We start from the raw sequence: 56,360 nt of genomic DNA, 5'->3' as shown, positions 1-56,360 counted from the left end.
GGATCATCAAGCGTGCTCTTGAGCAGTTGGGCGAACAGTGAAATGGAGTTGAGGGGGTTGCGGATTTCATGGGCCATGCCCGCGGAGAGATAGCCGAGAGATGCGAGTTTTTCGGACTGCACGATCTCGGCCTGGGCCTGCTGAAGGGCCTCGCTTTTCTGCTGGACGCGGCGTTCGAGCTCCTGGTTCCATGCCTCGATCTCCGCCAGAAGCAGCTCACGCTCCTGGAGCAGCTCCTGGTTTCTGAGCTCGACATCCCTGATCCGGAGCACATTCTCGATCCGCTCGACCAGATTCTGGTTATTGAACGGTTTGACGATGTAGTCTGAGGCCCCTGCCTTCATCAGCTCTACGGCCAGTTCCTCGTTTCCCTTGCCGGTGAAGATGATCACATACGTGTCGGGGTAACGCTGCCGGATCTGCTTGAGCGCGGTGAGACCATCCACCATCGGCATCATGTAGTCGAGGAGCACCATCTGCGGCCGGCACTCTTCCAGCACAGCCATGCCGGATGTGGCGTCTGACGCGGTATGGACCGTGTAGCCGCGATTTCTGAGAACGATGGAGGTCAGGTCGAGAATGACTTTTTCGTCATCGATAATAAGGATGGTACCCTTGGATTCATTCTTTTCCGTCATCATGGCTGTATGGCGTACTTTCAGGGGTGAGTGGACTGCGGGTCGTGCAGTCATAGCAGCTGACGGACCGGCGGGCAAGAAAAAACGAGGGGCAGCGCGGTGGCTGCCCCTGTCTGTTGCCCTGTAAGGGATATGTCTCAGACTTCGGGCGGGCGCACGGTCATGACCGGGCACTTGGCATTGCGAACAACGCGTTCTGCCGTGCTGCCGAACAAGAAGTGGTCGATCCCCTTGCGGCCGTGGGTTCCCATGACAATCAGCGAGGCATCCTCCTCTGCCGCCTTCTTCAGAACTTCGTCGTAGGGAATCCCCGAGACGATGCAGCTTGTGTAATTCTCATGGTCCTTGATTTTTGTCCGGCAGAATTTGTCCATCATCTTTTCGGCGGCCGCCACGATTTCTTCTTCCAGCTTCTCGAAGGAAACGTGGGGGACATAGAACCCCCGCAGATCAACCGGCTCATTGATTACATGGATGACAACAAGCCTGGCACTGAACTGCTTGGCAAGCGTAAGGGCATAGTCAAAGGCATACTCCGAGTTCTCGGAAAAATCGGTCGGAAATACAATAGTGCTGAACGGCTTCATCTCATCCCCCTTGACGTTGAAGAGTTTAATGACAGCTTTCCTTGAAGATCTTCGTCAGGATCGACTTGAGTTCATCAAGTTTTACCGGCTTGTTGATGTATTCGAAGGCCCCCAGATTCATGGCTTCGATGTAGGACTCAACCCCCCCGTAGGCGGTAATCATGATTACATTGCTGCGGGGGAAGCTCTTGTTGAGTTCTCTCAGGAACGTGATGCCGTTCATTTCCGGCATATTGATATCGGTAACGATAACGTTGACTTCCCGCTGTTGAAGATAATTGAGCGCTTCAAAGCCGTTGGAAACGCTTGCGACTTCGAATCCCTCCCGCTCCAGGAGCTTGGTCAGACCGATCCGCGCATTCTCCTCGTCATCAACTACCAGAATTTTCTTTTTTATCTGCTGGGCCAAAGAAGTGAACTCCCCGGAATATGTGCATATCTCTGATTGAGTCTAGCATGGGGCCCCCTGCTGTCAAGCAGATGCCTCAGCGGCCTTGCGGGACGAAGCGACCTGCTGCCGCAGCTTTATGGCGGTAAGAATGAGGTTGGCGATAATTGATACGAAATAGATTTCGTCCTCATGGAATGACCTGATAGACGTGGTATTGAGGTTGATGACGCCGTAAACCTCCTTCTTGTCACCAATGGGAAAAGAGAGCATGGAGTTGTACTTTTCCTCCTGGAGCTCGGGGAAATAGCGATAGCGGGGATCCTGGGAGGCACGGCTCAGGGAGATGTACTGGCCATCGCGGGCAACGGAGCCCGTTATTCCGTCCCCGATTTTGATCCTGATCTTGCCGATGAAGGCAGGGTCAAAGCCATGGGTCGCTGCGAGAACGACCTCGTCTCCCTCGCGCAGGTAGATATTGCAGACGCTCACCTTGAGCTGCGTCGCCACCTTGGCGGTCACATGCTGAAGCACCTCGGGAAGATCAAAGTCGGAAGAGACGAGCATGCTGATCTCTTCCAACGAAATAATCTCAAGGTGCTCCCGGTTGGCCCGCTGCATGGTTAGGACCATCTTTCCCCGCTCACTTTCCAGCAGAGGGCTGAAGCCGCCCTTCTGGAAAAAAGGGTTCACGGTCTTAACCTTTTCGGTCATTGTGCGGAAGTCGGAGAAGCCACACGAGCAGGTCAGCTTGACGCGGTACGGATCGATCCGCTCGCCCTTCATCACTCTTCCGCACTTTCGACAACGCGACAGATGCATGATTCACTCCTTGCGTGAGTATGAGTATACCATCGGTCACCGCTGTTGCGGTGAACTCCTAATCGCCACCGCCATCAGCCGACAAAACCAGATGGGCCGGCTTCCCCTCTTCACCGAGCACACCAAGGGGTTTCCCATTGAACTCTCCCTCTACCCCCCCGGCATTGCCGACATCCAGTGCAAACACGCGTTCGCCCTTCCACTCGATGAGGTCGCCCGCCTTGAGGTCATACTGCTGGGATACCGACTCGTCGATAGTTATATTAAGCCACGAGTCTTTATTGATTTTGAGTTTGAGAATGACCCCGCGCGCAGGAGATGAAGCAGCATTTCCCTCGACAGCTTGCTGCTCGGCTACGGTGTCGTCGGCCGGGGCCGGGGGTGATGTTTCCGGCTGTCGTGCCGTGGATAGCTGTTGCTGCGGTGCCGGCGTGGCCGGTTGCCTCGCCTCTGGAGCTGCTGCTGTTAGTTGGCCGGTCTCGATCGGGCGGCTGGGTTCCTCATCCTGCAGCCTCAGCATGAGCGCCAGGGCTACCACCAGCAGAAGCAGTACCAACGGCAGAGACCAGCGGTTACGTGGCGAAATCGAGTCTGCCGCCTTCCCTTGCGGCGCGGGCATGGCATCTTCGACCGGAGAACGATGTCCGCCATCATCGCCAACTGCGTCGTAACGACGGAGCAACTCATCGGCTGAAAGGCCCAGAAACCCGGCATACACCCGGATGAATCCGCGGGCATAGGCAAGATTGGGAAGCTTGTCGAACTCGTCGGATTCAAGAGCGACCAGATAGTTTTTCCCTAAACGGGTAACACGGGCCGCCTCGTCAAGGGACAGACTTCTGGCCTCCCGCGCTTCCCTGAGCAGCGTTCCGACCGAGGCGTCCCCTTTTCCGGCATGTACGGCGTCAGCCACTGAAGCCCCTCATTTCAACGAGTCCAGGTATTCGCGCGAGAGCCGACCTTTTTCGGAATCGGGGGCAATACGGATCGCCTCGCGAAAAGCATCCGCCGCTGCCACGTAGTCCTTCTGCTTTACATGGGCCAACGCCAGATAGTAATGGGCATTCTGATAATTCTTATTAATTTCGATGGCTTTCCTGTATTCCTGAATGGCCATTTCGGCCCGGTCCATGGCGAAGTAAACCCGGCCAATGGCAACACGGGCGATTAGATTGCGGGGATTGTGAGAGACAGATGCGCGAAGAGTTTCGAGGGCCTGGGGCAAGTCTCCCTTGCCCAGGTATGCAAGACCGAGATTGATGCGAGCATCTTCCTGATTGAGAAAAAGAATATCCGCCATCACCAGCTTGAACTGCGAGATGGCGTCATCCCAGCGCTGCATTTCCAGATAGTTCACCCCGAGATTGTTCCTGGCATCGGAATAGTCGGGCTTGAGGGAAATGGCTTTTCTGAATTTCAACTCCGCCAGATCAAAGCGCTTCTTGTAAAAATAGGCAAGCCCGAGGCTGTTGAGAAGAATGGGATCATCCGGCGTGATTTTCTCTGCTTCGATGAATTCAATAAGGGCGCGGGTCGTATCGTTTTCGCCCAGGTGGGACAGCCCCATCTGATAGTGATAGGAAGCCTGGTTGCGCGAGGCGTCATTCGCGGCGCAAGCGGCCACGAGGAAGCAGAGAACCATGGGGAGTATGCGCGTGAATCTCACTGGCAACCTCGAAACCGTCGGAGAGTATCCAAACGGGGCCGGCGCATCGCCCAAAGGCGCTCCACACGGCCCCGCACACCCAGAACCGTACCAGATTCGGCGGTTATTGTCAACGCAGGCGCCGTCAGGCGGGAGCCAGAGCCCCCCCGTGCCCATCGGCGATTCCCTCGAAATGGGTAAGTGATTTGAAACTCCGGTACCGCTCCTCGATTTCGCGGTAGCCAAGACGCTTCAGACGGTTCAGGCTGAAATCCTCCACATTGAACGATGCCATGACGCTTCCGAAGATGATGGCCTGGCGAAGTCCCGCCTCGGAGATATCTCCGGTGTTGGCCAGGTACCCCATAAAGCCGCCCGCAAAGGTGTCTCCGGCGCCCGTGGGGTCAAACACCTCTTCCAAAGGGTATGCGGGCGCGGCAAAGACCGAGCTATCGCTGAACATGAGGACGCCATACTCCCCGCGCTTGATGATCAGCGTCTTGACCCCCATATCGAGGATCTGGCGCGCTGCCTTGACAAGATTCGCCTGTCCCGTCAGTTGACGGGCTTCTCCCTCGTTGATGATGAAAATATCGACCTTCGCAACGACCCGGCGGAGCGCCTCGGGCTTGGAGGATATCCAGAAATTCATCGTGTCGCACGCCACGACGCGGGGATGTTCCACTTGGTTGAGCACCTCCATCTGCAGTTCGGGATCGATGTTGGCGAGGAACAGATACTCGGCGTCACGGTATGCATCGGGAATGCAGGGTCTGAAGCTCTCAAAGACGTTCAGATGCGTCTCCAGGGTCTGCGCTTCATTCAGGTCATAGCCGTACTTCCCCTTCCAGTGGAAGGTCTTCCCCTGTTCGCGGGAAAGCCCGCGAAGGTCCACGTTTCGTGACCGGAGAAACGCTACGTGCTCTTCCGGAAAATCCTCTCCCACGACCGCCACCAGGCTGACATCGGTGAAAAAGCTGGCCGAAGTCGAAAAGTAGGTGGCTGAGCCGCCCAGAACATGCTCTCCCCTGCCGAAAGGGGTTTCAATCGAATCGAATGCAACCGAACCCACAACGAGAATACCCATGTATCCCTCCTTAGACGTACGAGCCGATGATGAGATCAAGCCGCTCCTTCGTCTCGGCAGGAATCGCGGCCTTGTCGGTAATGATGGCGTACCGGAGCGCCGATGCACAGGGGCAATTCCGCTCCCGGTCAATCCGGCGAACCGCATTGCGAATGATCGACTTGGCCATGGCCACATTCTGCTTGATGATGGCAATAATGGCGTCCACGGACACGTCATCATGGGACTCGTGCCAGCAGTCGTAATCGGTGGCAAGAGCGATAACGCCGTAGCAGATCTCCGCCTCACGGGCCAGCTTTGCTTCGGGGATGTTGGTCATGCCGATGACCGATACACCGAAAGAGCGGTAGAGGTTTGACTCCGCCCGGGTGGAAAAGGCCGGCCCTTCCATGCAGATATAGGTCCCCCCCCGGTGGACCGTTGCCCCCGCCTCCTGCGCCGCCGCATAGAGATCGGCGGAAAGGTCGGCGCAGACCGGATCGGCAAATTGAATGTGCGCAACCACCCCATTGCCGAAGAACGTATTTGCCCTGGTGGCATTGGTCCGGTCGATGAACTGGTCCGGGATCACAATATGCCCCGGCACGATCTCCTCCCGCATGCTGCCCACGGCGGAAACGGAAATAATCCGGGTAACGCCGAGCTTCTTCATGCCGTAGATGTTCGCCCGGTAGTTTACCTCAGTAGGCAGGAGCCGATGGCCCCGGCCGTGGCGCGGAAGGAACACCATGCGCACACCATCCAGCACGCCGGTCACAAACTCATCCGAGGGTGCGCCGAAGGGGGTTTCAACAACAATGCTCCGAACGTCCTGAAGCCCTTCCATCTCGTAGAGCCCGCTCCCGCCGATAACGCCGATTACCTGTTCCATGTCATGTCACCTCGTTAGTGGAGTCTGAAACCTCTATCTGCTTTCCCGCGCCGGACGGCTTCAATGCGTCCAGCTTGCCCTTGAGCTGACCGCAGGCCGCCGAAATATCGGCACCACGGCTGGAGCGCGTTATGACCGTGAAATGCTTGTCCAGCAGATATCTGTGAAAACGGTCGATCGCATCCTGGCTGGGGCTCCGGAAGGAACATCCCTCATGTTCATTAAAGGGGATCAGATTGATTTTAGAGGGAATGTCGCTCAACAGCCTGACCAGCCGTTTGGCATCATCGAGGGTATCGTTCACCCCGCCGAGCAGCACGTATTCAATAGTTATCTTCCGACGGCCCGGCAGCGGGAACCGGCGACAGGCATCAAGAAGCACGGCAAGGGGATATTTCCGGTTGATCGGCATGATCCGGTCGCGCAGCTCGTCCGTAGTGGCATTGAGCGAAACCGCAAGATTCACCGTTACCGATCGGCCGAGCCGCTCCATTTCCGGTACCAAGCCGGCGGTCGAAACGGTTATGCGACGCGTCGAGAACTGAAGTCCGTCATCGTGCAGCATGATCTGCAGCGCCCTGATCACATTGTCGAGATTGGCGAGGGGTTCTCCCATGCCCATGAAGACGATGTTGCGCACGGGGACATCCCTCTGAACCGCACAGACCTGATTTACGATCTCGGCGGTGGTCAGGTTGCGCGTCAGCCGGAACGTTCCCGTGAGACAGAACTCACAGGCCATGGCACACCCTACTTGGCTCGAAATACAAAGGGTGTTTCTGTCTTCTTCCGGGATGAGCACCGACTCCACTGAACATCCATCATCGAGACGGAAGAGGTATTTTCGCGTTCCATCCCGGGAAATCTCCAAGGCCTCGGGGGAAAGCGTGCTGATGCGTGCCGTCTCCTCAAGGTCCCGACGCAACTCCTTCGCCAGATCAGTCATCTCGGCAAAGGAGGTGGCACCCCGTTGATACAGCCACTTGAATATCTGGCGTGCCCGGTAACGCTCCTTCCCTTTTCCCAGGAGGAAACGTTCCAGCTCGTCAATGCTCAGCCCCTTAATGTCAATCATTGTATCCATGGTAGCGTACTATAAAAAAAAGCCCTTCGCGAGAGAAGGGCTTTGCTGACACACACGCATTCAGCTTCAGAGCAGCTCGAGCTGGCTGAAGAAATACGGAATCTCGTAAGCGGCCGATTCGGGGGAGTCTGAGCCATGCACGGAATTTTCCTCGATGCTCAGGCCGAAATCCTTGCGGATGGTTCCCGCTTCGGCGTTGGCCGGATTTGTTGCTCCCATCACTTCGCGCCAGGTATTGATGGCGTTTTCACGCTCAAGAACCATAACCACCACCGGGCTGCGCGACATGAAGGAACAAAGGTCATTGAAGAAAGGCCGCTCCTTGTGCACGTAGTAAAATCCTTCGGCCTCGCACTTGGAAAGCAGGATCTTCTTCATGCCCACAATTCGGAAGCCGGCCGTTTCTACTTTTTCAAGTATCTTTCCGATGATGTTACGCTCCACCGCATCAGGCTTAATAATCGCAAATGTTCTTTCCATCTCTACCTCCAGTTACGCTTGTAAATAAAAAGACCGTATCGTTTACCATGTACGGACTTTGAAGTCAATCTCTTTGTCAGACAAAAAAAGACCCATGGACAGTGCCCATGGGTCTTTTTCGAGAGAAAAAAGTAACTAATTACTTCTTCTCAGCCGGAGCAGCTTGGTCGGCCGGAGCCGGAGCTTGGGCCGAAGTCATCGGAGCTTGGGCCGGGGCCGGAGCCGGAGCAGCCTGCTCGGCCGGAGCCGGAGCCGGAGCTTCTTCTTTCTTCTTGCAGCCAGCAGCAAAAGCCACGGCCATAGCAAGGCACAGTGTCAGAGAAAGCAGCTTTTTCATTGACGTTTTCACCTCTTTTCCTTTGAAGTTGCCATTCTCGCGCGAGGCGCATGGTTTCTTAACACAACGGATGAGGAATATACTCGCTTTAGAGATAAAGTCAAGATTTTTTTATACAGTATACAATTTTATTTTTTCACGAATTCAATACGTTAGCGAAACAAAACTTAAAATTATTCTTATTTTTCATAGATTCAAGCACACAAATTTTATGTTCGTCATCTCTTCCATGGCGTAGCGGATACCTTCCCGCCCGAGTCCACTCTGCTTGTTACCGCCATAGGGCATATGATCGACCCTGAACGTCGGAATATCGTTAATGATTACTCCTCCCACATCGAGTCGGCGGATGGCCTTGAACGCCTTATTGATGTCGCTGGTGTAAACCCCGGCCTGAAGGCCATAGATTGAGTCGTCAGCCATATCGAGGGCCTGATCGAAGGTCTCATAAGGGATGACGGAAACAATCGGCGCAAACACCTCGGAGCAGACCACCTTCATGTCGGGAGTTACGCCGCTCAGAATTGCCGGAGTGAGACAGTTGCCGGCAACCGTACCCCCGGTTTCAAGTCTCGCCCCCAGAGACGTGGCCTCACCCAGCCACTCGACGGCGCGCTGCAGCTCTTCGCGGGAAATCATCGGTCCGATGTCGCAGTCACGGTCCATAGGATCCCCAACCTTGAGCTTTTGGGTCGCGGCCACAAACTTGTCAACAAATTCGCGATAACGCCGCTGGTGTACAAAAATTCGCTGAACAGAGATACAGACCTGCCCCGAGTTGGCGAAACTGCCCACTACACAGCGGGCGACTGCCGCATCCACATCGCCATCATCCTCAATGATGGTGGGTGAATTGGACCCAAGCTCCAGCGTAACTCTCTTGAGTCCGCTCCGCTCCTTGATTTGAACGCCAACCGGCGGGCTTCCGGTGAATGTCACCATTGCCAGCCGATCATCCTCTACCAAACGGTTACCGACAGTCCGACCGCTCCCGATAACCAGATTGAGCGCACCGGCAGGGAGCCCCGCCTCCACCATAAGCTCCGCAAGCTTAATGGACGAGAGGGGAGTCTTTGTGGCAGGCTTCAGCACTATCGCGTTACCGGCGGCTATGGCGGGTGCCACCTTGTGTGCAACCAGGTTAAGAGGAAAGTTAAAGGGTGCGATGGCACCGATTACGCCGATCGGGGTTCTGAGGTAGAAACCGAAACGACCAGCTGACACAGGCGAAGCATCCATGGGTACGATTTCGCCGTGGGCGTTACGAGCCTCCAGCGAGGCGAAACGGAAGGTCTCTGCACTTCTATCCGCTTCCGCAAGGGCGAATTTCCACGACTTGCCCGCTTCGCGGGCAATTATTTCGGCGATCTCCTCCCGGTCTCGCTTGATCAGCTCCGAAGTACGATCAAGTATGTCGGAACGTCGATACGCCGGGAGAGCGGACATTTCGGCAAAGCCCGCCTGTGCTGCACGTATGGCGTGGTCAACATCCTCGTTCGTTGCCTCGGGCACAACCCCTATGACCGAATCGTCGTAAGGGTTTACGACCTCGATACCCGGTCGGTCGTCCCCTGTCCACTCACCACCAACAAGAACCTTATAGCGCTTTGCCATGGATACTCCCTCTCTAGCACGCAAATGCTCTTTTTCCTGAAGAACGTTCATAGTATAGTTCACAAGATGTCACAGCATGAGCAGGTTCGTTCGCAGCCTTACCGCCGTTAACCTAATGCTCCAACAGAGGATAAACATGCCGAGACTAACCGACGACGACAAGAAGCTCTTACTTATGTTAGCCAGGGAAGCCATAGTTACCTATGTCAGAGAGGGCATTACACCAGCCACGGAACTCTCCGTACCGAGCCTGTGCGAACACTATGGTTGTTTTGTCTGCATCAAAAAAGGTGGAGAATTGCGCGGCTGCATCGGCAATTTCACCTCCAGCCAACCACTGTACCAACTGGTCAGGGAGATGGCAGTATCCGCCGCAACCCGTGATCCGCGCTTTTATCCGATGACCAGCAAAGATATCACGGATTTCTCCCTGGAAATTTCCGTTTTGAGCCCCTTGGAAAAAATATCCTCCCCCGAACAGATTACTGTGGGAACCCACGGCATCTACATTGAGAAAAATTTCTTTCGTGGAGTGCTCCTGCCCCAAGTCGCCACGGAATACGGCTGGGACCGCGATACTTTCCTTATGCAAACGTGTGTGAAGGCCGGTCTCAAGCCTGACGATTGGCGGGATGGGGCTGACATATACATTTTCAGCGCAGAGGTGTTCAGCTGACATCGACAGCAGAGCCACCTGAAGCGGGAACGAATAGAAAAAATGGGGAGACGCGGTGACATCTCCCCATTTTCTATTTGACTTACAGCAGAAGTGCCGGGGAATGACGCCCCCCGGCACATGTACGACTAGAACTTGCGGCCGCCTTCTTCCGCCCACTTCTCAAGCATCGGAGTGGTAACGGACTTGGGACGCTCGATGGCGTAACCGAGGCCACGGTCCCAGGTGATGTTCGCCATGCAGCCGAGCGCACGGCCCACACCGAAGAGGACGGTGTAGAAGTCCCACTCACGGAGGCCATAGTACCACTGGATGACGCCGGACTGAGCATCGACGTTCGGCCAGGGGTTCTTGGCCTTACCGTGCTCCATGAGCACGCCAGGAGCGGTTTCAAAGATCATGGCAACCAGTTTGAACAGCGGATCATCCTTGAGCCCCGGAGTCTTGAGGCAGAACTCGCGCTGAGAGGTATACCGGGGGTCGGTCTTGCGGAGAACGGCGTGGCCGTATCCCGGAACGACCTGACCGGCGTTGAGGGTATCCCACAGGGCCTTGGTGACCAGCTCCTTGGTGGGCTCCACGTCCTTGCAGTACTTCTCCTGGAACTTGATGGTCCAGTCGAGAACTTCCTGGTTGGCAAGGCCGTGCAGCGGACCGGCGAGGCCGTTCAGGCCGGCGGAGTAGGCATAGTAGGGGTCGGACAGGGCCGAGTGCACCAAGTGAGTGGTGTGGGCCGACACGTTGCCGGACTCATGGTCGGAGTGAAGGATGAAGTACATCCGGGCAACATCCTCGTACTCCTTGCACTGGCCGATCATACGGGCGAAGTTGGCGCCGCAGTCTGCACTCGGATCGATGGGAAGCTGCTTGTCGCCTTTGTACTTGAGGTTGTAGATGAATGCGGCGATGACGGGGATACGGGCTACAAGATCATAGGCATCTTCGTAGACGTATTCCCAAGCCGTCATTTTGTTGAACTTGCCCGAGTTGTAGAAGCCCGCGAACTTGGAATCCTTTTGGAGGGCAAGGATACCGACGGAGAGCATGACCATGGGGTGGCTATCACGCGGCAGTGCACGGATGGCGTCGAACACGTACTGGGGAACTTCCTGACGTACCTTCCACTCGGCAACCACTTCGTCAACCTGGGCCTGGGTCGGGACTTCGCCGGTCAGGAGGAAGTACCAGAAGGATTCAACGGTCGGATAGTCAGAACCGGCAGCCTTGGGGAGAGCCTCAAAGGTCTCGGGAATGGTCTTGCCACGGAACCGGATCCCTTCCTGCGGGTCGAGATAGGAGATATCGGTTACCAGGCAGCGGATGTCACGGGCACCGCCGATGCATTGATCAATGGTCACCTGGTCGATAATGACCTTGCCGAACTCCTTTACGAGCCGGGTGGTGCGGGGACGGTGCTCCTCAATTTTTTGCTTTAGGGTTTCCTTGAGTGCCATGTTACGTGCTCTCCTTTCAAGTTGTGATGTTTTAATAAACAAAAACAAACTATCAACCTCGCCTGCCTTCTTCCCCCTCCTTTCCACTGGTGGTGTCACGGTACTGGAAATTTCAGTCGGTTATACTTCCGATACCACAAAATACGGCATTGAAATTGAGGTACCGATTATTGTGAAAACGGCGGAAATCTCTTTTTAGTATACTGTATACAATTTTACTGTAAAGCCTTATACCATTCAATCTGATTAAACTCAACAAAATTTTACATGATAACGGGCAACAAGGGGCGCGACGGCCGGCGCTAATCAGGGGGGGTGGGGCGGGACGTTTCACCTCGGTCAAGGTGACGTCCCACCGGAGGGGTGAGTGACTGCTGTCAGAGAATGACCAGTTCCTGGTCCGAGAATGTCAGCTGCTTGAGCCCTTCATAGTTTGAGATATAAAAGGTATTTTCGATCCCGATGGCTCCTTCGCCCGGGAAAACGACCTTCGGCTCGAAAGCGAAAACCATGCCCGGCTCAAGGACCATTTCGGAGAAGCCACGCGCAATGAACGGATATTCGTCTATCTCGATGCCGATGCCGTGACCGATAAAGGAAACCTGGGCGCCACGGGAGCCCATGAAGCTGTCGGCATACCCCAGCTCCTCAGCCAGAGTGCGACACCCCTCATAGACATCGCCCCACGGCGTGCCGGGGAGAGCCAGCGTGATCATCCGCTCCTGAACCCTGATCATGTCATCGTATGCACGACGCAACCGATCGGAAATCCCTCCGATGGCCAGGACGCGTGTCTGGTCCACCAGGTAGCCGTCAACGCAACCGGCGAAATCGACGATGATCGGCTCATTGCGTTCGATCCGCTTGAGCCCGGCCCCCTGACCGAACGAGGGATTGAGCCCAAGTCCTCCGAGGGGGGTATCCACATAGGCAGGGACCGCTGTATCGGTCCCTGAAAAAATATGAGCGTAAAACAGCTCAGAATTGAAAGAGCGCATCCGGACGAGCCCCTGGTGACCTTCTTTCCGGGCAGTGAACTCCAGTTCCGCCGCAAGTTCCAGATCGGTCATCCCCTCACGGATGACCTCCATGGCGCGACGATGGACCTTGTCGACCTGGACTGCGGCATCCTGGAGGAGATGAATCTCGTACTTGCTCTTGATCATCCTGACCCGCCGGATGAGAGGCGTTGCATCGCTGAAGTCGGCGTTGGGAAATACGGCGCGGTAGCGCTCAAAGAAGGCTACCGGCACGACGTCGAGCTCCATGCCGATCCGGGCGGGCAGAGAATAACCGTGGTCTGCCAGAATACCGGGGATGTTCTTCATGGAGGAAAACGGTACGACCAACTTGAGCCCCGACTCCATCCGCGCCCGGGAATGCTCTTTGCGGACCATGTAGATGGGGTCGCCCTCAACGGGCACATAGAGGTTGCCGCTCTGGATGGTGCCGGTGAAATAAAACAAGTCGGCATTCTGAACGATGATGACCGCATCGAGCCCTGCCCCGGCCATGTATGTCTGAAGCCGGGAGATGCGGTAGTCCAACTCTTCCCTTGGTGTGATGCGCATGAAAACCTCGCTGTGTGCGTTACCTTGGCGTCATTCCCCGTCCGACTGACGGCGACGTCGCGCCTCCTTCTCCAGGCGCCGCCGCTTGCGTCCGCCCAGGAAGGTTTCTTCAATGATGATCGCCGCGAAACAGAGCACGAACAACACCATGAGAACGCCGAGAATTTTTTCCCTCATACCAATGCTCCGGTCAAGCGGTTTCCCCCGGCCCTTCGAGGCCGAGCTCCTTGATGGCCATTTCCCGCAGCTTGAACTTCTGGATCTTGCCAGAGGCGGTCATGGGGTAGGAATCGACGAATTTAACGTACTTGGGAATCTTGTAGTTGGCGATCTTGCCCCTGCAGAAATCACGCACATCCTCTTCGGTCATGGTGTCGCCCTTCTTGAGAATGACCGCGGCCATGACCTGCTCCCCGTACTTGCGGTCGGGGACGCCATAGATCTGAACATCTGATATTTTCGGGTGGGTATAGAGAAACTCCTCTATCTCGCGAGGATAGATATTCTCACCGCCTCGAATGATCATATTCTTGATCCGACCGGTGATCTTGCAGTAGCCGTTCTCATCCATGACGGCCAGGTCACCCGTGTGGAGCCAGCCGTCGGCATCGATTGCCCGCGCAGTCTCCTCGGGCATTTTATAGTACCCCTTCATGACCAGGTATCCGCGGGTGCACAGCTCGCCCTGCTTGCCCGGCGGCAGTTCGGCACCGGTTTCGATATCGACGATCTTGACCTCCACGTCGGGAAGCGCCCGGCCGACCGTGGCCACCCGGAGCTCGATGGCATCGTCGGTGCGGGTCTGGGTGATCACGGGCGACGACTCGGTCTGGCCGTAGGCGATGGTGATTTCGCTGGCGTTCATCTGGCTGATGACCTTTTTCATTACCTCGATGGGGCAGTTGGAGCCGGCCATGATCCCGGTGCGGAGACTCGTGAGATCGAACTTCGGAAAGTCCGGGTGCTCCAGCTCCGCGATAAACATGGTGGGAACGCCGTGAACCGCAGTGCAGCGCTCCTTTTCGATGGTGCGCAGCACCGAGAGGGGGTCGAAAATCTCCACCGGCACCATGGTCGTGCCGTGGGTGACGCAGGCCATGACGCCGAGCACGCAGCCGAAGCAGTGGAAAAAGGGGACCGGGATGCAGAGCCGGTCCTTCTCGGTGAACTTCATGCATTCACCGATGTTGAAGCCGTTGTTGATGATGTTGAAGTGGGTCAGCATGACCCCCTTGGGAAAGCCGGTGGTGCCCGAGGTGTACTGCATATTGATGACGTCGTGGCGATCGAGGGTTGCCTCAACAGCCGCCAGTTCGGCATCGGAGACATCCTGACCCATGGCGGCAATTGCCTCGAAATTGAGCATGCCAGCCGGCGTCTCGCTGCCGATGAAGACGACATTCCTGAGGAAAGGGAGTTTCGGACTGGAAAGGGCGCCGGCTTCCGACCCGGCCAGCTCGGGCACGACCTCGTTCACGGTGGCCACATAATCGGTATCCTTGAACGATTTCACAAGGAAGAGCGTCGAAGAGTCGGATTGGTTGAGGATATACTCCAGCTCCGCCGATTTGTAGTTGGTGTTGACCGTTACGAGCACAGCGCCGATTTTGGCCGTGGCGAACTGAAGGATCACCCATTCGGGGACATTGTAGGCCCAGATGGAAACATGATCGCCCTTCTTGACGCCGAGCCGCAGCAGCCCCTTGGCCACCTCGCGGCAGACTTCGTTGAACTGGCGATAGGAGTAACGGAGGCCGCGATCAACATAGACGAGAGCGTCATTGTCGGGATAGCGGGCCGCAATGTGGTCAAGCAATCCTCCTACCGTAAATTCAAGCGGTTGTGCCATGGACTCCCCCTGTGTGTTTCGTCAATTCAAACATGTGTTTCAGTGCATTAACCCATTGAATCGATGAAGATTTATTGAACTAGCATGCCGCTCGGGACAAGTCAAGATGTTAGAACATGATATCATTGCAGCTTCAGGAGGAGCTGATGCTACGGCATGAACGCCATGACCGACATGAAACACGGCTGTCACGAGCTCCGTGACACAACACATAATTATGTGTTTTTGTTAATACTGTATTAATTTCAGCACGTTCCGACCTGCTTATTTCTTGGGCAATTTGCTATTTACATTTGTTTTAATATGCCTTTGCAAACGTGTTACGATCTTATCCACAAGGGTATCCACAATTTGTGTGGAAACGGGCTCCATCTCTAGTCTTTACAGGCATTTTTCACAGCTGTAACACAAATGCAATATTGTGACGCTACCCTCGCACGAGGGAGAGACATTCATGAAAACGATACTTATCATCGAAGACGAGCGCGACCTGGCCGATCTGGTGGCCTTCAACCTTGAAAAAGAAGGGTATCGGACCCTCACGGCACTGGATGGCGCGAACGGCCTGGAATTGGCCCGCAGCCAGCCCCCCGACCTGATCCTGCTGGACCTGATGCTGCCGGGAATGATGGGGATGGAGGTCTGCAAAATCCTCAAGAAGTCGGAAAAGACCGCCCATATCCCGGTCATCATGCTGACGGCACGCGGCGAGGAGATCGACCGTGTGGTCGGCTTCGAGGTCGGGGCCGACGACTACGTGGTAAAACCCTTCTCTACCCGCGAGTTGCTGCTCAGGGTGAAAGCGGTGCTGCGCCGCTCCCTCCCCGACAAGCCGGAAGGAAAGGTCATCAATGTCGGGCCGGTGACGATCGATACGGAGCGTCACATGGTGGCCGTGGAGGGAGATGATGTCACCCTGACCACGACCGAGTTCAAACTTCTGCTGAACCTTGCCGAGCGGCTCGGTCGGGTCCAGAGCCGCGACCTCCTTCTCAAAAACGTGTGGGGATATAATTACGTGGGAGACACCCGCACGGTGGATACTCATATCACCCGCCTGCGGACGAAGCTGGGACAGGCCGGAGAGCTGATCAAGACCGTCCGCGGCTTCGGCTACAAGATGGAGGAATAGTGAAGCTCACCATCCAGTGGAAGCTGATGGCTTCCTATCTATGTTTGCTCCTCTTTATCGGGGGAGCTTTTTTCGTCTACCTTAACCATACTCTCACCACGCACCTCGCCCACGAGATCCAGGAGAATCTCAAGAGCGAATCGCGGCTGGCGCGGATGGTTGCCGGCCGTGAGATCCGTGATATGCGGCGGGATGCGCCCGCAGTGGCAGCGGCCATTTCGCGCGAGACCCGGGCACGCGTGACGGTGATCCTTGAGGGGGGCGAGGTGGTGGCCGACTCTGACATCGCACCCCAATACCTGGGAACGCTGGAAAACCACGCGAACCGCCCCGAAGTCCGCCAGGCGCTGGAACAGGGAGGGGGCGCCGCGGTCCGCTATTCAGCTACCATCAAGACCCCCATGCTCTACGTGGCGACCGTGCTCAACACCACAACGGGAGAGCGCGGCGTGCTGCGCCTGTCGCTCCCTCTCACCGCGGTAGAAAAGGCAAAACAGAGCATCCGGACCCTGCTGGGGGCATCTCTTGTGGTATCGCTGGTGGTTGCGCTGCTCCTGAGCTATCTACTCTCGCGGCTCACATCCCGCTCGCTGCGCACCATCACAACCCTGGCCACCCAACTGGGCCGGGGAGACTACGGCCGGCGGATTCCGGTCATCACCCGCGATGAAGTCGGCGAACTCGCCCGCGTCATGAATGAAATGGCTTCGCAGATCGAACGGAACCTGGCGCGGATCTCGGCGGAGAAAAACCGGCTCGACACCATCCTCCGCGGAATGGGCGAGGGGCTGATGGTGAGCGATGCCGGGGGAACCGTGACTCTCGTGAACCCGGCTTTTCTTGAGCTCTTCGGCCTCACCCAGAGCGTGGAAGGGAGACAGATCATCGAAATCGCCCGGTTCCCCGAGCTGCATGAAACGTTCAGGGCCGTGGTGTCGTCCCGCAGCGAACACGTGGAGGAGATGACGCTTCCCCTGGGGGACGAAAAGCAGGTGCTGACCCACTGGGTGCCGCTCATGGAAGAGGACGAACTGCGCGGCGTGGTGGCGGTGTTCCACGACATTTCGGACCTGAAACGGCTTGAGGTTGTCCGCCGCGACTTCGTGGCCAATGTATCCCACGAACTCAGGACGCCGGTGACGGTCATCAAGGGATATGCCGAGGCCCTGGCCGGCGGACTCGTGGAGGAAGACCCGGAACGGGCCGGGCGTTTCCTTGAGATTATTTGCAGTCACTCGGAACGACTCGCCGATCTGATCCGCGATCTCCTCACCCTTTCACAGCTGGAATCGGGAGGACTCCAGCTGGAGCTGACCCAGATCCACCTGGACCGTGCGGTCTCCCACGCGGCGGGGCTGCTGGAGCAGAAGGCCGCACGGAAGGAGATCGTCATCGACATCTCGGCCCTGGCAGGCGCTCCACCGGTACTGGCCGACCCGGGACGGCTGGAGCAGGTCCTCATCAACCTCATGGACAATGCCCTCAAGTACACGCCGCCCGGAGGAACCATCACCCTCAGTGCCGATGAGGCGGACGGGATGGTGAGGGTGTCGGTTCACGACACCGGCATCGGCATCCCCCCCAAGGACCTGCCGCGCATCTTTGAGAGGTTCTACCGGGTGGATGCCGCCCGCAGCCGCGACGAGGGGGGGACCGGCCTCGGCCTTTCCATCGTGAAGCACATCATCCAGCTCCACGGCGGAAGCATCACTGTCGAGAGCGAGCACGGCAAAGGCACAACCTTCCGGTTCACCCTGCGCAAGACCTGACCTATACGCACTACCATCAAGGGGGGCGGCCAACAACCGTCCCCCTTTTTTGTATGCGGATCACCCCGGTTAGTTCTGAAGCAATTCTGCAAAAGCGAAAGTTTCCTTCCTCTCACCTCCCCTCCACACACCTGTAACCTTCCCATCCTATCCTCTTCCCGTAACAGTGCACAGAACGGGAGGTTCCATGTGGAAAGAGGATGTCATCGACCTGAAGCTCACGAAATTTTTCGAGGTGTCGGCGCGGGTGCTTCTCAGCCTGCTAATCACGGCCATACTGCTGGCGATCCTGGGAGGGATCATCCGGACCTTTTATGACATGAGGCTGGTGGTTTCCCACGATTTCCACGAGGCGTTCAGGACCATCCTGGTGGATGTCCTGACCGTGCTCGCCGTTGTGGAGGTACTGCGCACCGCCCTGGCCTATTTTTCTGAAGGGCGCGTGAAAGTAACCTACATCATCGATACGGTGCTCGTCACAGTCCTCACCGAGATCATGGCATTCTGGTACCGGGACATGTCCTGGGACAAGGTGGCCATGGTGATCGCGCTGGTTCTGGCCCTCGCGGGCGTCAGGGTCGTGGCGGTGCGCTTTTCACCCCGCCGCATCCGTGAAGAGCTGTAACCGACCGAGAATGTTACAGCAGGGACACATGCACATCATCCTGTGCCCACAGCTCAATTGTTCAGCGGATCTTTGCATAGCCGTAACCCTGATGTAACAAACCACTTCTATGATGACACCATGCATTTACGGAACACAGATCATCAACAATCAAGGAGACTTAGCATGAAAAAACTCACGTTGGGCGGAAAGATCGGCCGGATTACCCCTGCCCTGGCGGCCGCCGTCATGGGCCTCACGATCACGGCGAGTCCGGTCCTTGCCGCGGACAAACTCGTGAAGATCGACGGGTCCAGCACCGTCTACCCCATCACCGAGGCGGTTGCCGAGGAATTCCAGAAGGCCAAGAGAGGCGCCGTCAAGGTAACGGTCGGCATTTCCGGCACCGGCGGCGGGTTCAAGAAGTTTTGCCGCGGCGAGATTGACCTATCCGGAGCCTCCCGCCCCATCCTCAAGAAGGAGATGGAAGCGTGCAAGCAGGCTGGTATCCAGTACATCGAGCTGCCCGTAGCCTATGACGCCCTCACCGTGGTGGTGAACCCCCAGAACACCTGGGTCAAGAGCATGACCGTGGACGAGCTCAAGAAGATTTGGGAGCCCGCCGCCCAGGGGAAGATCACGAAGTGGAACCAGGTCAACCCCGCGTGGCCGAACCAACCCCTCAAGCTCTTCGGGCCGGGCGCCGACTCGGGCACCTTCGACTACTTCACCGAGGCGGTGGTGGGCAAGGCCAAATCCAGCCGCGGCGACTTTACCGCCAGCGAAGACGACAACGTGCTCGTGCAGGGCGTGTCCCGCGACAGGGGTGGACTGGGCTACTTCGGCTATGCCTACTACGCCGAGAACAGCAAGAAGCTCAAGGCAGTTCCCATTGTTGAGAAGGCTGGCAAGCCGGCGGTTTCCCCGTCCATTGACACCGTCAAGAACGGCAGCTACCAGCCCCTGTCCCGTCCCATCTTCATCTACGTGAACGCCAAGTCGGTGGACAAGCCCGAGGTGAAGGAATTCGTAGACTTCTACCTGAATCAGGCGCCGAAGCTCTCCAAAGCAGTCAAGTACGTGCCGCTTCCCGACAAGGCCTATGCCCTTGCCAAGTCGAACTTCGCCAAGAAGAAGACCGGCACCGGTTTCGGCGGGGAGCCTGAAGTGGGTGTCTCGGTGGAGGAACTCCTCCAGCGCGAAGGAAAGCACTGATCCGACGGACTGAACTCCATCCGGGGGAGAGGTGCTGGAGCGAGGCCTCTCCCCTTTTATGTGCCCGGACAAGTGTTACAACCGTCAAACGTTTGCACCATCCGTATCGCGGTGGACCGAACCATGGATAACAAACACATGAACACTTCATCTCCCGACACGACCCTCAGCCTGACGGAGTGCATCTCCTCCGCCGAGGCATCCAGGCGACTCGCCCACAAGCGGAGCCGTCACCTGAAGGAGCGGCTGGTAGAGTTCGTCCTCTTCCTGGCGGCCTTCTCCTCGGTGGCGACCACCTTCGCCATCGTGGCGATCCTGGTCTACGAGTCGATCCCGCTCTTCAAGCATGTCTCACTGGTGGAGTTCCTCACCGACCCCCAATGGACGCCGCTGTTCGACGATGCCCACTTCGGCATAATGCCGCTGGTTTCAGGCACCCTGGTGACGACCGGCGTGGCCCTGTCGGTCTGTATCCCCATGGGGACCATCATCGCCATCTACCTGAGCGAGTTCGCGCCCCACAAGGTCCGCGAGACGGTCAAGCCGTTTCTTGAGCTCCTGGGAGCGGTACCGACGGTGGTCTTCGGTTACTTCGCCCTGATCGTGGTGACCCCCCTGCTCCAGAAGGTAATGCCCGACCTGCCCGGCTTCAACATGCTCTCGGCGGGCCTCGTCATGGGGATCATGATCATCCCCTACGTGAGCTCCGTGAGCGAGGATGCCATGCGGGCGGTGCCGATGCACCTGCGGGAAGGTTCCTACGCCATGGGGGCCACCCGGTTCCAGACCGCGGTCAGGGTGGTGGTGCCGAGCGCCTTCTCCGGCATAGCCGCGGCCTATATCCTGGGCATCTCCCGGGCCGTGGGCGAGACCATGATCGTGGCCATTGCCGCAGGCATGCAGCCGACCCTCACCTGGAAGCCGACCGAGTCCGCCTCAACCATCAGCTCCTATATCGTGCAGGTAGCTCTGGGTGATCTTCCCCACGGCAGCATCGGCTACCAGTCGATCTTCGCCGCCGGACTCACCCTGATGGTGATGACCCTGGTGTTCAACATCATTGGCTACTGGCTCAAAAAGCGGTTCCGGGAGGTCTACTGATGCAACAGTCCGTTACGGAAATCAGGCGGCTCATCGCCCGCCACAAGTTCTGGGATTACGTGTTCGCCATCGTGGGTCTCATCTGCCTGCTGGTGGGGATTCTCACCCTCATGGGGCTGTTCGCCCAACTGGTGGCGGACGGCGCGCCGCGGCTGAAGCCCCACTTCTTCACCTCCTTCCCCTCGCGCTTCCCTGAGGAGGCGGGGATTCTCTCGGCCTGGGTCGGCACCATCCTGGTCATGCTGGTGACCGCCTTCGTGGCGGTGCCGCTGGGAGTCGCCGCCGGCGTCTACCTGGAAGAGTACGCTCCCAAGAACTGGCTCACGGCCATTATCGAGATCAACGTGACGAACCTGGCCGGGGTCCCCTCCATCGTCTTCGGCCTGCTGGCTCTCGGTCTCTTCGTCTACCAGTTGAACTTCGGCCAGAGCATCCTGTCCGCCGGCCTCACCCTGGCGCTGCTGATCCTGCCGATCGTGATCGTGGCCACCCGGGAATCGCTACGCGCCGTGCCCGGCAGCATCCGCGAGGCGGCCTATGCCCTGGGCGCCACCCGCTGGCAGATGGTTTCCAATCACGTGCTCCCCTACTCTTCATCCGGCATTCTCACGGGGGTAATTATCGGCCTGTCGCGGGCCATCGGCGAGACGGCGCCGGTCATCACCATCGGGGCACTAACCTTCATCGCGTTTCTGCCCCATTCGCCGATTTCCGGCCAGTTTCCCTTCATCAGCTTCGAATGGCTCAAGGATCCGTTCACGGTCATGCCGATCCAGATGTTCAACTGGACCTCCCGGCCGGAGGAGGAGTTCCAGCTCAACGCGGCGGCAGCCGGCGTGGTGCTCCTGGCCATGACCCTGGCCATGAACGCGGTGGCGATCTTTCTCCGCTACCATATCCGTAAAAAGATCAAGTGGTGAACGGCCGGGACCGTTCAGAGCGCCTTTACCGTACTATAGATACCCAAGGAGCAACGATGTCAGCATCTGTCCAGCCTGTACTCAAGGCCGAATCGAAAAATCTGAACTTCTACTACGGCGACTTCAAGGCCCTGAAGGGAATCTCCCTTCCGGTCCATGACAAAAGAATCACTGCCCTGATCGGCCCTTCCGGGTGCGGCAAATCGACGTTTCTGCGGTGCTTCAACCGGATGCACGACCTCTACCCCGGCAATCGCTACGACGGTGAAATCACCCTCAACCCCGACGGGGTGAACATCCTCTCCCCCAAGGTGGACCCCATCGAGGTCCGGATGCGGATCAGCATGGTGTTCCAGAAGCCGAACCCGTTCCCCAAATCGATCTTCGAGAATGTGGCCTATGGCCTGCGGGTGCGCGGCATCTCCAAGCGGAGCGTGCTTGAGGAGAAGGTGGAGGAGGCCCTCACTAACGCCGCCATCTGGAATGAGGTGAAGGACCGGCTGAGCGATCTGGCCTTCAACCTGTCAGGGGGCCAGCAGCAGCGGCTCTGCATCGCCCGGGCACTGGCCATCGACCCGGAGATCATGCTGTTCGACGAGCCCACCTCGGCGCTGGACCCCATTGCCACGGCAAATATTGAAGAATTGATGGCCGAGCTCAAGGAGCGGTTCACGATCCTCATCGTGACCCACAACATGCAGCAGGCCGCCCGGGTATCAGATTTCACCGCATTCCTGTACCTGGGCGAAGTCGTGGAATTCAACGACACAAAGAAGATCTTCACCACCCCCGACAATCCCCGCACCGAGGATTACATTACCGGACGGTTCGGGTAGAGGGAACGACAGCACACTAATGGGGATTTCAATGGAAAAAGAACATATCTTCAAGCAGTACGATGCAGAACTGAACGAGATCCGCACCCGCCTTCTGGAGATGGGGGGCAAAGTGGAAAAGATGATCACCGACGCCATGAAGGCCTTGGTGGACCGGGATTCCGACCTGGCGCGCCGGATCATCGCCATGGATCACGAGATCAATCACCTGGAGATGGACATCGACGAAAAGTGCCTCCAGGTCCTAGCACGGCGCCAGCCGGCCGGCCGCGACCTCCGCTTTCTCACCCTGGCGCTCAAAATCGTCACGGACCTGGAGCGGATCGGCGACCAGTGCACCAGCGTGGCAAAGCGGGCCGTGGAGCTGAACGAGGAGCCGCCCCTCAAACCCTACATCGACCTGCCCCGCATGGCCAACTGGGCCGGGGTGATGGTGAAGGAGTCGCTGGACGCGTTCGTGACCGGCGATGAAAAGCTGGCCATCAAGGTCTGCCGCGACGACGAATTCGTGGACGGCCTCAACGACCAGATCCAACGGGAACTGCTCACCTTCATGATCGAGGACCCGACAACCATCAGCCGGGCCCTGAAGATCAGCTACATCTCCAAGTATCTGGAACGGATCGCCGACCACGCCACCAACGTGGCCGAAATGGTCATCTTCATGATCAAGGGGAAGGACATCCGCCACACGACGCCTCCCACGGACCCCCAGTAACAACGATCAAACCGGGGGGCTGCCCGGCCCCCCATACCCGCTTCCGTTTTCACCCTCAATTCACCCCCCTGTAACCCCCCGGCAATACTGGACTGCTACCATCCTGGCATAGACGAATGACCGGCACTCCGGGAATCCCCCCGGTGGCCGTCTCGCCCACAGGAGGCAGCCCATGTCCCGATTCAACCTGCCGATCCCCGGCCTGGGAGAACTCGACCGCCAGATAGCCAAGATCAGAGAGCTGCGCGATGCACTCCAGCGCCTGAACACGCCCGCTGCCGGAGCTGTCGGAGCTGCCAGCGGCGAAGCCTGAACCTGGACGTATCAACGGAGGAACGAACCATGCTCACCAACACCGTCATTCCCCTTGCGCAGCGAACTGTTGCCCGGCATCCCGCGCTCCTCTCGGTGGCCTCTGCGGCCACGGGGCTCCTGCGGCACATGGCGATCAAACCACACACCCCGTCATCCCGGCCGCGCGAGCTGGCCCTGCGCCGGCGCCTGCCCAGCGTTCACGCGGTGCGCAACCAGATCTTCCGGGAAAAGGGAACAGGCACCCAGCCGACCATCGTGATCGGCGGTTTCGTCCCGGACGCCACTGAAGCGGTGGAGTTCCAGCGGGAACTGTTCCGCCGGCACGGTTCGGTCTACTATCTGAATTACGCGCGGCACGGCTTTTCCGTTGAGATGTTCTTTGCCCAACTGGCCGACCTGGTGGAAGATCTGAACCGGCGGGGCGAAAAACCGGTCATCTTTGCCATAAGCTTCGGCTGCTCACTCCTTTCCCGGTTCCTGCGGGAGCGCTACTCCGGCGAGGGCCTGACCGTGGGCGGCATCGTGATGACGAGCCCGGTCCTCTGCACTCAGGACCTGGTACGGCCCGAGCGCGAAAAGGGTGGCGGAGTCCGGATGCTGGAGAGCAGCCTCAGGCGCATCCTCAGGGCAGAGGCCACGAAGGAGGAAGAGCTCGAGCGTCAGATCGAGCGGGCCCGGCGCTGCTTCCAGGCCCTGTTCGAAGCCGGCGCCGTGAACCGCATCCTCTCCCACCGGCACCTTTCCATCCGCAAAAAAATCATGTCGGTGCTGCAGACCACGTCATGTCTCGGGGGATACGAACGGGTGGTGGCGCTCAAGGATGCCGCGTTCGCCGCGGCCGGGCCGCTGTTCGCGGGGCCGGCGCTGGTCATGCTCGCCGAGGACGAGGAGAACATCCTGGCCCCCTCCTCCCCCACCCTGGCGGCCCTGCGCGACACCGGCGTCCGGGGAGAGCTCTTCCCCCGGGGCAAGGTCAGGACGGTGGCTTCGCCCATGAACGGCGACACGGTTCCCCATGCCTCGCTCATCTTTCACCATCACTGCTACAACCCCCTGATCGAGGCATGGTACGACCGTCTGGCGTCCCCCCTGCGCATCGCGGTGGTTTCATGATCAGGTCAAGCATCGACCTGATGCTCAAGACCGGGGCCGCGGCCCTGGCAAAGAACTTCGAGAACAGGGATCCGATTGCCGGTCAGCGGGAAATCCTCGCCCGACTCGTGGTAGCGGCCGCCGTCACCCGCTTCGGCCGCGACCATGGCTTCGCGGAACTGGCAGGAGAGCCCTTCGACCGTCTCTATGCGGAATTCCGGCGCCGGGTGCCGATCCGCACCTATGCCGACTTCTGGCGCGACTATTTCTCGGCGTGGCAGAGCGATGCCAACGGCAGCCAACGGCTCCTGCTGGAGGACGTGACCTGGCCCGGCAGGATTCCCTTTTTCTGCGAGACCTCCGGCACCACGGCGCCCACCAAATACATCCCCTTTTCTCGGGAGATGTTCGCCGCCAACAAGCGGGCCGCCATTGATCTCACCGCCTGCTACCTGCACCGCACCCCCCGAAGCCGCCTGTTCCAGGGAAAGCTCCTCTACATGGCCGGCAACACCAGCCTCACCGATCTGGGCAATGGGGTGCAAAGCGGCGACATGAGCGGCATCACCCTGCGCCATCGCCCCTTCTACCTGCGCCCCTTCGTGGCGCCGGGCATGGCGGTGTCGGCCCTGCCCTGGGAAGAAAAAGTGGTGGAACTGGCGGGGCTTCTGTTGTCGGACCGCTCCATCCGGGGCATCTCCGGCGTTCCTCCCTGGATCATCCTCCTCCTGCAGCGGGTTGAAGAGATGGGGCACCGCCCCATTGCCGAGCTCCTTCCCAACCTGGAACTGATCATCCACGGGGGAACGAGCATGAAACCGTACCGCCGCGAATTCGACGGCCTCTTTCCCCGACGCCGGCCCCATTTCCTGGAGGTGCTCCCCTCCTCCGAGGCGTTCATGGCCTTCCAACTGCCGGGCGAGGACCGGATGCGGCTCGTGCCCCACTACGGCGCCTTCTTCGAGTTCATCCCCATCGAGGACCTCGACGAGGGGGGGACACCGGCCGCCGACGCGCCGACGGTTCCCCTGGAGGCGGTGGAGACCGGCCGGCGCTACGCCGTTATCCTCACCACCTGTGCGGGACTGTGGCGTTACCACATCGGCGACACCCTGCGTTTCACCGCCCTGTCCCCCCACTTCATCGAATTCACGGGACGGGACCGGTTTCTGGACCGGTTCGAGGAAAAGGTGACTCAGGGGGAGGTGGAGGAAGCGGTGGCCCGGCTCAACCAACTGGACGGGATCGAGGTAAGGGAGTTCATGGTGGGCCCCGACATCGGGGAACGGCGCCACCTGTGGGTACTGGCGGTGGGCGAAATGAACGAGCGGAGCGGCGACGTCCTGGGGAGACACCTGGACGCCACGCTCCGCTCGCTGAATGCCGATTACGCCACGTTCCGGAGCCAGGGACGGATCGCCGGGCCCCGGGTCGTGACGGTGAGCGGGGATGTTATCTACCGCTGGTCCAAAGAGGTGCGCGGCAAGCTGGGGGGACAGAGCAAGATCCCCCACGTGGACCCCACGGTGGAAGGTGAAATGGTGGCAAGCCTTGCGGCCTTTGCCGACGGTTTCAGGCCTGCTGGATCGCCGACAGCTTCCAGGGATTCGGCCCCACGGGCCGGGTAAAGGTCCAAAACTCCTCGAACTTCACCGGCTCCCGGTCGCTGCCGGAGAGAACCCGTCCCTCCTCGTCCGTGGTGTAGTCGAGAAGATTGGCCAGGAAACGGACCGTAATAAAGTCACAGCCTTCCTCCTGCCAGGCCTCCACGAGCTCCACCTGACGCACGGCGATATTCTCCAGCCGATTCACCTGACCCCGCGCCTTGAGTTCAGCCACGTCGCCCTGGAGCGCCCGCTCCATCTCAGGGGCGAGAACCTCCCGCGCCGACGAGAGATCGCGCCGCGTCCACGCCCCCTGGACCCGGAAAAAGACATCCTGGGCCAGTTGACGGAACTGTTCCTCACTGAACGACCCATCCATCTGGCGGACATGGGCCAGCCCCGAGTCGGCCCCGGCTGCGGGGACGGATTCCGCGGGTTGCCCGTAGCGATACTGCTGTGGCGTCACCGGCTCCTCGCGACTCCAGTCGGGTGCGCGGCCGGCCGTGGCCGCGGCTTCACGGCGCCGCGACGCCACGAAACGATAGACCAGATAGAGGATTCCGCCGATCAGCAGGATATCGAAAAGCCCCACGCCGCCCGCACCGGGGCCCGCGAAACCGAGACTGCGGAAGAGCATGCCGCCGAGCAGGCCCCCCACGATACCGCCGGCCATGCTGCGGAGGAAACTGCCACCCTGCCGCTGCTGGGGAAAGGTCTGGGGAACAGCAGGGGCCGGCTGGGGCCGGGAGGCGGGAGCCGGGTCCACCGTCCGGGTCGGAGGCCGGTAGGTGCGCGTGCCGCGGCTGCCGAAGGAGCGGCCGCCGCCCGCACGGGCCTCGGCCTCGTGACAGGCCACCGCCACCAGCGACAGGGCAAAGGCCACCGTAACCACTCGAACCATCATGCGTGAAATCATCTTTGTCACCTTTTCCATTATTGAATATACCGGACACTGTACCCCAAACCGGCGCCGTTTCCCAGAGGCGAGGCGAAAATTCAGCCGCGGAGCCGGGTTGCCCGGTATCGAGCGTTCAGTATCCCGACCACGAAACAGCCGGCTCCCCTTCCGGGAAGCCGGCTGCACTGCATCAGGGAAGCGGGTCGGCCGCTATCCCCGCCTGCGCAGATATGCCAGAAACTCGTCCCGCGACAGCTCCTTCTTCCGCACCAGGTGGTCCATCTGGCGGGACAGGGCCAGCCGTTCACCCTCCTTCATGGCATCTTTTACAAGCACGAAGAACGGAACGTTACGGACCTGCGGATAGAGCCGGAAGCGCTCCAACAGCTCGAAGGAGTGCATGTCCGGCAGCGTGACCGAACAGAAGATCATGTAAGCGCGGCCCGTGGTGGCAAGGGCCACGGCCTCCTTGCCCGTGTAGGCGTTGACCACCTCGAAGCCGAGGGAGGTGATGGCCTTGGCAACGCTCTCCTCCCCCTTCTTGGAGATCACCATCACCTGGAGGTCCCAGGTATCCGCCTCATCGGTCAGCCCCAGGACCGTAAGCTTCTTCATCATGTAATCGGTGTCGATGGGGAGGGTGAAAAAGCCGGCGGCCGGGAAAACGCCCCCAATCTTTCCCTCCTGGCTCAGGTAGACCGGCAGGATCGGCACATCGCGGGTGGCCGGATTGTTCTTGATATCCAGCAGGATTCCCCAGCCGTCGTGGGAGAACGGTGAAACGTCGAGGACCACGCCAAGGGGCTTGGTGTCGCCGAAATCGTCCCTTCCCCTGCACACCACCGAATAGCCCGCATGCCTGAGATAGTCGAGCACTGCGGTCGAACGCTCTTCCTCACATCCCAATCCCATCAGCCAGAGTTCCGGCTGCTTCGCTGAATCACTCATGGCATCCCCCGATCTGTGGCGGCTGATTTATTAATTAACAACATAACAAAATTTATACCGACCGCAAGGAAAAGTTAGCGATAACCGGCTGTTGACGTTGAAAATACCGCGCCCCTGTGCTAGCGTCCATCTCACAACACTCGATGCAAAGGAGACGCGTCATGCCGAGCACCGTTTACTTCAGCGACATGCGGGCGGGACACAAGGAGAACCTTTTCGCCAAGATCGGTAAACTCATGATCCTGGCCGGTGCCAGGGAACGGATCGCCACGGGCGACCTGGTGGCGGTAAAGGTCCACTTCGGAGAGCGGGGAAATCATGCGTTCATCCGCCCCATTTTTATCCGGCGCGTGGTGGACGAAATCAAAGGATGCGGCGGAAAGCCCTTTCTCACCGACTCCTCAACCCTCTACCCCGGCGAGCGCAAGGAAGCGGTCTCCGCGCTGATCTGTGCCATCGAGAACGGCTTCGACTTTGCGGTTGCCGGCGCTCCCCTCGTCATGTGCGACGGACTCCGGGGCAACTCGGCCATTGTCGTTGAGGTGAACGGCGAACTGCTGAAGAAGGTCCCCATCGGCTCCGCCATCGTCGAGGCCGACGCCCTGGTAGCCGTCTCCCACTTCAAGTGCCATGAGTTGACCGGCTTCGGCGGCGCCCTGAAGAACCTGGGCATGGGCTGCTCAAGCCGCGAGGGGAAGCTGACCCAGCATTCCACCGTGGCGCCCAGGGTGGCCGAAAAATACTGCACCGGCTGCGGGCTCTGCCTGAAGGCCTGTGCCCACGACGCCATCGCCATCATCGAGGGGAAGGCCAAGATCGACCCGAAGGCGTGCGCCGGCTGCAGCCGCTGCATCACCGTCTGCCCCACCAAGGCCATCACCATCCAGTGGAACGAGGCCGCCGACCTGGTCATGAAAAAGATGGCCGAATTCGCCAAAGGGGCCGTGACGGGCAAGCAGCACAAGACCCTCTTCCTCAACTTCATCACCCAGGTCTCCCCGGCCTGCGATTGCTACGGCCACGCCGACGCCCCCATCGTGAACGACATCGGCATCTGCGCCTCCACCGACCCCGTTGCCCTGGACCAGGCCTGCGCCGACCTGGTCAATGACGCCGTGGGCAACCAGAATACGGCGTTGGCCACCGGCCATGAGCCGGGGGGTGACAAGTTCCGCGGGGTTCACCCGGACATCGATTGGGAGATTCAGCTGGAGCATGCCGAGAAGATCGGCATGGGGACGCGCGAGTATGATCTGGTGAGAATCTGAGGTTTCGTTACAGCCGCCCCGACCGGATGATCGCCACGACCCACCAGAGGCCGATGAAGCCGGCGATGGTGTAGCCCATGAAGGCGAACACGGGAAAATCGAGGAACTTCGGACCCTTGTCGGTCTGCATGACAATGGACGAGCCAACGATCAGGGCGGCAATGATCAGGCTGGAGGAAAGGCGGTTCACGGACTTGTCGAACTCCCGCATGGCCCGGTCGAGACCCCGGTGTTCCAGGTCGATCTTGAATTTGTTCCGGTTGATTCGGTTGAGGAGTTCCTTCAGGTCCCGCGGCAGGTTGCGGGCAAGGGTGAAGTAGGAGAGAAGGTTCGAGTTCATCTCCCTGATCAGCTGGCGGGGAGAGAAGCGGTCGCGCACGGCCTGCTTCATGAAGGGGCGCAGGTGCTCCACCATGTCGAAGGCGGGGTCCAGCTCCCGCCCCATCCCCTCGATGGCCACCAGGGCCTTGGCCAACAGCATGAGGTCGGGCTGGAACTTGATGTGATAGGTGGTAATCACCTCCAGAAACTCCAGCAGCACCCGTCCCACCTCGATCTCCTGGAGCGGGGTCTCGTAGTAGTTGTCGATCAGACCGGTCAGGTCCCGCTTGAGAGCCCGGGTATCCAAGGTGTCGGCAATCTCCCCCGAGTAGAGCAGCAGCGAGATCACCTCGTCCACGTCCCGCTGGACGATGGCCAGCAGGATGTCGGTGAGATACCCCTTGAGCTGGGCGTCGAGCCGCCCCACCATGCCGTAGTCCAGCAGACAGATGACGTTGTCCGGCAGGATAAGGACATTGCCGGGATGGGGATCGCCATGGAAGAAGCCGTGGGTGAGGACCATCTTGAGGAAGGCATCGGCGCCGCGTCGGGCGATGAGCCGACGGTCCATGCCCGCGCGTTCCAAGGCCGCCGTGTCCGACACCTTGATCCCGTTGATGAACTCCATGGTCAGGAGCCCCCGGGCGGTACAGTCCCAGTGGACCGTGGGGAAGTAGAGGGTCGGGTCCCCCGCGAAGTTCTCGGCAAAGCGCTCGATGGTATGCCCTTCCCGCGCGAAGTCCATCTCGCGGCGGATCGTCCGGGCGAACTCCTTCACGAGCCCCACCGGGTCGTAGATGTCGCTGCGGGGAAGGTGACGCTCGGCCAGGACCGCCAATCCCATCATGGCGTCGATGTCGGTCTCCACGGCCTCCACCACGCCGGGACGACGGACCTTGATCACCACCTCTTCGCCGGAAACGAGCCGGGCCCGGTGGACCTGAGCGATGGAGGCTGCCGCAAGGGGCTCGGGGTCGATGAAGGAAAAACGCTCCTCCGGATCGCGACCAAGCTCGCGGCGGATCTGGTCCAGGGCGTCCTCGAAGGGGAACGACGGCACCTGATCCTGGAGCCGGGCGAACTCCAGCACGAAACTGCGGGGGATCACGTCCGGGCGGGTAGAGAGGATCTGGCCCAGCTTGACAAACGTGGGGCCCAGTTCTTCAAGGGCAAGCCTCATCCGCTCCGCGGGCGAGAGCCGGGCCAGTTCCGGTTCGGGCTTGCGGAACAGCCGGCGTCCCCGGGCAACGAACCGGGACAGCCCCATGAGCGACAGGGCGTGCTCGAAGCCATACTTGACCAATACCCGCACGATCTGTCGATAGCGGCGCAGGCTCCGGATGTTGCGATTGAGCTGGAAAACGCTCAGCATTCGGTGCTCGGGTCTCCGACGCCGGCTTTGGCCTCAAGGGCCTCAACCCGCTTGACGAGCCGGTCGTACTCCTCACGGGGAACGAGCCCAAGTCGGTCCATGGCCCGCTTGACCTCCACGTCAGCCATCTCCTCGATGCGCCCCTTAACGTCCTTGGCCATGGTCTGGATCTTCTCCAGGATCGCCTTTCCTTCGTCCTCACCCACCTTGTACTTTTCCTTCAGGTCGACGAGACACTCCTCCACCTTTTTCTGGGACAGCGACACGACCCCCAGGCCGGTCAGAAATACCTTCTCGAACAGTTCGATCATGGGGCGTTCCTCCTTTCATGGACATCACACGGAACAAAAGTAGCAGAAATCACGCAAAAAACAAGCGGCCCGCCACCCGCGCCTCAAATCTCCAGGTCCAGGTCGGGCTGGAACAGCCGCCCTTCCCGGAGGTCGAAGGGAATGGTGAGGAGCCTGCCGGTGCCGCAGCGGACTGAAAATGTCTCCAGAAACCGCTGGTTCACGCGCCGCTCGCCTGCCACGGTGGCCAGTACTACCGGTTCGGCCAGGCTCAGGGCGTCAGCCTCGCGAAAAACGATGGGAGCCACCGCGGCGGGGCTTCCGGCGGAGCGGCCGAACGCGGGAGCACGGAGCGTCAGCAGCCGCCCCGCACGCAGGAGGGGTGCCGGCTTGGCGGCGAAAGCAGGCACGAAGACGAGCGGCGGCTTTTCCGCCCGAGCAGGGTCAGGCGTCTTGATGGTGCCTGTCAGGGACAGGTAGTCGCGCAGGGTTGCCGCCTCGCCGCCGGAACTCGCGGCGCGGAACGGGAAAACCCAGAACGGCAGCCGCGCCATGGTGCGCCGCGCCCCGGGCGGGGCATCCAGGTCAGGTCCGGCCGCGTGGAGGACCTGGCGCAGAGCCAGAGTCTCCCCCTCCAGTTCCCGGAACGTGCCGCACCGCCGGCAGGGGAAGATGACATCCTCACCCGCAGCCGAAAGGCCACCGCCGCAATCGGGGCAACGGAGCGGGATCACCCGCAGATCGTGCCGGTCAGCCAAGCTCCACCTCCCCTCTCCGTTCTATCATGCCAAAGAACCAGATGGTCAAACGCTCGATCGACAACCCGCCGTTGGCGGCGAGCCAGGCCAGGAAAGCGCCGACGACGACAAATCCGACCAGCGGATGGAGAGTGAAGGAATAGATCAGGAGCGTGACCGTCGACAGGGGGCGCAGCACCGCAATCCGCACGGCGGCCGGAAGGCGCCCGGCGAGGACGCGACCGTTCACCCCGTCCACGGCCACGTGATAGAGCCGCTCGCCGCGGGAAAACGTGAGGCTCCAGACCGGATATGAAATGAGGGCGATGCGCTCCCCACAGAGGGCGAGACGGCCGGCCGAGCGGAGCACTCCCTTTCCTCCGCCCCGGGACCGGGCCTGGGCCAGTGCTTCCCGCCTCACCTGATCCGGCGTCGTGACCGGATCAAAGACCGTGCCCCGGCGGGAAACCTCGGCGAAATCCATCCCCGCAAGCGGCAGGACCGCGCTTGCCACGGCGATGCCCCGCAGGCCGAAGCGTGACGTATCGCAGGCGGGAGAGCTGTAGTCCACGGCAATCATGACCGTCTCGGTACCGCTTTCCACGGGTCCGCGCACCTCCCGAACCGTCCGCATACCGTTCTCATCGTACTCTTCCTGCTGGACCCGAGTCTCCCGCTCGGTCCAGAGCCAGCCGGCCGCATGGCCCCGCAGCCGCCAGAATGGAAGGAAGCACAGCTCGTCCCCTTCAAACCGGAGCAGTTCCACCACCTTCGGGTCGCCGCCGGCAGCCGCCGCGGCCTTGCGGGCAGCGGCGCGCGCCTGGGTACGGTCAATCCGCTCAGCAATAACAAATCGGGGAATGCCCGCTTCGCCGGAAACTGCCAGAGAGGTTCCGCAAGAGGGACAGAGAGCATTGCGGTTGCCTTCGCTGAACGAAAAGGGGCTTGCACACTGGGGACAGGATATGGTGACCGTCTGCCGCTCGCTCATTACTCCCCCCGTCGGAGCAATGCGGTGCAGACCGGCCAGGCAACGGCCAGCACAGCCGCGAAGACGGCTGCCCTGAGAAAGTGGCTCTTCACGGCCAGCCCGGAGGCAGTGAGCGTGATGGCAAAACCGGCCACCAGTGCAGCGTGGCGAAACGGCACCGACTCGGACCGGGCCGGGAGGGGCGTCAGGAGCGCGACCCGCCGGTCCACCGCCGAAACCAGTGCCCTGCAGTCGTGACCGGCAAGGCGGAAGGAAAGGAGATAGAGAGGGAGGTAAACGAGGCTGAGGGAGGTGCCGCCACGGTCGGCTCCTTCCCCTAATGCCTCGTCGGCCGGGATGTCGGGCAGGATGAAGTCGTCCCCCGACGGGACGAAGAGAAGGTCGCCGCCGGGCAGGCCGGGGAGGGGACCCTGAAGCCAGGGATGACGCAGGGCCGGCACGAGCCGATTCCCTCCACTTTCAGGTCGCGAGAGCCAGAAGGGCGCAACCAGATACTCGCAGCCGGTCCGCTCCACGGCCTGTCCGGCACCATCCCGCTCGAGGGTGGAGGCCACTGCGCTCCACGCCACCCGATCGTCCCGCTCGTGGTCCAGGTGGTATTCGGCGATGCCGACACCCCGTTCCACCATGAAGGATGAACCGCAGAAGGCACAGCCGTGGAAACGGGTATCGGTGCGGGCTTCGGCCGTGGCGCCGCACTGGGGGCAGGCGATGGTCACCGCCTATGCTCCGGCCTGCCGTCCGCAGCCGGGGCAGAAGCGAGCTTCTGTCGGCAGCGGCTTGCCGCAGCCGGAGCAAAAGCCGGACTCTACCGGGGCGCCGCACTGATGGCAAAAATTTCCACCCGCCACCAACGGCGCCATACAGCGGGGACAGCTACCCGTGCCGACAGGAGCGGACGCATCAGCTCCCTGTGCCATGGCATTCGCCACCATACCGGGGAGAATCATGCCGAGACCGGCACCGACCCCGATCCCCATCCCCTGGGCAGCCTCGCCGCCCCCCTCGGCCGAGGCCGCCGCTTCCAGGCTTCGGGCCGCCTTGAACTTCAGGTAGCGATCCACATCGCCGGCCGCCTCCATGGAGGTGCGCTCGTCGATTGCCTTCTGGACCTCCGGCGGGGGAGTGATCGCGTTCACGTAAAGTTCGGCCAGTTCGATGCCGAATCCTCCGAAGTCTCCTGCCAGGCGTTCCTTGAGCGCAGCAGAAGTCTCATCGTAGCGGGCGGGCAGATCCAGAACCGAGTCGATGGTTTCGCCCAGGTAGTCGTTGAGCCGCGCCACGATGATGTCGCGGAACAGTTCCTCCAGCTCGCTGCTGGTGTAAAGCCCCCGGGTTCCCACCAGAGCGTTCACCAGGAGCTGCGGGTCGACCACCCGCAGGGTGTAGGTGCCGAAGGCCCGCAGCCGTACCATGCCAAAGCGGCTGTCCCGGAAGGCAACGGGTTCCTTGGTTCCCCAGCGCAGGTCGGTGAAGGTCTGTATTCCCACGAAACAGACTTCGCAGCGGAAGGGAGAGGTGCCTCCCCAGGGGAGCGACAGGAGCTTAGTCAGGATCGGCAGGTTGGCGCTGGTCAGGGTATGCCTACCGGGGCCAAAGCAGTCGGCGGCCTTGCCGTCCCTGAAGAAGACCGCCCGCTGACTCTCCCGCACCACCAGCTGGGCGCCCAATTTGATCTCGGCGGACCCCTCGGGGGGGATGCGGCGCACCATCTCCCGGCCGCTGTCGTCAAACCACTCGACTACCTCAAGAAATACCGTATTCATGCTGTTGATCGCCACGGGGCCCTCCGTTCGCATAATGACGCTCGCGACAACGACCGCTTTTAGATCGAAGCAGCTGTAGCATCTATCGGTTAGAAGTGGTGAAACTTGAGGAATTTCAGCAGGAACGGCTTATTTTCTCAGCAGCCAGAGGATGAGGGAGAGCACCAGGGATATGAGAATGCTGGTGGCAAGGGGAAAATAAACGGTGAAGTTATCCCGTTTCACGTAGATGTCGCCGGGGAGGCGGCCAATCCACGGAATTTTGCCGGCAACGGTGAGGAGCACGCCCACGGCCGCAATGACCAGCCCCATGACTATGAGCGACTTACCGAGGCCCTGCATCATTTTTTCCCCTGCCGGGGATGGTAACGGTCCTTTTCGCTGTAGATGCAGCCGCAGTACTGCTGGCGGTAGAGCCCCATCTCCTTGGAGACGCGGATGCCGTCCTGCCAGCCCCGGCGATAGTCGTCATAGACAAAAGCGACCCCGTGGCGCGCTGCGGCCCGCTCGGCAGCGATCCTGATGTCGTCGTGCTTCTGGTAGCGGCTGTAGAGAAGCGATGAGGTGAACCCGTCGAAGCCTCCCGCCGCCGCTGCGGCCGCAGCCGCATCCAGGCGCGAGAAATAGCAGTACCAGCATCGATCCGCCGGATTGCCGGCCACGGCGGCCAGAAATTCCTCCAGGCGATACTCGTCCCGCACCTCCAGCGGCAACTCGATCCGGTCCGCATATTCCAGGACCGTGTCGAGCCGGCGGCGGTACTCCTGGTAGGGATGTATGTTGTGGTTGAAAAAGAAACCGGTGACATCCGCCCCGCTGTCGCGGAGCCGGCTTACCGGATAGATGGCGCAGGGGGCACAGCAGATGTGAAGCAGTAGTTTCATTGGGGCAACGACCTCCTGATCGGCATGCCAGTTTAGTCGTTATGACGCGTCAGCTCAACCACCTTTTTGGCAATGGCCTGCCGGAGGAGACCGATATGCCGTAACTGCCCGCGGCCTGCACCGCAACGAAAAGAGGGGAACGCACCCCGCGCTCCCCCCTGTCCTTCCAGCAGTCGGTCACTCTTTTCCGGCTATCCGCGCTTCATCCGATACAGTCCGAGCCCTGCGATTCCAATCCCCAGCAGCAGGATCGTACCGGGTTCGGGCACCGGAGCAGGCGTACTGTCTTCCAGTTTGCCTGCAAGGAACAGGCTGCCGCCATTGATGTCGCTGGGAAGCCCCATCAACCGGACAGCGGTCAGTTCCACGAACGACTTAAGGTCCGCGAGCGAGAATGCCAGAAAATCGACTGCGGAAGAGTTGAAGTCCATGTAAAAGATGTCGCTCTGGCCGGCTTTCACGCCGGTGGAATTGATGGACCGCCCATCCCCCTCGGTGGCCGCGAATTCAAACACATACTTGTTGTCGATCACGGGATTGAACTCATCACCGTTCTGGGGAGGAGGGAGGGTGCTGAGTTTTTTTTCAAACACCACCCACTTGAGAACGTCCTGATCGTCGCCGAAGGCTCCCCGGGACGGATTGTAGATCGCGATGGGGAGAGCTCCGGAAAACGTAAACGCAAAGCCCGTTGCCGTGCTGCCCGCGCCGATCACCGAGGTCGGTGCCGCAGTATACCTGATCCCAAGGGTGTTGGCGTCCTCCACGTAGGCAGTCATGCTTCCCCAAGAAGCGCCGCCGAGATAATCCTTATCTGAGTAGGTGTACGTAAGGCTTACCGCCTGGGCCGTGGTTACGGTCAACATGACGATCAGCAGGGAAAGTATGAACATATGTTGTGTTTTCATGACTGTTCCCTCTCTTTGTGATGGTGGTAGTGGTTCATTTATAAATAATGCAATTAGCAGGCCAGCCACACAACCATTGAATTTACTGAGAAATCTGTCTCAGCCCCAGAAAGATTACGCCATAAAACCGTAAACAATCCCGACGGTTTTTCGCCCCACAGGATATCTTTCCGGTAACAAGCTAAAATCACTATGCGATTTTGTCGCAAAAACTTACATTTCCCTGTCGCGGCAAGCAAGTAAAACCTTACAGGAGACAACCCGCGCGGGCGGCGGCAGACAAATCCTAGAGAAGCGCCAGTGCCTCGCGCGCCAGTCGCATGGTAATCTTCCGTTTGGCGCTGAAGGCATAGCGGGTTATCGCGTCCAGCGCGGCAACAAGGGACGGCACGTCGCGGCGTACATGCACCAGAAGGTAGTCGACCGCGTCGGCGGGAAGGATGATTTGACGGTCATCTGCCAGCTTCTGCATGATGCGGCGACGGGAATCGTCGTCCGAAATATCGGTTTTCGCCACGAGCCCCCAGAGCAGACGCGAAGTCAGGTGACCATCGAGGGTGGGAAGTTCGTTGGGGGGGTTGAGCCCGGTGATGGCTATGGGCCGGCCGGCCTGGTAGAAGTCGTTGAACAGCTGCCAGAGCTCCACCCGGACACTCTGCTGATCGGGGATCAGGTGGAGATCATCCACAAGAAGGGCTGGCGCGCCGCGAAAACGCTCGGCCAACCTTGAGACCTCTTCGGCCGGATACTCGCCGTGGTAGATCTCGTCAACATCCTTGAAAGAGATGCATGGCACTGCCCTAAGCCCGACCCGGCCCGCAAAACAGGCCCCCATTGCCATGAGCAGATGAGTCTTGCCCGAACCGGAGGGCCCATGGAGGTAGAGGAGATTTTCCGAACCGCTTTCGTCCGTCAGGCGCCGGGCGAAACGGCAGGCAGTCTCGTTGCCGGCACAGATCACGAAATTGTCGAACGAGTATTTGGGGGTGACGGGAAAGTCGAAGACGAGTTGCATGGCGGGAAACGGCCTAGAAGAGCGCGCCTTGCCCGGGCGCGGGCGCAATGCGGCCGAAGTGCTCATAGGCGGACTTCGTGGCCACGCGGCCCCGGGGGGTGCGGTTAATGAAACCGTGCTGGATCAGGAACGGCTCGTAGACATCCTCGATGGTATCGCGTTCCTCGCCGATGGCCGCGGCTATGGTGTCGAGCCCCACGGGCCCGCCGCCGAACTTGTCGATGATCGTCAGCATGATGGTGCGGTCCATCTGATCGAACCCCTTTTCGTCGATCTCCAGGAGCTTGAGGGATTCGTCCACCACCTGAGCGGAGATGACGCCATCGGCCCGGACCTGGGCAAAGTCCCTGACCCGACGCAGGAGACGGTTGGCGATCCGGGGTGTTCCCCGGCTGCGGCGTGCCAGCTCCCGGGCACCGTCAGGCTCGATCTGGATATCGAGGATATGCGCCGACCTGGTGACGATGGTGGAAAGCTCTGCATCGGTGTAGAACTCCAGGCGCGAGATGACTCCAAAGCGATCCCGCAGTGGCGACGAGAGAAGGCCGGCGCGGGTGGTGGCCCCCACGAGGGTGAACCGGGGAAGATCCAGCTTGATGGTGCGGGCACTTGGGCCTTGACCGATGATGATGTCGAGCTGGAAATCCTCCATGGCCGGATAGAGTATCTCCTCCACCACATGGGAGAGGCGGTGGATCTCATCGATGAAGAGGACGTCGTGGGGCTCCAGGTTGGTGAGGATTGCCGCCAGATCGCCCGGACGCTCGATGACTGGACCCGACGTGGACTTGATGTTTACCCCCATCTCGCAGGCAATGATGTTGGCAAGCGTGGTCTTCCCCAGTCCCGGCGGACCATAGAGCAGCACGTGATCCAGGGCCTCGCCGCGCTTTCGGGCCGCGTCGATGAAGACCCGCAGGTTCCCCTTGGCCTTCTCCTGGCCAATGTAATCTTCCAGGGCGCGGGGGCGCAGGGATGATTCGACGTAGTCGTCGTCGGTCTTCTCAGGGCTTATCGTTCGAGTCGTCATGGGCTATTTCATCAACACCTTGAGGGCCTGCCGAAGCACCGCCTCCGTGGAGGCATCGGGCTCGATGCTCATCTCGGCCAACACCTTCCGGACCACCGCCTCCTTATAGCCGAGGTTCACAAGGGCCGAGGCCACGTCGTCAGCCACCTCGGCGGGGGCTTCGCTGGAGGGCGCCTCCTGGGCCGACGGCGCCACATCCATTTTCCGGACCTTTTCCTTGAGTTCCAGCACCAGCCGCTCGGCGGTCTTTTTGCCGATGCCGGGTATGGATGAGAGCCTCACGAGATTCCCCTGCACAATGGCGGCGGCCAGTTCCTCCGGCTGGATGTTGGACAGGATGTCGCGGGCCATCTTGGGGCCGATGCCGGAAACCGAGATGAGCAGCTGAAAGAACTCCTTCTCGGCAAGGGTTCGGAAGCCGAAGAGGCTAATGGAGTCTTCCTTCACATGGGTATGTATCGAAAGGGAAACTGTCTTCCCCTCCTCGGGAAGCTCGTAGTAGGTTGAGAAAGGAATCTGGACCCGGTAGCCGACACCGTTCACATCGATAATGATGGCATCGGGGGATTTATGGGCGAGCCTGCCGGTGAGAAGGGCGATCATCGGATGCTCCGGAGCACGGATTTCATCACTGCTGAATTGGCGTGGCAGACCGCTACGGCCAAGGCATCGGAGGCATCGGCCTGGGCGATCTCGGGGAGATTGAGGAGCGATTTGACCATCTGCTGCACCTGCTCCTTGCGGGCGTGGCCATAGCCGACCACCGCCTGCTTTACCTGCATGGCCGTATACTCGCTGACCGGCAATCCCGCGCTTACTCCGGCCACGATGGCAGCCCCGCGGGCCTGGCCCAGCTTCAGGGCGCTCTGGGCGTTATGGGCGAGGAACACCTGCTCTACAGCCATCGCATCAGGGCGGTACTCTTCGATGACGCGGCTCAGCCCCTCGTAGATTTTGTGGAGTCGGAGCGCGAACTCCCTGTGGCTATCGGTATGAATGGCGCCGTTGTCCACGTGCACGAGACGGTTGCCGATCTTCTCGATAATGCCGTAGCCGGTGATGCGTGAACCGGGGTCGATGCCGAGAACTCTCATGGGGAGACATTCTGCCACAGAGGGCGCGGAGAGCACAGCAGAAAAAAGGCGCGAAAGGAAAGACCCGGCTTCCGACTTCCGCGCTTGAACCAACCGGGGGTGGCAGGGCCCGCCTACATGAGCTTTTCCATCTCCTCCGTGGAGATGTCGAAGTTGGCGTAGACGTTCTGGACGTCGTCGTTGTCCTCGAGGCGGTCCATGAGCTTGAGCATGTTCTCGGCATTCTTGCCGTCAAGTTTCACCATGGTCTGGGGAATCATGGTGATTTCGGCGGATTCGAAGGGGAAGCCGGCCTTTTCGAGTGCCTCGCGCACGTCAATGAACGCTGCCGGGTCGGTGAGCACCTCGTACTGCTCCTCTTCGTCCGCCACGTCGTCCGCGCCGGCCTCAAGGGCCGTCTCGAAGAGCTTTTCGAAATCAACGTCCTTGGACAGGACAATGAGCCCTTTCTTGTCGAACATCCACGAAACGCACCCCGCCTCGCCCATGTTGCCGTTGCACTTGGTGAAGGTGCTCCGCACCTCGCCGACCGTACGGTTACGGTTGTCGGTCATGCACTCTACCAGCACCGCCACGCCGCCGGGACCGTATCCTTCGTAGATGATCTCTTCGTAGCTGACCCCCTCGAGTTCGCCAGTCCCCTTCTTGATGGCCCGCTCGATGTTGTCCTTGGGCATGTTCTCGGCTTTGGCCTTGTCGACGGCGGCACGCAGGCGCGGATTGCCGTTCGGGTCGCCACCGCCGATCTTGGCGGCAACGGTGATCTCCTTGATCAGCTTGGTGAACACCTTGCCGCGCTTGGCGTCGGCCGCCCCCTTCTTATGCCTGATGGTGCTCCATTTATTATGTCCCGACATGCGGTTGATCCTCCTGTTCCCAAAATCAGCCACCGGCCTCAAATCGGGTGATACTATCATGGGAAATTCCGGGTTGTAAAGGCCCAAACTTCATGTAAAATAGCGGTGCCGGCACCGCCACGGACGCCGGAATCCCACCATTCACAACGAGGTATCGCATGCCAACCACTACTCTCCTTGCCCCTCTCGTCCGCCTTGTACGACGCGTTCTCCTGGCTGGCACGGCAGCGGCACTACTCGCCGCATGCGCCACCATCCCCCAGATGGCCGATGAAACAGACCGTGACCTGCCCCCCATCCTGGCCCAGGACGAGATTTTTCGTCCCTACGTAAAGATCGGCACCGTAGAAGTGAACCTCAAGCGTTACGGCAGCATCGAGGAACTTCAGCGGGAGGCTGAAGAGTGGGCCCATGACGCCCTGAGCCTCGAAGCATCCAAAATCGGCGCAGATGCCGTTATCCTCCCCGAAGTCCGCATCGAGAAAGACACCTACATCATCTTTCCCGTCATTTACGTAAAAGGAAAGGGAACAGCCGTCAAATTCCAGTAAAATCCGTCCACGCCCCGTGTCACAGAGCACGGCGGCCGGGCTTGCGATCAGATGACGCGGCGGTGCCGACCGGCCTGAAACACCGGCACGGAAAGCCACCTCAATAATTGATAGAGCGAAGAACAACTCGCGCCACGCCGGAAGCGATGCCCCCCCCTTGGCCGGCACCCTATTCAACCCGGTCAGCGCAACGGCCCGGGATCTCACCGGGCCGTCACCCACCCTACCGAGAACCCCGTTCGCAACCACGTCTCAAAAATTACATACCCTCACAGCTCACCCTCTCGCATTTTCTTTACTTGATTTTTCAATAAACCATGTTCTACTTATCAACAGAACGTTTATTCAGTTCAATTTTTCGCCACAATTATCATTCAACATACTAACTTTACTTATATATTTTTTAGATAAACTTTTTAAAACAAAATTGTATTGACGAAATTAAAACACCGTGTTAGCTTTTCAATAAAAATATAACACCGTTTTTCAAACAACCCCGACCACCACATTGCGACAGGAAAGGGAACGATGACGAGGGAAAAAAGCTCATACGCGGTACAGACCGTTGAAAAGGCCCTCGATATCCTCGAAACGCTCACGGACGAGAGCCGTCACGCGACCCTTCCCTATCTGGCCGAGAAGCTCGACCTGTCCCGCAACAAGGCATTCCGGCTCCTGGCAACCCTGGAGAGCAAGGGACTGGTTGAACGGGACGAGACGAGCGGCGTCTATCGCCTGGGCATTTCATCGGTCGAGCTGGCCCAGCGGCTTCTGAACAGCACCAGCCTCATCCGTCATGCCCACCCAATCATGGAAAGACTGGCGCGCAAGCATGACGAGGCCGTCTACATCGCGGTTCTCAAGGGGGACGAGGTTCTTTTCCTGGATATGGTGGACTGTGAGCAGGCCATCAAGACCGCCCCCCTGGTGGGACGGCGTTTCCCCTTTTTCAGCAACGCCGCCGGCAAAGCCATCCGGGCACTGGAGTCGACCGACCTGCTGGACCGCTTCCTCAAGAAGCGGGGTCGGAACGGCGGACCGTTTGACCCTGCGGCACTCCAGCAGGAGTTGAAGGCCGTGCGGGAGCATGGCGTTGCCGTTGATTTCGACGGATTGGGGGAAGGGATCGTGAGCGTTGCCGTGGCGGTGCGCGACTACGCGGGCAAAGTCATCGGCGCCTTGACCATGCTGGGGCCCTCCTTCCGGATGATGGCATCCCGCATGGAAAACGAGATTATCCCTTCACTGCGTGAAGGGGCTGAAATACTCTCCATGAAGTTTGGCTACGCAAAGCTGTGACCGGAGAACTGCCAGAAAAAACCATGTGCGAAAGGGGGGAGGAGACGTAGAGGATTGCAACGAAAGGCAACGGGAGCGGGACGCTGCTCCCTGGGAATGCGAATTCACGAAGAAAGGAGTAACGAACCATGGCAGAAAAACAGTACGATTGGGCGTCAATAGCCAAGAACCCCAAGTTCGTCGAGCTCCACCGGAAGAAGACCACATTCCTGGTCGGCTGGTGGGTGTTCTCGACCGTCTACTACTTCCTCCTCCCCATCGGTGCGGCCTATGCACCGGGACTCTTCAAGATCAAGATTCTCAGCAACATCAACTTCGGCTACCTGTTCGCCCTCTCCCAGTTCTTCGTCTCCTGGGGGATCGCCATGTACTACGCCCATGTGGCCAACAAAGACTTCGACCGGCTCACCCGTGAGCTGGTGGATGAGCTCAAATAGGAAGGAGGTCTGTGATGAAAAAACTGATTGCTGGTATCACCCTGGCCCTCTCCCTGGGCTCGTTCGCCTTCGCTGAAGAGCCGGCCAAGGCCCCGGCCGCCCCCGGCGCCCCGACGGCCGCGACTGCACCGGCAGCCACTACTCCGGCGGCCGCCACCGACGCCGCCAAGGTGGCCACCCCGGCCCCGGCAGCGCCGGCCGAGAAGAAGACGAGCATCAAGGCCAACCCGATGGTCACCATCCCCATCTTCCTGATCATCATCGGCGCCACCATGGCCGTTGTCGTCTGGTCGGCCAAGCGGACCAAGTCGGCCGCCGACTTCTACACCGCCGGCGGCGGCATCACCGGCACCCAGAACGGTTGGGCCATCGCGGGCGACTACATGTCCGCCGCCTCCTTCCTGGGGATTTCGGGCATGATCTCCCTCTACGGCTATGACGGGTTCATGTACTCGGTGGGTTGGCTCGTGGCCTACATCACGGTGCTCCTGATCGTGGCAGAGCCCTGCCGCAACGCGGGCAAGTACACCCTGGGCGACATCCTCTCCTTCCGCACCGAGCCCAAGGTCGTCCGGGCCGTTTGCGCCATCTCCGTCGTTGCCGTCTCCACCTTCTACCTGACCGCTCAGATGGTCGGTGCCGGCAAGCTGATGCAGCTGTTGCTCGGGATTCCCTACAAGTTCGCCATCATCGGCGTCGGCATCCTCATGGTCGGCTACGTCGTGTTCGGCGGCATGACCGCCACCACCTGGGTTCAGATCATCAAGGCCGGCCTCCTCATGACCGGTGCGGGCCTCCTCTCCGTCCTGGTCGGCCTCAAGGCCGGCATGAACCCGTTCACCTTCTTCAACGACATCGCCACTAACCCCAACATCATCGAGCACGTCCAGAAGGCCGTTCTCAAGGACCCCGTTGCCGTGGCGGGCTTCGATTACGGGCAGCGCTTCCTTGAGCCGGGCCTCTTCCTGAAGAACCCGCTCGACCAGATCTCCCTCGGCATGGCACTGGTGCTCGGAACCGCCGGCATGCCCCACATCCTGATGCGCTTCTTCACCGTGCCCACGGCCCAGGCCGCCCGCAAGTCCGTTATCGTGGCCATGTTCATCATTGGCTCCTTCTACATCCTGACCACGCTTCTCGGCTTCGGCGCCGCCATCCACGTGACCCCGCAAGGGATCACCGCCGTTGACAAGGGCGGGAACATGGCCGCCATGATGCTGGCCCAGCAACTGGGCGGCGACATCTCCCCCTTCCTGGGCGACCTGCTCCTGGCGTTCCTGTGCGCCGTTGCCTTCGCCACCATCCTCGCCGTCGTGTCGGGTCTCGTTCTGGCCGCTTCCGCCGCCATTGCCCACGACATCTACGTAAACGTCATCAAGGACGGCCACGCCGACCAGCACGAGCAGGTCATGGCCGCCCGGATCACCTCCCTGTGCGTCGGCGCCATGGGCATCATCATCGGCATCGCCGCCGAGAAGCAGAACGTCGCCCACCTGGTGGCCCTGGCCTTCGCCGTTGCCTCCTCGGGCAACCTGCCGGTCGTAGTCATGTCCCTCTTCTGGCGGAAGTTCAATACCGCCGGCGTCGTGTCGGGCCTCGTGGTCGGCACCGTCGCCTCCATCGCACTGGTGATGGTCTCCCCCAACATGACCTATCCGAAGGTCGTTGCCGCCGACGCCCAAAAAGTCGTCACGAAGCTTGAAGAGAAACAGGCCGGTGGTGCGGTCCTCACCGAAAAGGAAATGAAGGACCTTGACAAGGCAAAGGCCGACTACGCCAAGAACAAGGACGGCAAGTCCATGCTGGGCCTTGACAAGCCGCTGATCAAACTTAAGAACCCGGGCATCATCTCGATCCCGCTGGGCTTCCTCGCCGCCATCATCGGCTGCCTGGCCTTCCCGAGCCGGCGTTCCGAGGAAATGTTCGACGAGATCTACGTCCGCCAGAACACCGGCATCGGCATGGCCAAGGCCATCGATCACTAGACGAATCGCCGTTCATCGCAGCAAACCCGCAGTCCAGGGGGAAGGGAAACCTTCCCCCTTTTTTCATTCTGTTTCATACCCTCGTTTGAAATCTACCCACTCTTCTTCGTAAAATGCCATTAGCAAATTCCTCTCATCCAACACGCATTAATTCATTTCAAAACAAACATTACCCCTCTTGGCACAAGCGCCCTACCGACAATACACCGCAAAATAAACAAACTGTTTGCCAAACATATGCATTTACTAGTTTAATTTCAGCATGTTACATCACAATTCAAGGTCATACAAAAAACTGTTGCAAAAAAATATACAGCCGTTATATTAATGGCGCGATACAGGATTGTAAAATATCGTTTTTCCAGAGTGTTTACACCATCTTTCCGGCAGCACACCAGTTGTAGCCCCCCGGCAACATTGCCATTTACAGCCCACCGGTCCCTTTGCCGGAGCCCTGCTCAAGCGGCAAGAAACAACCGGCTCATACCCGCATGCCCATTATGAAAGGAGGACAGCAAACCGAAACCGAGGACATCACAAGCGCTTCGGCTCAGGGCGGGACGCCGCTCTCGATGCGCTTACCACACATGAAAGGAGTAACTGAACCATGGCAGAAAAGCAGTATAACTGGAGCGCCATTGCGAAGAACCCCAAGTTCATCGAGCTCCACCGGAAGAAGACCACCTTCCTTGTTGGCTGGTGGGTCTTTTCGACCGTTTTCTATTTCCTCCTCCCCATCGGCGCAGCCTATGCCCCCGGCCTCTTCAAAATCAAGATCCTGGGAAGGATCAACTTCGGCTACCTGTTCGCCCTTTCCCAGTTCTTCGTCTCCTGGGGGATCGCCATGTACTACGCCCATGTGGCCAACAAAGACTTCGACCGGCTCACCCGCGAGCTGGTGGATGAGCTGAAGTAAGGAGGAATGAACCCGATGAAGAGACTCATTGCAGCGTTTTCCCTTGCCCTGTCGCTGGGCACATTCGCTTGGGCCAGCGAGCCGGTCAAAGTACCGGCCGCGCCCCAGGAGCAGGCCGTCGCGGCCCCTGTCCAGGCTGCGGCCCCGACCCCGGCCGCGCCCGTTACCGAAAAGGCCGCCGTGCCGGCAGCACCGTCCGAGAAGAAGCACGAACTGAAGGCCAACCCGATGGTCACCATCCCCATCTTCTTGGCCATCATCGGTGCCACCATGATGGTTGTCGTCTGGTCCGCCAAGCAGACCAAGTCGGCCGCCGACTTCTACACCGCCGGCGGCGGCATCACCGGCACCCAGAACGGTTGGGCCATCGCGGGCGACTACATGTCCGCCGCCTCCTTCCTGGGGATTTCCGGGATCATCTCCCTCTATGGCTATGACGGGTTCATGTACTCGGTGGGTTGGCTCGTGGCCTACATCACGGTGCTCCTGATCGTGGCCGAACCCTGCCGTAACGCCGGTAAATTCACCCTGGGCGACATCCTCTCCTTCCGCACCGAACCCAAGTCGGTTCGGGCTGCCGCGGCCATCTCGACCGTCGCTGTCTCCACCTTCTACCTAACCGCGCAGATGGTCGGTGCCGGCAAGCTGATGCAGTTGCTGCTCGGCATCCCCTACAAGACCGCTGTCATCGGCGTCGGCATCCTCATGGTCGGCTACGTCGTGTTCGGCGGCATGACCGCCACCACCTGGGTCCAGATCATCAAGGCCGGCCTTCTCATGTCCGGCGCTGCGCTGCTCTCCGTCCTGGTAGGCCTCAAGTCGGGAATGAGCCCGTTCCAGTTCTTCAACGACATCGCTACCAGCCCCAACATCATCGAGCACGTCCAAAAGGTGGTTCTCAAGGACCCCGTTGCCGTGGCGGGCTTCGATTACGGGCAGCGCTTCCTTGAGCCGGGCCTCTTCCTGAAGAACCCGCTCGACCAGATCTCTCTCGGCATGGCACTGGTGCTTGGCACCGCCGGCATGCCTCACATCCTGATGCGCTTCTTCACCGTGCCCACGGCCCAGGCCGCCCGCAAGTCGGTCATCATCGCCATGTTCATCATCGGCTCCTTCTACATCCTGACCACGCTTCTCGGCTTCGGCGCCGCCATCCACGTGACCCCGCAATCCATCATGAATGTGGACAAGGGTGGCAACATGGCTGCCATGATGCTGGCCCAGCAACTGGGCGGCGACATCCACCCCTTCCTGGGTGACCTGCTCCTGGCGTTCCTGTGCGCCGTTGCCTTCGCCACTATCCTGGCCGTGGTTTCGGGTCTGGTTCTGGCCGCTTCCGCCGCCATTGCCCACGACATCTACGTAAACGTCATCAAGGGGGGCCACGCCGACCAGCACGAGCAGGTTAAAGCTGCCCGGATCACCTCCTTCGTGGTCGGTGCCTGCGGCATCGCCATCGGCATCGCGGCCGAGAAGCAGAACGTTGCCCACTTGGTGGCCCTGGCCTTCGCCGTTGCCGCCTCGGGCAACCTGCCGGTCGTCGTACTCTCCCTCTTCTGGAAGAAGTTCAACACCGCCGGCGTCATCGCGGGACTGGTGACCGGCACCGTCGTCTCCATCGCGCTGGTGATGGTCTCCCCCAACATGACCTATCCGAAGAAAGTGGCTGAAGACGCACAGAAAGTGGTGGTCAAGCTGGAGGAGAAACAGGCCGGTGGTGCGGTTCTTACCGAGAAGGAAATGAAGGATCTGGGCAAAGCCAAGGCCGACTACGAAAAGAACAAGGACGGCAAATCGTTCCTCGGTCTCGACAAGCCCCTCTTCGCGTTGAAGAATCCAGGCGTAGTGTCCATCCCGCTGGGCTTCATCGCCGCGGTCATTGCTGCTCTGGCTTTCCCGAGCCGGCGTTCCGAGGAAATGTTCGACGAACTGTACGTCCGCCAGAACACCGGCATTGGCATCGCCAAAGCGGTGGACCACTAACGGACTGTCAACAAATCAAACATTGTGTTACACTCTGGGGGAAGGTCAGCCTTCCCCCTTTTTTTACCTTCGGAGCGCCCGAAAGATGCCCCAGAGCGTCGAACAGCACATAGCCGCCATTACTGATCGGATCAAGGATTTCGTCCGGTTTCTGGACCGGGAGGAAGTGGCTCCGGTACTGGCGGAATTGCGGGAGATGTTCGCCCGTGAGTTGCGGGCAACGGAAGGGTTTGCTTCCCACGAGCGCGAACTCCACGACCGGATTCGCCACGAATCCGATTACGAGCAGTTGCGGGCCATCCATGACGAACTGAACGTGCTGGAAATGGAACGATTCCTCGCCATCAGCTCCGTGTCGGCTCTGCACGCCAATTGTACGGAATACCGGGACATCCTGGCCGATCGAGCCCTCGCCCTGGCTGAAGACGAAATGGAGCACGACGGTCGCGGCCGTGCCCCGTGCCCCTATGCCCTCTGCAGCATGGGAAGCGACGGCCGTGAGGAGCAGACCCTCATCACGGACCAGGATTACCTGATTGTTTATGGGGACGGGGGCGGTGAGGCAGCCGATGAATGGTTCCGGGAGTTCTCGGAGCTGATCGTGGAGCGACTGGCACAGATCGGGTTCAAGAAGTGCACCGGCGACATCATGCCGTCGAACCCCACATGGCGCGGCTCGCTCTCCCAATGGCGGCGCAAGCTTCTGGCCATCGTCCGCTACGAATACGAGGACTACGCCAAGAATCTCATGGATCTGATCGTGATCTCCGACGCGCGGCACGTGGCCGGCGACCGGGACCTGGCGGCGACACTCATCGCCACCATCAGGGCGTTGGAAAAGGATTATTTCCAGGTGCTCTGGGGCATGGCCAAGGCAGCCACGGAAATGAAGCTGGCTCTGGGATTTCTCAAACGACTCTGGACCGAGGGATCGGGGGAGCACAAGGGGGAGTTCAACCTGAAGCTGCTGGCCTGGGCGCCGCTGGTGATGAACGTGCGCATCCTTGCCATCAACCAGGGGGTGCCGGCCACCAATACCGTGAAACGGATTGAGCACCTGGCCCGGGAGGGGAGTTTCTCTCCCTCGTTTGCTAACGGACTCGTGGAAGCCTATGAGGTACTCACCCGCCACCGGATTCTTCTTCAGATCAAGGTCATCAAGGGGATTCAGAAGAGCTCCTACTACCTGAATCCCTATACCCTCCCAGCCGAAGAGCGTGAAGCGATCCGTCAGGCCCTGCTCCGGATCGAGGACCTGCAGCGGACCATCCACACCAACTTCTCGATCATGTAGCGCCGTCACTTGAGCTGGCGCCAGCTTCGCAGGCCGATCTGGCTATGCCCGCCCCCCTCCAGCAGTTTGATGATTTCCCCCGTGGTCTTGGTGATGTACTTGTACTCGTGCTCATCTCCGGCCCCCACGATGGCAGGCGTCGATGCGAGACCGTCCCCCAGGAGGGTGCCGGTGGGCTTCACCTTGAGATCTCCGAGTACCGTGTCGCTATAATCCACCTTCCCGTCCAGATTCACATCGAATACCGGCCTGACCACTTCCCCGCCGGTGTCCATGTTCAGTTCCATGAGCCAGCTGATCCCGCCGAAGCTGCAGGCATCGGTATTGGGGATGAAGGTGGTGAAGATGATCTTGCGCGACCGGGCCACCGGGTCGGTGATCACCCGCTCCCCGGCCACGGGGAGGTCCAGATACCATCCCTTGGTCAGGCCGATCGGATTGTTCGACGAGGTGCGCCAACTGGTTCCGCTCTCGTCAATCCTGGTAACCGTCTGGGCGGTCAGGTCGGCGCGGGTGAGCAGGGCCCCGTTAGTGGCCTGGGCACTGGTGGGAGTGGTGGTGCTGTTGTAATCGTAGGCCCCATAAAAGGTCTGGGGCTGGGTAGATGAGATGTCCGTGGACTCATAGTATTTGCCGGTACCGAAAAAGACGATCTGGTAGCCGCCGCGCAGAACCACGTCGGGGGCCGTGGTGATCGGCTGGACGCTGCCGGCGGCAGTTTTCGCCCGGCACAGGGCCACGGGAGTCCCCGAGCGTTTCCAGACCACGTCCCAGTTGTTGCTGTTACTGCTGGAGAGGTCGAACTTCCAGAGGTGGCCGGTCAAATCTCCGGCATACACATAGTCCACAAAGCCATCGGCATCCCTGTCAATGGCGGCCGGCGTGGCGAGGCCGTTGGGCGAGACGCCGCTGAAGGTGCTCGCGTCCGCGACGATTTCCCGAATGACCGCACCCGTTGCCAGGTCAGCCACAATCAGGGTGGCGGCACGCCCCGAGGTGGTCCCCTCGTAACCGTTGGCCAGCAGCGCAACCCAGCGGAAGCCGCCCGACTGGGAACTATCCTTGAGTTTGACGATCAGGGGGGTGCCGAAGGAGTATCCCAGCCCCACCACTGTACCGCTCGTTTCGCTTGGTGAAGTATTGGTGATCTCCCAGAGGGGAATCGGGTTGGCGGCGTCGGTCACATCCAGGGCGAAATAGCCCTTGCCTCCCTCCCGCAGGCCGCAGACCGCAATGGTACGCCAGGAAGACGATGTTTCGGACTTGCCGTCGAGGCCTTTGGCGGTAATGAACGCATCGCCCACCGTGATCGCGCCGTTGACGTAGTTGGTGTGAGTATACGGGGTGGCACGGAGCAGTTTCAGCTTGGGCAGGAGAATATTCGGAATAAAGGCCCACTCCTCGGCACCGGTGTCGGCATTGAACGCGTGCAGCATCCCGTCGTTGGCCCCGGCTAGGATCAGCGACTGGCGCGTGGCGTTGTTTCGCTTGAACGTGGCGTAGTTGTTGTCGCTGTAGTAACCGTCCGGCGGCCCGAGAATGACCGGAGCCGACTGGACCATGTCGCCGAGCTTGCTCGCCCGATGCCGATAACCGGCCGGTTCGACGTCGCCCCGCACGTAGCCGATCATGGACGCGGTGCTTGCCGACGAGAAATTCATGAACCCGGCAGGAGCAAGGGTGGCTGCATTGGTGGAGGTAAAGTCGACCCGCCGGTACACTCCCGATTGGACGCCGGCAGTATAGACAGTGCGGGCGGAATTGGCATTCAGCAGCGCCCCGGCCTCCCACTTCGGCGAATTGGGATAGCCGGTAACGGCACCGTTTGCCTTGTTGATGCCGTAGGCCTCCAGGTAGCCGCTCCAGTCGGTCGAATCGAACCGGGCCCGGTAGAGCGTGGTGTTTGAGGTGAGATATGCGGTGCTGACCGCCACGGCGCTGGCGGAAGACTGTCTGCCGAGGATCTCGTTGACGGCGTTCTGGAGAGCCGTTGCCAGGTCCATGCCCGACGTGGTGGTATAGTAGGAGCCGCCGCCGTTCTCGGCGGTGGTCCGGAGCAGGCTGCTGTCAATGGTCATGCCAATGGTGTAGGTGGTGACGCTCTGGGTGCCGCCATAGGCTGAGGTTGCGTCGCTGCCGTTCATATGGGCGGCCACATCGGCCAGGTGGCTGTCGGCATCCGCGGCGTTGTCGCACCCGTAGGAGCTGAAGTCTCCACGGTAGCAGCCGTCATAGGTCGGCTCGCCATCGGTCACCACAATGGTGAAGCTCTTCTGGCAACTGGAGGTGATGGGGCTCGTATAGGAAACGCCGGTGTTATAGAGAGAGGTCCCCCCTTTGAAGTACTGCCAGACCTCCGACAAGGCCTCGCCCAGGGGGGTCCAGGTTTCGGCGCTGATCCCGCTCACGCTCGTATCGACGTTGGCCGAGGTCAGGTCGCCGCAGTTTCTGACAATGCTCCCGCCGTCAGTCTGCTTCCTGTCGAACCTGTCATAGCCGTCCACATTCAGTTTCGCCAGCCCGAACCTGACGCCTGACACGGTCTTGACCAGATTGCTGATGACCCCTCGCGCCGTCTGGATCCGGGTTTTCTGGAGCGTTGCATCCGTGCTCACCGTGCTGCGCTGGCTCGATGTCGCATGATAAAACAGCCAGTTGAGATAGTTCCCGTCCCAGCGGGTATCGTCATAGGGAAGCGGAAGCTTGATGGTGACGCTGTTTTTAGTGAAGTTGCCCTTTTTGTCGTCCCGGATATAGTCGTTTCCGGTCGACAGATAGTGATAGCCGTTACTGGTTGTCTGATAGTAGGTCCGATCGTTGTCGAACCCGCCGCTGTAACGGGCAGTGGGATCGAACGCCGAGTGCTGCATGATGATGTCCATGCTGCCCGAGTTGTCGAGCAGGATCATGACATTGGGCTGGGAGATATTGAGCAGGAACAGAGGGATCTGCGAGACCGCTGCCAGTGCCAGGGAAGCGACGATTCCGGCAAAGGCCATCGCCGCAGCCAGCAGGGCAAATTTCCTGAGAGTCGTATTGTCGGTGCTCATGGCAGGCTTCCTAATAGGCCGCAGTGGTGACCACCTGGATTTGCCTCGTGACGGTGGCGTTCCTGTTTTCACCTTCGGACGTAATCCGGTAGTAGTGAACCATCGCCCCGGCCGATGTGGATGTCCCCTGCTTGGCGCTCTCGCCCCCCGCATAGGAGGCGGGTGCGTTCTTCAGGTGCTGGATGTAGTAGCGAAATCTGCCGCTCACCACTCCGTCTGCCGTGACCGGCTCGTCATCGCTCCATACAGTGGCTGCGGTCGGTCGGGAGGTAGTGGTGTTGCTGAACCACGGGGCCGGGTTAAGCTGGTTTTCAGGCGCGGAACCCTGGTTCGCCAGCCACGCCAAGCCTGCCTTCACCCCGGATTCAGCGGCAAAAAAAGCCTTCTGTGATTCCTGGTAATGGGTGCTGAAGAGCATATCCATGAGGGTTGTCCGATACAGGATCGCCACCATCAGGGAAAGAACCACCATCAGAACAAGGGCCAGCGCCAGGGCGGCTCCCCGGTTGTTTGTCAGCGGACGGACCATCGCATCTCCCTTTTCACATATCCCTGACGGCAAGGTTTCGCAGCGAGATTGTCGTGCTCATCACCATCCGGCGGTACCCTCCCCCGCTCCGGGCCACACCGTTGCCGTCGTCTCCGGTGAGCCGGATCGAATCTCCGGCCCCGTACTGTCGGTCAGGCTTTGCCGTTCGCACGATAATGCTGATCCGCACCGCCCGCAGCTTGTCGACGTCATGGTCGGGATCGTCGGTGACGGGGGCATCGAGCCACGTACCATCCCGGAAGTAATATTTGACCTGAAAATCCTCGATCCCCGAGGCGACCGGCCGCTCCTCCACTGCGCCGGTCAGGCCGGCCTGTGACTGCCGGCGCAGGTTCATGCCGGCATCCACGTAGTACCTCACGGTGCGGAGGGCCTCGGGGGCCAGTCTCAGCACCTTGGCTCCGACCGGATAGCCGCCCGGTGGAAACAGGTTGACGGCAGGGTTGGACGGATTGTAGAAGGAGGCCAATGGCCCGTCGCCCGCTCCGTTGCCGTGTTTGACCGACAATCCGCCGGCGGACGTCGTATCCGTTACCATCAGGATTGAGCCGTACTTGGCAAGATCAGTGGGATCGTAGATGATGATCAGGTCGTTAGCGTTAATCCCGTCGGTCGAGCTGACCGGGGTATTGCTCGACGATGGCGGCGGGACACTTCCTGACAGGGTAATGTCCGGCATCGCGTCGGAGGGCTGATCGCAATAACGGATGGCGATGGAATCGGTATCCGCCGCCGGCACTGCCACCTTGGGGGAGCCGAAGACGTTTGCCTCGGCAACCGCGTAGTAATTGTCGGTAACCGTGCCGACCCCCTTGTTGTAGAACCGTATCTTCAGATTACCCACATCGCTCAGGCCATAGCCTGTCATCCGCAGGTCCCGCTCCATGGCGGTCATGGCCAGCCGGGCTTGCTGCTGCATCCGGACGGCCTCCTCCCGAACAAGGTATTCGTGCTGCCCGCGAAGGAACACTGCTGAAACGCCGGCCGTGATAATCGCGAAGATCACGATCACCACCAGCACCTCAACAAGGCTGTACCCCTTTGTGCCACCAGACCGGAATACCGTCATCGCCGCCTCTAGTAGTCCCGCTTCAGCATGGTGAACGTTCTCGATCTTTCGTGGCCGTTGCTGTTCCACCTGACCCTGACCGTAACGGTCTTGATCCCCACATCAGGGACATTGTCCTCCACCTTCACCTCCCTGACATACCCCACTGCTGAGGCATTGGCGGTGGTATAGGGTTCAAAAGCCCCCCCGGTGGCAGGCAGCGAACCATAACTGCGGGCCGTGAACCGCTCCAGCATATCCTGGCCGAGACTGGCCGCCATGGTCATGTCGCGTGTGAACCTGCCGGAATTGATCGACATCCAGAGGACCATGATGACCGACAGAAAGCCGACCACCAGAATCAGCAGCGCAATGAGCATCTCCACGAGACTCATGCCCTGCCGGTTCGAAAGATATCCCTTGATCATCTCTCCCGACTTCGTCATTTCCTTGGCCCCGATTTCCGTCTTTTTGACTTCATCTTGCCCCGCAACAATACCCCACTACCATGTGCAGCAACGCCCATGCCAAACCGCCGGGGAGCGCAGCCTGCACATAAGGCAGGGGATGCGAAGGAACCAAACGAGAGGCATCGGCACCATACTATGAAAAACATGCGGCGTCATGCCCCTCGAAGCGGGCATATGGCCGGAGGTCACTGCAGGGCGTTCCCAGCGCGGCACTCAGCGTTTTACCGCTGGATAGCCGGCACAGACCCGCTCCGCCTCAGTGAGCAGGTCCATCATCTCACCGGCGGAGCCAGGCGGAGGCGTATCAACCAGCTGATGTTCCATGCATTCAGAAAAACTCCGAAAGAGTGGCGGGGCGGCATCCGGCGCAACCGGCGACCGACGGCGCGCCGGGGCCTTCGCTTCCGGCACCGCTTTGCCGTGCGTCCTGCCGGCGGCCTTACGTGCCGGCGCTGCGGCCGGCTCCTGCAGGTCAGCGGCGGCTCGGGGGTTATCGGTGTAATATGCGCTTCCGTCCCGCGCCTTCAGCTTGTACAGCACCATGGGGGGCGGCGGGGGAGGGGGCTCGGTAGCCGTCTGTTCCGGAAGCGGTTCCGCTGACGGGGCGGAGGCGACCACCCCTTCGGGACTCCCGGCCGGAGCGGCGCTGGCGGCCGGCTCACGAGATTCGCGAGGGACCGGTGTCGATGCCATCGGCTCTATTTCGCTCTCAGGCTTGCGGGCCGCCGACACCGGGGGATGCGCGCCGGCGGGGATGGCAAAACCATTCTTGAGAAAGGCCGTCCCGAACTCATTGAGTTTCGGAATCCTGGAATGGCACCCATCACACTGCATGCCGTATTTTCTGGCAAAGGCCGACATGGCCGAAGCATCGGCAATCAGCCATAGCGACGCGGCCACTGCAACCAGAATCCGCAACGTCCACCAGTTCACCGCCATCGTACCCCCATTGACTGCCCATACTCGTTCATTCACGACGATCTCTCACCGCCTTCTATCAGCGCACCATAATAGTAAGCAATTCTCATTCCTTCAACAGGCAAACGCATGAGCACTCCCGTCAATCCCCCCTCTTGCCCTTCCCCCTCCCCTGTGTTACAAGCTGATATACATTATTTTCCACAGAGGTTCGCCATGCCTATCGCCACGAAAATCGCCGGCCACATTTCCAAGTCGTCATGGATTCGCAAGATGTTCGAGGAGGGGGAGCGACTGCGGCAGATCCACGGCGCCGACAATGTGTACGATTTCACCATCGGCAACCCCGACACGGAGCCACCCGAGCAGTTCCGGGAAGAACTCCTCAACCTGGCTCGGCACCCCGTGCCCGGCATGCACCGCTACATGAGCAACGCCGGCTATGCGGAAACCCGCGGTGCCGTGGCCGAAGTTCTTTCCGAGGCGGCAGGCTTCGAGGTGAAGGCCGACCACGTCATCATGACCTGTGGGGCCGGCGGCGCCCTCAACGTGGTCCTGAAGACTATTCTCAACCCGGGGGAAGAGGTGATCATCCTGGCCCCCTACTTCGTGGAATATAAATTCTACATCGATAACCACGGCGGCGTGCCACGGGAGGTCTGGACCGACCGCGAGACCTTCCAGCTCGACGTGGCGGCCATCGAGGCGGCCATGACCGCCAAGACCCGGGCGATCATCATCTGCTCGCCCAACAACCCCACCGGCGTCATTTATCCTGAAGAGAGCCTGGCGGCTCTGGGCGAGATGGTGGCACGGATGGAGCGGCGCTTCGACCGCCAGATCTACGTTATCTCCGACGAGCCCTATGCCCGCATCAGCTACGACGGCAAGCAGGTGCCGAACATCTTCCGGTTTGTGCAGAGCTCTGTCATCGTCACCTCCCACAGCAAGGACCTGGCCCTGCCCGGCGAGCGGATCGGCTATCTGGCGGCCAATCCCCGCGCCCGCGGCGTGGAACAGTTCATGGAAGGGGCGGTCTTCTCCAACCGGGTGCTCGGTTTTGTGAATGCG

At 59.9% G+C, this 56,360-nt stretch carries 58 protein-coding genes and 1 pseudogene (2 of these 59 cut by a window edge); 23 read left to right on the top strand and 36 right to left on the bottom strand.

Translation table 11 applies throughout. The annotated features are described in order from the left end of the window. From GS_RS05580 to ndk, 10 genes are all read right to left on the bottom strand, one after another. Window positions 1-641, bottom strand: the 5' portion of a protein-coding gene (locus GS_RS05580) for a hybrid sensor histidine kinase/response regulator (protein ID WP_010941780.1). Its footprint begins 547 nt before the window's first position; only the first 641 of its 1,188 coding nucleotides appear in the window; the start codon lies at window positions 639-641; its stop codon lies off the left edge, out of view. Between the two features lie 134 nt (window positions 642-775). Then, complete coding sequence (locus GS_RS05575) at window positions 776-1,225, bottom strand: universal stress protein (RefSeq protein WP_010941779.1); 450 nt, start codon at window positions 1,223-1,225, stop codon at window positions 776-778. A 25-nt stretch (window positions 1,226-1,250) separates the two neighbouring features. Continuing rightward, window positions 1,251-1,634 (bottom strand): response regulator, encoded by a 384-nt coding sequence (locus GS_RS05570; protein ID WP_010941778.1) that lies wholly within the window; start codon window positions 1,632-1,634, stop codon window positions 1,251-1,253. A 63-nt stretch (window positions 1,635-1,697) separates the two neighbouring features. Continuing rightward, window positions 1,698-2,399 carry a GAF domain-containing protein gene (locus tag GS_RS05565; protein ID WP_235045026.1) on the bottom strand — a complete coding sequence of 234 codons (702 nt, stop codon included), beginning with the start codon at window positions 2,397-2,399 and terminating at the stop codon, window positions 1,698-1,700. Window positions 2,400-2,493: 94 nt separating this feature from the next. After that, the gene (locus GS_RS05560; protein ID WP_010941776.1) at window positions 2,494-3,348 is read right to left on the bottom strand and encodes a helix-turn-helix domain-containing protein; all 855 of its coding nucleotides are present in this window, start codon (window positions 3,346-3,348) and stop codon (window positions 2,494-2,496) included. Between the two features lie 9 nt (window positions 3,349-3,357). Further along, entirely contained in the window at window positions 3,358-4,101 is a 744-nt protein-coding gene (locus tag GS_RS05555; RefSeq protein ID WP_010941775.1) for a tetratricopeptide repeat protein, read from the bottom strand. 124 nt (window positions 4,102-4,225) lie between these two features. Beyond that, a complete protein-coding gene (locus tag GS_RS05550) occupies window positions 4,226-5,167 on the bottom strand; it encodes a carbohydrate kinase family protein (protein WP_010941774.1) in 942 nt (313 codons plus the stop codon). Window positions 5,168-5,177: 10 nt separating this feature from the next. Next, window positions 5,178-6,038, bottom strand: a complete 861-nt coding sequence (mtnP, locus tag GS_RS05545; protein ID WP_010941773.1) for an S-methyl-5'-thioadenosine phosphorylase — start codon at window positions 6,036-6,038, stop codon at window positions 5,178-5,180. A 1-nt stretch (window position 6,039) separates the two neighbouring features. Continuing rightward, a complete protein-coding gene (rlmN, locus tag GS_RS05540) occupies window positions 6,040-7,122 on the bottom strand; it encodes a 23S rRNA (adenine(2503)-C(2))-methyltransferase RlmN (protein WP_010941772.1) in 1,083 nt (360 codons plus the stop codon). Between the two features lie 66 nt (window positions 7,123-7,188). Beyond that, window positions 7,189-7,602 carry a nucleoside-diphosphate kinase gene (ndk, locus tag GS_RS05535; RefSeq protein ID WP_010941771.1) on the bottom strand — a complete coding sequence of 138 codons (414 nt, stop codon included), beginning with the start codon at window positions 7,600-7,602 and terminating at the stop codon, window positions 7,189-7,191. Between the two features lie 107 nt (window positions 7,603-7,709). On the opposite strand from ndk, the gene GS_RS17460 reads away from it, so the two are divergent. Further along, window positions 7,710-8,177 (top strand): hypothetical protein, encoded by a 468-nt coding sequence (locus GS_RS17460; protein WP_193360260.1) that lies wholly within the window; start codon window positions 7,710-7,712, stop codon window positions 8,175-8,177. On the opposite strand, the gene GS_RS05525 is transcribed toward GS_RS17460, so the two are convergent. Continuing rightward, the gene (locus tag GS_RS05525) at window positions 8,126-9,553 is read right to left on the bottom strand and encodes an aldehyde dehydrogenase family protein (RefSeq protein ID WP_010941769.1); all 1,428 of its coding nucleotides are present in this window, start codon (window positions 9,551-9,553) and stop codon (window positions 8,126-8,128) included. The two genes, GS_RS17460 and GS_RS05525, sit on opposite strands and share 52 nt — an antisense overlap. 136 nt (window positions 9,554-9,689) lie before the next feature. Between GS_RS05525 and amrA the strand changes: the two genes are divergently transcribed. Further along, window positions 9,690-10,229 carry an AmmeMemoRadiSam system protein A gene (gene amrA, locus GS_RS05520; protein ID WP_010941768.1) on the top strand — a complete coding sequence of 180 codons (540 nt, stop codon included), beginning with the start codon at window positions 9,690-9,692 and terminating at the stop codon, window positions 10,227-10,229. Window positions 10,230-10,357: 128 nt separating this feature from the next. Here amrA and GS_RS05515 read toward each other — a convergent pair whose 3' ends face one another. After that, window positions 10,358-11,683, bottom strand: coding sequence for a citrate (Si)-synthase (locus tag GS_RS05515; RefSeq protein ID WP_010941767.1), 1,326 nt, complete (start codon window positions 11,681-11,683; stop codon window positions 10,358-10,360). Between GS_RS05515 and GS_RS17570 the strand changes: the two genes are divergently transcribed. Then, window positions 11,682-11,882, top strand: a complete 201-nt coding sequence (locus GS_RS17570; protein ID WP_153305652.1) for a hypothetical protein — start codon at window positions 11,682-11,684, stop codon at window positions 11,880-11,882. The two genes, GS_RS05515 and GS_RS17570, sit on opposite strands and share 2 nt — an antisense overlap. Before the next feature lie 178 nt (window positions 11,883-12,060). On the opposite strand, the gene GS_RS05510 is transcribed toward GS_RS17570, so the two are convergent. From GS_RS05510 to GS_RS05500, 3 genes and pseudogenes are all read right to left on the bottom strand, one after another. Beyond that, on the bottom strand, window positions 12,061-13,254 hold the full coding sequence (locus tag GS_RS05510) for a M24 family metallopeptidase (protein WP_010941766.1): 1,194 nt from the start codon (window positions 13,252-13,254) through the stop codon (window positions 12,061-12,063). A gap of 30 nt (window positions 13,255-13,284) precedes the next feature. Beyond that, entirely contained in the window at window positions 13,285-13,431 is a 147-nt protein-coding gene (locus GS_RS05505) for a lipoprotein (RefSeq protein WP_010941765.1), read from the bottom strand. A 13-nt stretch (window positions 13,432-13,444) separates the two neighbouring features. Further along, window positions 13,445-15,106, bottom strand: a pseudogene (locus GS_RS05500) (AMP-binding protein); the annotation flags it as partial. A 451-nt stretch (window positions 15,107-15,557) separates the two neighbouring features. Here GS_RS05500 and GS_RS05495 point away from each other — a divergent pair. The 11 genes from GS_RS05495 (at window position 15,558) to GS_RS05450 (ending at window position 26,433) form a co-directional block, all read left to right on the top strand. After that, entirely contained in the window at window positions 15,558-16,235 is a 678-nt protein-coding gene (locus GS_RS05495) for a response regulator (RefSeq protein WP_010941763.1), read from the top strand. Next, window positions 16,235-18,004, top strand: coding sequence for a two-component system histidine kinase PnpS (gene pnpS / locus GS_RS05490; RefSeq protein WP_010941762.1), 1,770 nt, complete (start codon window positions 16,235-16,237; stop codon window positions 18,002-18,004). The genes GS_RS05495 and pnpS overlap by 1 nt, the downstream gene beginning before the upstream one ends. Before the next feature lie 187 nt (window positions 18,005-18,191). Continuing rightward, window positions 18,192-18,629 carry a phosphate-starvation-inducible PsiE family protein gene (locus GS_RS05485; protein WP_010941761.1) on the top strand — a complete coding sequence of 146 codons (438 nt, stop codon included), beginning with the start codon at window positions 18,192-18,194 and terminating at the stop codon, window positions 18,627-18,629. A gap of 165 nt (window positions 18,630-18,794) precedes the next feature. Next, window positions 18,795-19,823: a PstS family phosphate ABC transporter substrate-binding protein gene (locus GS_RS05480; RefSeq protein WP_010941760.1), complete on the top strand. Its 1,029-nt coding sequence runs from the start codon at window positions 18,795-18,797 to the stop codon at window positions 19,821-19,823. A 123-nt stretch (window positions 19,824-19,946) separates the two neighbouring features. Then, entirely contained in the window at window positions 19,947-20,924 is a 978-nt protein-coding gene (gene pstC / locus GS_RS05475) for a phosphate ABC transporter permease subunit PstC (protein ID WP_010941759.1), read from the top strand. Further along, window positions 20,924-21,844, top strand: coding sequence for a phosphate ABC transporter permease PstA (gene pstA / locus GS_RS05470; protein ID WP_010941758.1), 921 nt, complete (start codon window positions 20,924-20,926; stop codon window positions 21,842-21,844). Before pstC ends, pstA begins: the two co-directional genes overlap by 1 nt. 56 nt (window positions 21,845-21,900) lie before the next feature. Next, the gene (gene pstB, locus GS_RS05465; RefSeq protein ID WP_010941757.1) at window positions 21,901-22,680 is read left to right on the top strand and encodes a phosphate ABC transporter ATP-binding protein PstB; all 780 of its coding nucleotides are present in this window, start codon (window positions 21,901-21,903) and stop codon (window positions 22,678-22,680) included. Window positions 22,681-22,711: 31 nt separating this feature from the next. Beyond that, complete coding sequence (gene phoU / locus GS_RS05460; RefSeq protein WP_010941756.1) at window positions 22,712-23,398, top strand: phosphate signaling complex protein PhoU; 687 nt, start codon at window positions 22,712-22,714, stop codon at window positions 23,396-23,398. Window positions 23,399-23,570: 172 nt separating this feature from the next. Next, a complete protein-coding gene (locus tag GS_RS17400; RefSeq protein WP_010941755.1) occupies window positions 23,571-23,711 on the top strand; it encodes a hypothetical protein in 141 nt (46 codons plus the stop codon). A gap of 29 nt (window positions 23,712-23,740) precedes the next feature. After that, complete coding sequence (locus tag GS_RS05455; RefSeq protein WP_010941754.1) at window positions 23,741-24,826, top strand: hypothetical protein; 1,086 nt, start codon at window positions 23,741-23,743, stop codon at window positions 24,824-24,826. Then, window positions 24,823-26,433 carry a GH3 family domain-containing protein gene (locus GS_RS05450; protein ID WP_010941753.1) on the top strand — a complete coding sequence of 537 codons (1,611 nt, stop codon included), beginning with the start codon at window positions 24,823-24,825 and terminating at the stop codon, window positions 26,431-26,433. Before GS_RS05455 ends, GS_RS05450 begins: the two co-directional genes overlap by 4 nt. On the opposite strand, the gene GS_RS05445 is transcribed toward GS_RS05450, so the two are convergent. Together GS_RS05445 and GS_RS05440 are read right to left on the bottom strand one after the other, a co-directional pair. Continuing rightward, window positions 26,378-27,325, bottom strand: a complete 948-nt coding sequence (locus tag GS_RS05445) for a Tim44 domain-containing protein (protein ID WP_010941752.1) — start codon at window positions 27,323-27,325, stop codon at window positions 26,378-26,380. The genes GS_RS05450 and GS_RS05445 overlap by 56 nt on opposite strands. 192 nt (window positions 27,326-27,517) lie before the next feature. Next, on the bottom strand, window positions 27,518-28,255 hold the full coding sequence (locus GS_RS05440; RefSeq protein ID WP_010941751.1) for a response regulator: 738 nt from the start codon (window positions 28,253-28,255) through the stop codon (window positions 27,518-27,520). Between the two features lie 161 nt (window positions 28,256-28,416). Between GS_RS05440 and GS_RS05435 the strand changes: the two genes are divergently transcribed. Beyond that, window positions 28,417-29,523, top strand: coding sequence for a DUF362 domain-containing protein (locus tag GS_RS05435; RefSeq protein WP_010941750.1), 1,107 nt, complete (start codon window positions 28,417-28,419; stop codon window positions 29,521-29,523). A 7-nt stretch (window positions 29,524-29,530) separates the two neighbouring features. On the opposite strand, the gene GS_RS05430 is transcribed toward GS_RS05435, so the two are convergent. The 14 genes from GS_RS05430 to GS_RS05365 all read right to left on the bottom strand — a co-directional run bounded on the left by GS_RS05430 (window position 29,531) and on the right by GS_RS05365 (window position 40,788). Next, on the bottom strand, window positions 29,531-31,216 hold the full coding sequence (locus GS_RS05430; protein ID WP_010941749.1) for an ABC1 kinase family protein: 1,686 nt from the start codon (window positions 31,214-31,216) through the stop codon (window positions 29,531-29,533). Beyond that, complete coding sequence (locus GS_RS05425; RefSeq protein WP_010941748.1) at window positions 31,210-31,527, bottom strand: phasin family protein; 318 nt, start codon at window positions 31,525-31,527, stop codon at window positions 31,210-31,212. The genes GS_RS05430 and GS_RS05425 overlap by 7 nt, the downstream gene beginning before the upstream one ends. 83 nt (window positions 31,528-31,610) lie before the next feature. Next, complete coding sequence (locus GS_RS05420) at window positions 31,611-32,264, bottom strand: hypothetical protein (protein ID WP_010941747.1); 654 nt, start codon at window positions 32,262-32,264, stop codon at window positions 31,611-31,613. After that, on the bottom strand, window positions 32,257-33,234 hold the full coding sequence (locus GS_RS05415; protein WP_010941746.1) for a hypothetical protein: 978 nt from the start codon (window positions 33,232-33,234) through the stop codon (window positions 32,257-32,259). Before GS_RS05415 ends, GS_RS05420 begins: the two co-directional genes overlap by 8 nt. Beyond that, window positions 33,234-33,953 carry a hypothetical protein gene (locus GS_RS05410; protein WP_010941745.1) on the bottom strand — a complete coding sequence of 240 codons (720 nt, stop codon included), beginning with the start codon at window positions 33,951-33,953 and terminating at the stop codon, window positions 33,234-33,236. The genes GS_RS05415 and GS_RS05410 overlap by 1 nt, the downstream gene beginning before the upstream one ends. Window positions 33,954-33,956: 3 nt before the next feature. Then, window positions 33,957-35,015: an SPFH domain-containing protein gene (locus tag GS_RS05405; protein WP_010941744.1), complete on the bottom strand. Its 1,059-nt coding sequence runs from the start codon at window positions 35,013-35,015 to the stop codon at window positions 33,957-33,959. A 114-nt stretch (window positions 35,016-35,129) separates the two neighbouring features. After that, window positions 35,130-35,342 (bottom strand): DUF2905 domain-containing protein, encoded by a 213-nt coding sequence (locus tag GS_RS05400; RefSeq protein ID WP_010941743.1) that lies wholly within the window; start codon window positions 35,340-35,342, stop codon window positions 35,130-35,132. Continuing rightward, window positions 35,342-35,884: an epoxyqueuosine reductase QueH gene (locus GS_RS05395; protein ID WP_010941742.1), complete on the bottom strand. Its 543-nt coding sequence runs from the start codon at window positions 35,882-35,884 to the stop codon at window positions 35,342-35,344. Before GS_RS05395 ends, GS_RS05400 begins: the two co-directional genes overlap by 1 nt. Window positions 35,885-36,075: 191 nt before the next feature. After that, window positions 36,076-36,792: a PEP-CTERM sorting domain-containing protein gene (locus GS_RS05390; RefSeq protein ID WP_010941740.1), complete on the bottom strand. Its 717-nt coding sequence runs from the start codon at window positions 36,790-36,792 to the stop codon at window positions 36,076-36,078. A 286-nt stretch (window positions 36,793-37,078) separates the two neighbouring features. Beyond that, a complete protein-coding gene (locus GS_RS05385) occupies window positions 37,079-37,807 on the bottom strand; it encodes a DnaA/Hda family protein (RefSeq protein WP_010941739.1) in 729 nt (242 codons plus the stop codon). Between the two features lie 13 nt (window positions 37,808-37,820). Then, window positions 37,821-38,837, bottom strand: a complete 1,017-nt coding sequence (gene ruvB, locus GS_RS05380; RefSeq protein WP_010941738.1) for a Holliday junction branch migration DNA helicase RuvB — start codon at window positions 38,835-38,837, stop codon at window positions 37,821-37,823. Between the two features lie 3 nt (window positions 38,838-38,840). Continuing rightward, a complete protein-coding gene (gene ruvA / locus GS_RS05375; RefSeq protein WP_010941737.1) occupies window positions 38,841-39,440 on the bottom strand; it encodes a Holliday junction branch migration protein RuvA in 600 nt (199 codons plus the stop codon). Continuing rightward, entirely contained in the window at window positions 39,437-39,931 is a 495-nt protein-coding gene (gene ruvC, locus GS_RS05370; protein ID WP_010941736.1) for a crossover junction endodeoxyribonuclease RuvC, read from the bottom strand. Before ruvC ends, ruvA begins: the two co-directional genes overlap by 4 nt. 113 nt (window positions 39,932-40,044) lie before the next feature. After that, window positions 40,045-40,788 (bottom strand): YebC/PmpR family DNA-binding transcriptional regulator, encoded by a 744-nt coding sequence (locus GS_RS05365; RefSeq protein ID WP_010941735.1) that lies wholly within the window; start codon window positions 40,786-40,788, stop codon window positions 40,045-40,047. Between the two features lie 158 nt (window positions 40,789-40,946). Here GS_RS05365 and GS_RS05360 point away from each other — a divergent pair, with 158 nt between their 5' ends. The 7 genes from GS_RS05360 to GS_RS05330 all read left to right on the top strand — a co-directional run bounded on the left by GS_RS05360 (window position 40,947) and on the right by GS_RS05330 (window position 49,253). Further along, complete coding sequence (locus GS_RS05360; RefSeq protein ID WP_010941734.1) at window positions 40,947-41,339, top strand: lipoprotein; 393 nt, start codon at window positions 40,947-40,949, stop codon at window positions 41,337-41,339. Window positions 41,340-41,867: 528 nt separating this feature from the next. After that, complete coding sequence (locus tag GS_RS05355) at window positions 41,868-42,638, top strand: IclR family transcriptional regulator (RefSeq protein WP_010941733.1); 771 nt, start codon at window positions 41,868-41,870, stop codon at window positions 42,636-42,638. A gap of 128 nt (window positions 42,639-42,766) precedes the next feature. Then, the gene (locus tag GS_RS05350) at window positions 42,767-43,075 is read left to right on the top strand and encodes a DUF485 domain-containing protein (protein WP_010941732.1); all 309 of its coding nucleotides are present in this window, start codon (window positions 42,767-42,769) and stop codon (window positions 43,073-43,075) included. Between the two features lie 14 nt (window positions 43,076-43,089). Continuing rightward, on the top strand, window positions 43,090-45,060 hold the full coding sequence (locus tag GS_RS05345; RefSeq protein WP_010941731.1) for a solute symporter family protein: 1,971 nt from the start codon (window positions 43,090-43,092) through the stop codon (window positions 45,058-45,060). Between the two features lie 607 nt (window positions 45,061-45,667). Further along, window positions 45,668-45,976, top strand: a complete 309-nt coding sequence (locus tag GS_RS05340; protein WP_010941730.1) for a DUF485 domain-containing protein — start codon at window positions 45,668-45,670, stop codon at window positions 45,974-45,976. Window positions 45,977-45,991: 15 nt separating this feature from the next. After that, window positions 45,992-47,959 carry a solute symporter family protein gene (locus GS_RS05335; protein WP_010941729.1) on the top strand — a complete coding sequence of 656 codons (1,968 nt, stop codon included), beginning with the start codon at window positions 45,992-45,994 and terminating at the stop codon, window positions 47,957-47,959. A gap of 85 nt (window positions 47,960-48,044) precedes the next feature. Beyond that, the gene (locus GS_RS05330; RefSeq protein ID WP_010941728.1) at window positions 48,045-49,253 is read left to right on the top strand and encodes a putative nucleotidyltransferase substrate binding domain-containing protein; all 1,209 of its coding nucleotides are present in this window, start codon (window positions 48,045-48,047) and stop codon (window positions 49,251-49,253) included. A 5-nt stretch (window positions 49,254-49,258) separates the two neighbouring features. On the opposite strand, the gene GS_RS05325 is transcribed toward GS_RS05330, so the two are convergent. The 5 genes from GS_RS05325 to GS_RS05305 all read right to left on the bottom strand — a co-directional run bounded on the left by GS_RS05325 (window position 49,259) and on the right by GS_RS05305 (window position 55,310). Beyond that, complete coding sequence (locus GS_RS05325; RefSeq protein ID WP_010941727.1) at window positions 49,259-52,303, bottom strand: pilus assembly protein; 3,045 nt, start codon at window positions 52,301-52,303, stop codon at window positions 49,259-49,261. 10 nt (window positions 52,304-52,313) lie between these two features. Further along, complete coding sequence (locus tag GS_RS05320) at window positions 52,314-52,832, bottom strand: pilus assembly PilX family protein (protein ID WP_010941726.1); 519 nt, start codon at window positions 52,830-52,832, stop codon at window positions 52,314-52,316. A 13-nt stretch (window positions 52,833-52,845) separates the two neighbouring features. Further along, window positions 52,846-53,991, bottom strand: a complete 1,146-nt coding sequence (locus GS_RS05315) for a PilW family protein (RefSeq protein ID WP_235044981.1) — start codon at window positions 53,989-53,991, stop codon at window positions 52,846-52,848. Next, the gene (locus tag GS_RS05310; RefSeq protein WP_235044980.1) at window positions 53,931-54,347 is read right to left on the bottom strand and encodes a type IV pilus modification PilV family protein; all 417 of its coding nucleotides are present in this window, start codon (window positions 54,345-54,347) and stop codon (window positions 53,931-53,933) included. The genes GS_RS05315 and GS_RS05310 overlap by 61 nt, the downstream gene beginning before the upstream one ends. 237 nt (window positions 54,348-54,584) lie before the next feature. Beyond that, window positions 54,585-55,310 (bottom strand): cytochrome c, encoded by a 726-nt coding sequence (locus tag GS_RS05305; RefSeq protein WP_010941723.1) that lies wholly within the window; start codon window positions 55,308-55,310, stop codon window positions 54,585-54,587. Window positions 55,311-55,505: 195 nt separating this feature from the next. Between GS_RS05305 and GS_RS05300 the strand changes: the two genes are divergently transcribed. Then, on the top strand, window positions 55,506-56,360 hold the 5' portion of the coding sequence (locus tag GS_RS05300) for a pyridoxal phosphate-dependent aminotransferase (protein WP_010941722.1). Its footprint extends 342 nt past the window's final position; the window shows 855 of its 1,197 coding nt (coding positions 1-855); it begins with the start codon at window positions 55,506-55,508; its stop codon lies beyond the right edge, outside the window.

Source organism: Geobacter sulfurreducens PCA (assembly GCF_000007985.2).
Taxonomy (GTDB): domain Bacteria; phylum Desulfobacterota; class Desulfuromonadia; order Geobacterales; family Geobacteraceae; genus Geobacter; species Geobacter sulfurreducens.
This window is presented reverse-complemented; position numbering and strand designations above follow the sequence as displayed.

Excerpts from the sequence above, each read along its gene's own strand:
- GS_RS05575 (WP_010941779.1), bottom strand. The coding sequence starts at position 1,225 with ATGAAGCCGTTCAGCACTATTGTATTTCCGACCGATTTTTCCGAGAAC.
- GS_RS05565 (WP_235045026.1), bottom strand. The coding sequence starts at position 2,399 with ATGAAGGGCGAGCGGATCGATCCGTACCGCGTCAAGCTGACCTGCTCG.
- GS_RS05550 (WP_010941774.1), bottom strand. The coding sequence starts at position 5,167 with ATGGGTATTCTCGTTGTGGGTTCGGTTGCATTCGATTCGATTGAAACC.
- mtnP (WP_010941773.1), bottom strand. The coding sequence starts at position 6,038 with ATGGAACAGGTAATCGGCGTTATCGGCGGGAGCGGGCTCTACGAGATG.
- rlmN (WP_010941772.1), bottom strand. The coding sequence starts at position 7,122 with ATGGATACAATGATTGACATTAAGGGGCTGAGCATTGACGAGCTGGAA.
- ndk (WP_010941771.1), bottom strand. The coding sequence starts at position 7,602 with ATGGAAAGAACATTTGCGATTATTAAGCCTGATGCGGTGGAGCGTAAC.
- GS_RS17460 (WP_193360260.1), top strand. The coding sequence starts at position 7,710 with ATGGGTCTTTTTCGAGAGAAAAAAGTAACTAATTACTTCTTCTCAGCC.
- GS_RS05525 (WP_010941769.1), bottom strand. The coding sequence starts at position 9,553 with ATGGCAAAGCGCTATAAGGTTCTTGTTGGTGGTGAGTGGACAGGGGAC.
- amrA (WP_010941768.1), top strand. The coding sequence starts at position 9,690 with ATGCCGAGACTAACCGACGACGACAAGAAGCTCTTACTTATGTTAGCC.
- GS_RS17570 (WP_153305652.1), top strand. The coding sequence starts at position 11,682 with ATGTTACGTGCTCTCCTTTCAAGTTGTGATGTTTTAATAAACAAAAAC.
- GS_RS05515 (WP_010941767.1), bottom strand. The coding sequence starts at position 11,683 with ATGGCACTCAAGGAAACCCTAAAGCAAAAAATTGAGGAGCACCGTCCC.
- GS_RS05510 (WP_010941766.1), bottom strand. The coding sequence starts at position 13,254 with ATGCGCATCACACCAAGGGAAGAGTTGGACTACCGCATCTCCCGGCTT.
- GS_RS05505 (WP_010941765.1), bottom strand. The coding sequence starts at position 13,431 with ATGAGGGAAAAAATTCTCGGCGTTCTCATGGTGTTGTTCGTGCTCTGT.
- GS_RS05495 (WP_010941763.1), top strand. The coding sequence starts at position 15,558 with ATGAAAACGATACTTATCATCGAAGACGAGCGCGACCTGGCCGATCTG.
- GS_RS05485 (WP_010941761.1), top strand. The coding sequence starts at position 18,192 with ATGTGGAAAGAGGATGTCATCGACCTGAAGCTCACGAAATTTTTCGAG.
- GS_RS05480 (WP_010941760.1), top strand. The coding sequence starts at position 18,795 with ATGAAAAAACTCACGTTGGGCGGAAAGATCGGCCGGATTACCCCTGCC.
- pstC (WP_010941759.1), top strand. The coding sequence starts at position 19,947 with ATGGATAACAAACACATGAACACTTCATCTCCCGACACGACCCTCAGC.
- pstA (WP_010941758.1), top strand. The coding sequence starts at position 20,924 with ATGCAACAGTCCGTTACGGAAATCAGGCGGCTCATCGCCCGCCACAAG.
- pstB (WP_010941757.1), top strand. The coding sequence starts at position 21,901 with ATGTCAGCATCTGTCCAGCCTGTACTCAAGGCCGAATCGAAAAATCTG.
- phoU (WP_010941756.1), top strand. The coding sequence starts at position 22,712 with ATGGAAAAAGAACATATCTTCAAGCAGTACGATGCAGAACTGAACGAG.
- GS_RS17400 (WP_010941755.1), top strand. The coding sequence starts at position 23,571 with ATGTCCCGATTCAACCTGCCGATCCCCGGCCTGGGAGAACTCGACCGC.
- GS_RS05455 (WP_010941754.1), top strand. The coding sequence starts at position 23,741 with ATGCTCACCAACACCGTCATTCCCCTTGCGCAGCGAACTGTTGCCCGG.
- GS_RS05450 (WP_010941753.1), top strand. The coding sequence starts at position 24,823 with ATGATCAGGTCAAGCATCGACCTGATGCTCAAGACCGGGGCCGCGGCC.
- GS_RS05445 (WP_010941752.1), bottom strand. The coding sequence starts at position 27,325 with ATGATTTCACGCATGATGGTTCGAGTGGTTACGGTGGCCTTTGCCCTG.
- GS_RS05440 (WP_010941751.1), bottom strand. The coding sequence starts at position 28,255 with ATGAGTGATTCAGCGAAGCAGCCGGAACTCTGGCTGATGGGATTGGGA.
- GS_RS05435 (WP_010941750.1), top strand. The coding sequence starts at position 28,417 with ATGCCGAGCACCGTTTACTTCAGCGACATGCGGGCGGGACACAAGGAG.
- GS_RS05430 (WP_010941749.1), bottom strand. The coding sequence starts at position 31,216 with ATGCTGAGCGTTTTCCAGCTCAATCGCAACATCCGGAGCCTGCGCCGC.
- GS_RS05425 (WP_010941748.1), bottom strand. The coding sequence starts at position 31,527 with ATGATCGAACTGTTCGAGAAGGTATTTCTGACCGGCCTGGGGGTCGTG.
- GS_RS05415 (WP_010941746.1), bottom strand. The coding sequence starts at position 33,234 with ATGAGCGAGCGGCAGACGGTCACCATATCCTGTCCCCAGTGTGCAAGC.
- GS_RS05400 (WP_010941743.1), bottom strand. The coding sequence starts at position 35,342 with ATGCAGGGCCTCGGTAAGTCGCTCATAGTCATGGGGCTGGTCATTGCG.
- GS_RS05395 (WP_010941742.1), bottom strand. The coding sequence starts at position 35,884 with ATGAAACTACTGCTTCACATCTGCTGTGCCCCCTGCGCCATCTATCCG.
- GS_RS05390 (WP_010941740.1), bottom strand. The coding sequence starts at position 36,792 with ATGAAAACACAACATATGTTCATACTTTCCCTGCTGATCGTCATGTTG.
- GS_RS05385 (WP_010941739.1), bottom strand. The coding sequence starts at position 37,807 with ATGCAACTCGTCTTCGACTTTCCCGTCACCCCCAAATACTCGTTCGAC.
- ruvB (WP_010941738.1), bottom strand. The coding sequence starts at position 38,837 with ATGACGACTCGAACGATAAGCCCTGAGAAGACCGACGACGACTACGTC.
- ruvA (WP_010941737.1), bottom strand. The coding sequence starts at position 39,440 with ATGATCGCCCTTCTCACCGGCAGGCTCGCCCATAAATCCCCCGATGCC.
- ruvC (WP_010941736.1), bottom strand. The coding sequence starts at position 39,931 with ATGAGAGTTCTCGGCATCGACCCCGGTTCACGCATCACCGGCTACGGC.
- GS_RS05365 (WP_010941735.1), bottom strand. The coding sequence starts at position 40,788 with ATGTCGGGACATAATAAATGGAGCACCATCAGGCATAAGAAGGGGGCG.
- GS_RS05360 (WP_010941734.1), top strand. The coding sequence starts at position 40,947 with ATGCCAACCACTACTCTCCTTGCCCCTCTCGTCCGCCTTGTACGACGC.
- GS_RS05355 (WP_010941733.1), top strand. The coding sequence starts at position 41,868 with ATGACGAGGGAAAAAAGCTCATACGCGGTACAGACCGTTGAAAAGGCC.
- GS_RS05350 (WP_010941732.1), top strand. The coding sequence starts at position 42,767 with ATGGCAGAAAAACAGTACGATTGGGCGTCAATAGCCAAGAACCCCAAG.
- GS_RS05345 (WP_010941731.1), top strand. The coding sequence starts at position 43,090 with ATGAAAAAACTGATTGCTGGTATCACCCTGGCCCTCTCCCTGGGCTCG.
- GS_RS05340 (WP_010941730.1), top strand. The coding sequence starts at position 45,668 with ATGGCAGAAAAGCAGTATAACTGGAGCGCCATTGCGAAGAACCCCAAG.
- GS_RS05335 (WP_010941729.1), top strand. The coding sequence starts at position 45,992 with ATGAAGAGACTCATTGCAGCGTTTTCCCTTGCCCTGTCGCTGGGCACA.
- GS_RS05330 (WP_010941728.1), top strand. The coding sequence starts at position 48,045 with ATGCCCCAGAGCGTCGAACAGCACATAGCCGCCATTACTGATCGGATC.
- GS_RS05325 (WP_010941727.1), bottom strand. The coding sequence starts at position 52,303 with ATGAGCACCGACAATACGACTCTCAGGAAATTTGCCCTGCTGGCTGCG.
- GS_RS05320 (WP_010941726.1), bottom strand. The coding sequence starts at position 52,832 with ATGGTCCGTCCGCTGACAAACAACCGGGGAGCCGCCCTGGCGCTGGCC.
- GS_RS05310 (WP_235044980.1), bottom strand. The coding sequence starts at position 54,347 with ATGACGAAGTCGGGAGAGATGATCAAGGGATATCTTTCGAACCGGCAG.
- GS_RS05305 (WP_010941723.1), bottom strand. The coding sequence starts at position 55,310 with ATGGCGGTGAACTGGTGGACGTTGCGGATTCTGGTTGCAGTGGCCGCG.